Origin of the sequence: Oryzomonas japonica, assembly GCF_008802365.1 — a bacterium.
In the GTDB taxonomy this organism is placed as follows: Bacteria; Desulfobacterota; Desulfuromonadia; order Geobacterales; family Pseudopelobacteraceae; genus Oryzomonas; species Oryzomonas japonica.
Genome location: NZ_VZQZ01000012.1, coordinates 1 through 55,850, shown reverse-complemented (window position 1 = coordinate 55,850; position 55,850 = coordinate 1). Strand labels below are relative to the sequence as shown.

The window sequence follows — 55,850 nt, the reverse complement described above, 5'->3', positions numbered from 1 at the left end:
AATACCGGCTGGGAGGTGGGCTGCCCGGCCAGATGATAGAGCGCCTTAAGCGCGTATTTGGTCTTTTTCGATATCATGTCTAGTTGAACTATAGATAAAATAAATATACCCGGACGTCAAGGACTTTTTTATTTTAATCCGATATGGCCGTGTCCGGTTAGAAAATTGCTTTAACCGTAGTGTCCTCTAAAGTGTTAATAATAACAGCTTGTTGCCGTATTTTTTGTTTTGACATTTTAAAAAAAAGACGGCGCAATTCCATAACTACGCCATGTTATGGCGTCATGAATGCCGCGGTTCACCTCGGTTTTGATCTGAATCGGGCTATTCCGGAAAAGATCTTTTTCTCTGACGGCAAGGCGGATAAATGCCCCTGCGTGAGCAAGATCCTGGAACCGGGCCGGACCGGGGTGATGGGGCGCTGGCACAAGCTATTTTTTTTCCTTGAGCAGGTCCCTTATTTCAGTGAGCAATATTTCTTCCTTAGATGGTGCCGGAGGCACCGCTGCTTCTTTTTTTCTAAGCGAATTAATAGCCTTTACCGCCATAAATATGGCAAAAGCAATTATCGTGAAATCGATGATAGTTTGGAAAAACTTGCCGTAGCTAATTAGTACTGCCGGTTTTTTCTCCACGGCTTCCTTAACAATGATCGACAGGCTTGAAAAATCGACTCCGCCCAACAGGGCACCAATCGGGGGCATGATTACATCGCCCACGAAGGATGATACAATCTTACCGAATGCAGCACCTATGACAATACCTACAGCCATATCGACCACATTCCCTTTTACTGCGAACTCCTTGAATTCTTTAATCATGCTCATGGTGGCCTCCCCTTCAGTCGGAAGTTATCTGCTTCCAATCAACGGCACATGGTCGTCATTCCGTTCAATCTGACGCTGTGAATATCTTCCTACGCCCGGTAGTTACTTCGTAATGGGCACAACCGGACAACATTCCCAAAGAGGCCACAGTGGCAAGGAAAGGTGATGCCCCCAATATTTTCAGCCGATTCATTGTTGGCCGCATTACATATAGTCATTGCATATATTCAAAATTATTAGCACCTGAAACTGGTTAGTCAATGGCGGCTCAGAATAATTTGCTTTGTTTCAGGGATAAATGTGCATTCGGATATGAACTGTTCCGATTGCCAACGCTCAATTGCGGACATTCATTTCCAGAACCGTTATTGCCTTTGCTCCATATCTGCCACATAAAACGAAAAAAGCCAGTCTGTAAAAGACTGGCTTCGCTCGTAAACTGGCGGAGAAGTAGGGATTCGAACCCTAGGTGGAGTCACCCCCACACTTGATTTCGAGTCAAGCGCCTTCGACCACTCGGCCACTTCTCCAAAAAAGAGTGCGTACCTTATCCTAATTTTGTTCAAAACTCAAGCCCTAGATGGCGGCTGGCATCGAGAAGCCTTGCACGTTGTTTGTCATATTAAAAAATTGACAGATCGTAAGATGGGTATCAAGATTAATGAAAATCGATCCCGAAGCCCACCCAAACGGCTCTTCTGGCATAGAGAAGAGTGGAAGGGAGGGGGATAGGGCTTCGGCCGCCACCGGAAGGTAACGCTTTAAATAATTCCTACGTTGCCGATAAAGATACTATATCGATCACAGGGAGGCTATCAATGCCACTGGCTCAACTTTCACCCGCTGTCATTGTGGGGACCCCGACAAACCTCAATCCGTTGGCCCAGGCGAACAACACCGCTACGGCGGCGGTCGTCGGCACCATAGCCCAGAAGAGCACGCAAAAGGCAAAGAGCGATTCAGTGACCATTTCGCGGGAAGCCATGGCAAAGGCGGCAGAGGCAGAAGCCCAGAGCGGAAGCGGCAAGGATGCCCAGACCAAAGGCGCAGCCCCGCAGGCGAAGGCCCGTTAATCCCATTCGTGGGGTGATTTGAGAAGGCAACCGTATGCTGGTCTGCCGTCCCTGAACGGCTGTCCATTTCCCTGTACAAGTATGATGATGCCAAGAACACGTCCGTTCTTGGCATCATTTTTTTGTGGGGGACCGTGGGCGGATGCGCTGAATTCCTGGAAGAGGTTGATGAAGTCCAGGTACAGGGTCAGGGAGCCCATGATGGCTTGTTTTCATGGATTGTCCAGGTCGTGATTGCTGCTTCCGGCCGTTGTTGCTCACGTGCCCGCACTCCTATCGGTTGCCGTGGCGTTATCCGGCTGCTCTCCCGTTCCCTCCGCCGGGCCGCAGCCAGCCATCCACGTCGGCAACGCCGACCGGCGCGGGGACAATGTGCTTGGGGAGTCGTAGAATCTCGGTTCCCTGGGGTGGTTGCAGTTCGTGGTACAGATCCACGGTGCGGCGCAGGTAGCTCTTGGAGAGGTGCAGGGGAAGCAGGTAACGTGGCGCCAGGCGTCCAGCCAGAAGGTTCAGGTCGCCGGTGGTGAGATGGTAGGAAGACCGGGCCTTGTGCACATCCGCCTCCAGAAAGGTGCACTCGGCACAGAGTAGCGTCAAGCCTCCCATGAAGCGCTCCATGATGGCCACGTTTTCCCTGGTCCAGCCAACGTCTGTGACATAGCCCAGGGAGGCGGTCGTCTCCTGGGCGCGGATAGCCTCGTACAGGGCCGTTGGATCGTCGGCCGGCTCTTCCCCCGCTCCTTCTCCGTCCCGCCGGGTGACCAGCACCTCATGCTGCTCGTTACCTTTCCACACCCTGGTCTTCAGGTCTCGCAGCCACTCGCCGGCTACCAGCCCGTGGGCCTTCAGCTTGGTTGGGTCAATGGCAAAGTGGGGTTGTTCGTTGGCCCGGAAAGCCAGCACCGGCAGCTTGTGATCCAGTATCTCGGCCTCGACGGACAGGTAACGGCACGCCCAGATCTCCCGGCCGATGCGGGGTTCTTCGCCCTCACAGGTGCCTATGAACCGGTCGGGCCCGGGAAAACGGTAGTGGAGGATGCGGTCGGCATGGACCTCGTGGAGCCGCAGAGTAAACCAGGTCGGTTCGGCCAGATTCCAGTCGTATCCCCCCAACAGATGCTGGACCCGTTCGGCGATGCCGGGCGGACCGAAGACGTCCAGAGGGCGAGGGGACGCGTGGTGGTGGCGCACCAGGGTGGGGAGCCCCATGATGTGATCCATGTGGGCGTGGGTGATGAAGACCGCTACGATGGGTTTGACGACCCGCTTGGCCAAGTGGGCGATCTGGCCGCAGTCGAAGAGCAGAGCCCGTCCCATGGGACGGATGCGCAGGAAGATGAGCGGATCGTCCAGCAGGCCGCCGAAGCAGGCAGGCTCACAATAGCGAAATGGAAGACGATGGTTGCCGCTGACCATGGCTGTTCAACACCTCCTCAGGGGCCCGGCGCTGTATCACGTCACCTCGGGGACCCCATCCTCTGTTTCCACATACCTTTTCACCAACCTCCGCTCCATAAGGTAGCGTACCCCCAGGGGAATGACAACAGCGATGAAGATGATCCCGCAGCCGAGCCATTCGCGGGCCGAGAGTCGTTCACCCAGGATAAAGAAGCCGGCGACCAGGCTCCAGACCGGGTCGAGGGTGTAGATGAGCCCGGCCCGGGTGGCGGTGACATAACGCTGGTAGGCGTTCTGGAGGGTGAAACAGAACACAGTGGGGAACAGGGCGCAGTAGGCCACCGACAGGAGGGCGGAGCGGTGCAGCGTCACATGCGGCAACGGGAGCAGCAGGGTGATGCATCCCGCCATCAGGGATGCCGTGGCAAATTGCACCAGCGAGACCAGGTAAACATCGTCGTTCCTCAGCAGTTTGGAAACGGCCACGACCTGGCAGGCGATCATGAGGGCGCAGAAGGTGGAGATCAGGTCGCCCCGGTTGAACCCCTCACTGCCGCCGGTGGCCAAAAGCCAGATGCCGACTGAGGCCAGGATGATGCCGGCCAGGTTGATGCGGCCGATTCTATCGCCCCAGACGATCTTTACTATGAACGGAATAAATAGAACAAACAGGTTGTTGAGGATTCCGGCCCGGGAGATGCTGGTCCCCTGGACGCCGAAGACAAAGCTGATGTTGGTCAGCCCCAGGGTGACACCGACCGCGGCGCCGCGCCACAGGATCTGCCGGTTGAAATTTTTGAGCCGGCGGCCGGAGACGAACAGCATGATCATGGCTGCCAGGCTGAAACGCAGCAGGACGAAGAGTGGGGGTGGGATCTCTCTCAGGCCGATCTTGGTGAAGAGGAAGCTGCCCCCCCAGAAGAAGGTGGTCAGGATCAGGATGAAGTAGACCTGTCCCATGGCGGGTTTTGGAGGGGAGGTCACGGATGCGTCCCCTCTCCAGTCCCGAGGGACCGTGTCGCCAGATAGCCGGCGATGATCGGCAGATCGGCCTCGGCCCAATCCAGGCCGAGCATCTGCTCCGGTTTCAGCCAGGCCACGGCCCGGTGTTCGATCAGGGTCACGGTGCCGTCTCCGGGGGTGCAGACAAAGGGATAGAGCGTGACCGTGAAGGCTTCATAGGCATGGGTTGCCACCGGGAGCGCCCGGCCGACGTTGATGCCGATGGCCAACTCCTCCCGCACCTCCCGGACAAGGCAGGCCTCGGGCGTTTCGCCCGCTTCCAGTTTCCCGCCGGGGAATTCCCACTTGAGGGGCATCTTCATGGTTTCGCTGCGTTGGGCGGCCAGGGTCCTCCCATCATGTTCGATAATGGCGCAGGCTACGTGGATATGAGGTTTCACAGGATTCGCTTTCGTTCAATGTTCTTGAGGTGCGCGGTTGCGACCGCCATTCGTTATTGCGCTTAATGCAAGGCCGGTTTTTTGATGATGCCGCCGACAACATCCGCCAGCGGGTGGACCAGGATGAAGGCCGATTCATCGGTTTCCGTCGCGACATTTTTGACGCTGCCGATTTCCAGGCGGGTGACGACGCAGTAGAGGATGTTCATCTCCTTGCCGGTTTTTCCCCCCCGGCCTTTGTAGACCGTTACGCCCCGGTTCAGGACGCGCACGATCGACTCCCGGATCTCGTCGCTCTTCTCCGAGACGATGATCACCGCCGTGTATTCCTCGATGCCGTTGATCAGGAAATCCACGGTCTTTGACGCCGCCAGGTAGGTGAGGACCGAGTACAGGGCCGATTCGATGCCGAGGAAGAAGGCCGCGGCGGCGAAGATCAGGAGATTCATGAGCAGGATGACGTCGCCGACCTTCAGCAGATTGCTGTTCTTGCTGATCAAGAGCGCCACGATGTCGGTGCCGTCCAGGACCGCTCCGCCCCGGATGGCCAGCCCGATGCCGGCGCCGATGAAAAATCCGCCGAAAACCGCTGTCAGGAGTTTGTCCGGTGTGACGTCCGGGTACTGGACGAAGGTCAGACAGAGGGAGAGGCCGGCGATGGTCAAAGTGCTCTTTATGGCGAACTTGAGGCCTATCTGGCGGTAGGCAAGGGCAATAAAGGGAAGGTTGATGAGCAGGATCAGGAGTGACAGGGGGATGCCCAATACGTGGGAGAGCAGCATCGAGATGCCGGTCACACCGCCATCGATGAAGTGACTGGAGAGCAGAAAACCTTTCAGTCCCAGGCCGGCAGAAAAGACGCCCAACACAATCAGGATAGCATTCAGGGATTCCCGCAGGATCGTTTTTTTGGAGAGAGTCCGGAGCATTATCTGAAAAATCCTCCCAATGCAAAATTGAAATAGTGTGGCGGTGGAGCCTTACCGGTCAAGCCGCAGAGCCAACTCTTCCAGGGTTCCAACGCATATGTCGGCAAGTTGCGGCCAGCGGAAGCAACGGGTGGTGTCCACATGCACAGTCAGCGCTCCGGCGAGGCGCCCGGCCTGCAGATCGTAAAGATAGTCCCCCACCATGACGGTGGTTGCCGCCTCCGCGCCCCAGAGTGTCATCAGGCGGTGAATGCCGTCCGGGTCCGGTTTGGGTAGGGCTTCGTCCCGCCCCAGCACATCGGTCGCTGCAAAGTAACCGCCCAGGCCGATTATTTCCAGGGTACGCAGGGCGTTATCCCGGGTATTGCGGGTCAGTACCCCCAGGGAGGCTCCGGCGCTGTAGAGACGGTCCAGCAACTCCTGCGCCCCTGGGGCGGCCTCCGTGATGTGGGCCAGTTCCAGTTCGATCTCCTGCAAACGGACATGCAGCGGACGCGCCCGGTGCTCCGGCAGGGAGGCCAGGTGACCGAGGATATCGCAACCATCGGGGATGGACAACTCCTGCCGGATGGCGGCAAAATCATGCACCGCCACGGTCAGGGTGCCGTCCAGGTCGAAAACCCAGTGGGAACGGGCCGCGACGGGGTCAGCGTATCTGGCGCCGTTATCCGCCAATATGCACCGCCAGCCAGATCGTTGTTTCGTTCGGAGCGGTCCAGGCCACACGGTGGCGCCTTCGGGCCGGGATCATGAGATAATCGCCCGCGGTCAGGCGGTGCGGCTCCGGGTCCGCGTCGAAAAGGAGTCCGGCGCTACCCGCCAGCAGCAGCACCCATTCGTCCCGGTCCTGGTCGTACCATTCCCCCTCCGGCGTGGCTTGGCCGTGGGACAGGATGCGCTCGATGCGAACGGTTCCCTTTTTGGCCAGGGTTTCGAACAGCTCCGCAGGCATATAGGGGGGGATATGGCTGAACATGTTGCCGGATTCCGTCTTGGTCATCTCACCACCAGCGCCAAAGGGCGATGACCAGGGTGATTGCAAACACCATGGCCAGGTTCATGTATGCCATGAAGAAGAATACCCGCTCATGGAGCGGCCGCGTCGGCGTGTCCGGGGTTTGGGCGATGGTCCCGACGCGGGGCAGGGCCAGCAGCCGGTCCTCGCCATGGGGGGCTTGACCGAGAAACATGGTCAGGTCCTGGCCGGCTGGGTGGCGCCCGGCATGTTTGCCCCCTTTCCAGAGTGCGCTGGCGCTGGCGTCATACACGGTGCCGTTGTGGGCGAAGTAGGTCGGTCGCCCAAGGGACCCGTCGAAAAAGGCCAGTTCGTCCGGCGTGAAAGTGGATTTGCCCGATGGGGCCGGGATGGCCGCTTCTCCCTTCTTTGCCCGTAAGCGGGGGCCGATCACGAATACCACCACCAGGGCGGAGATGACCATAATGGCGAACAGGCTGATCTTGATCATCAACAGGATACCGAAACGGGTGTGAAAGAGCATCTCGCCGGAGGTGATCCGGTAGTGCGCCAGGACGGCGCCGGTCAGGGCCATGGCTGCCATGGAGGCCAGTCCGACCCGCACCTCGCCCCGGGGTAACCCCTGTGATGCGTAGGCCGGTTTGAGCACCAGATGCACATAGAGGATCGTGCCGAACCAGAATATGGCCACCAGTAGATGGATGTAGCCACTCACCAGTCGGACGGCGCGTGAGAGGGTACCACCGCCGCTGCGTTCGCGGGGAGCCGCTTCGGCGGCCTTCGGCGTGACGTCCGCCAAGGAATGGTGCAGCTCAAACCGCTTGCCTGCCGCGGTCAGTTCACCGCCGCCGGTCTGGCTCAGATGGCAGTAACCGCATTCCTTGCCGGTCTGCTGCGCATACTCTTCCAAGGCGTTGGCAGAAATATTGAAAAATACGATCAAAACGATTGTTAATGTATATAACACAATTTTCATGCGGTCCTCCATTGTCTGGTGCCACTACACTGGGCGGAACGCGGACCGCCTGAATCGCACAATCTGCCGGTTGCCGCTCATTCCGAGTTTCCAGTGAAGCTCAATTCTTACGTTATTTCATTGTCCGACGCAAGGCTTCCGGCATGCCGACCGGATGATTGGGGCTACCTGCGATGAAGCGTGACAAAACAGATATAATCAGATAATGTACCACATTACAGCCACATGCCGGTAATTTTCCCGGCGGTGATCTTCGCAACACCATGTGGAGGGCGGACCATGGCCTTGGACAGAAAAATATCCGGATCGGCATTGCCTGACGACATCGGTCAGTTCGAGAATATCATCGCCGAGGGCAATCCCCTGTACCCCAAGTTCAAGTTGCTGCTGGAGAGTTATAAAAAGCTCGCCCACCACGCCGAGGGCCTGGCCCATGAGAATGAACTTCTCGGCACCCAGCTTGTGGAGCTTAACCGCTCCTTGGACTTGGCAACCAGGATAGACCCCATGACCGGTCTGGCGAACCGCCGCCACATCAAGGAAAAGGTTGAACAGGAATACAGCCGCGCCCAGCGCCACAATCGCAGCTTTTCCATCATTCTGGCCGACATCGACAACTTCACGAGGATCAACGACACCTACGGCTATAATGCCGGGGACGATGTTCTGGTGGAAATCTCGCGCGTTTTCATGGGCTGTGTTCGCCAAGAGGATATCTGTGCCCGTTGGGGGGGCGAGGAGTTTCTAATCCTTCTTCCCGAAACGACGATCGAGGGGGCTCTGGCGGTGGCCCAGAAAATCCACGAGTCGATCGCCATGACGGAATTCAAGGCCAACAAACCGGGCATCCGGACCACCATCAGCATAGGACTCAGCGAGTACAAACCCGGTCAGGCGCTGTTCGAATGCGTCAGTCGGGCCGACCATGCCCTGCAGCAGGCCAAGAAAAGCGGGAAAAACCGTTATATTGCCGAGCCGTAACCTTCCCCCTTTTGATCCCCTTTAATGCCTTCGGGCGTTCCCCCATGCCCCGCCGGGGGAGAGGGCTCATTCCCCTGGACGCTTTCTCTCAGTTTGCCCAGTTCGTGGAGCGCTTCTTCCAATCTCTGATTGAGCTGCATTTCGTTGAGCAGCATCTGCCTGATCTTGGCGATGGTGAGCGCCGTGGTAAGAAATGAGATCAGGCGCATGAACATCTCCCAGTAGATGAAGTAGGCGTGGGAGTAAGGATGGTTGGTATACTTGTCCGAGAAATACCAGCATATGGCCGAGGCGCCTGCCATGAAGAGGCCGGGGCGTTTGCCGCCCAACCAGGCCGAAACCGAAACTGGGATGAAGTAAAAGATGAAAAAACCGAACTCGTAGCCGGTGACATAGTCAAGCCAACCTATGAACAGCAGCATAATGAGACTGACGGCGTAGACCGTCCGGTCCCGGGCGGGCGACGGTGCCAAAATAGGTGGGATGATATAGGTACGGCCCATGGGGGCACTCCATGATCATAGAGAGATGAAGCACAGCATACCAACTCTTTGCAAAAAAAACAGCACGTGTTACAAAAATAGTAAGGTGATGGAGTTGGGGGGCGGGGCTTCGGCGGCAGGTCAGGACAGCTCGGCGATCACCTCATGCAGCTTGGCATCGATCACGGGGAGAAGAGCACTGATAATACTGACGTCGCCTTGGTTTCCCGCCAACTCCGCCTGGCGGGCGAGTTCGCTGAGTTCATATGCGCCGATAGTGGCCGATGAGGATTTGAGGGAGTGGGCGTGACGGATTGCCACAATTATCTGGCCGGCATCAACGGCATCCCGCAGCTTGCGTACGAGTTGCGGCCCATCTTGCTTGAAGATGGTGCAGATTTCGACAAACAGTTCCTGATCGTTATTTAGCCGCTCAAGCACCGCGAGTTTGTCAACTGTCATTTGTAGTCCCCCGACGGCACCGAACTGCGACCTGAATTCTTTGCCTTATAAGTTTTTGAGATTATAGAGTATAAAAATGATGATGACAAATTTTGGATATGTCCGCAATAAAACTATGGCCGCTCTTTGGAAAGAGCCCGACGCATAGTCTACTTGCGGGGGCGGGAGCACTATGAAGCGAGTCGTGATAGCAGGAATGGGGTTTGGCGGTTTGAGTGCGGCCAAAAGCCTTGCGGGAAGCGGACTGGAGGTTGTGATGGTGGATCGCCACAACTACCATCTCTTTCAGCCATTGTTGTACCAAGTGGCCACGGCCGGGCTGGAACAGGAGTCGATTGCCTACCCGATTCGGGCTTTGGCCCGGCGCTGGCAGGGCGCGCATTTCAGGCTTGGGGAAGTCTCTGGTGTCGATTTTGACGGCAAAAGGCTCATGCTCGAAGACGGGGAAATCCCCTACGACTACCTGATCCTGGCGGCCGGCAGCCGTACCAACTTTTTCGGCCAGGCCGATATCGAGCGGCACGCCTTCGATCTCAAACGTCTCGATCAGGCCGAGGATCTGCGCAACCATGTGCTGCTGGCCTTTGAACATGCCTCCCGTGAGCCCGACCAGGAGCGGCGGAGGGCGCTCTTGACCTTTGTCATCGTTGGGGGCGGGCCGACCGGCGTTGAATTTGCCGGCGCCCTGCGCGAACTGGTCGTCCATGTGCTCTCCCGCGACTATCCCGAGGTGCGGCCGGAGGAAACCCGCATTATCCTGATGGAAGCGTCCTCGTCCCTCTTGTCTGTCATGCCACGGCGATTGCAGGGATATGCGCTGGACAGGTTGCGCTCCATGGGGGTCGAGGTCATGCTGGAAACCCGGGTGAGCGGTGCGGATGGCGAGCATGTCAAGCTCAGCGGTGGAGAGGTCATCCCGACCCATACCCTGTTCTGGTCGGCAGGCGTGGCGGCCGTCGAACTGGCGGGAAAACTCGGTCTGGCCCAGGCTGGGGCGGGTAGGATCGTAGTGGCTCCCAACCTGAGCATTGAAGGGCACCCGGAGGTTTTTACCATCGGCGACATGGCCTGCCGTGAGCAGGACGGCGCCCCTCTTCCCATGTTGGCGCCGGTGGCCAGCCAGCAGGGGCAGTACGTCGCCCGCGCCATCCGTGCCCGGGAGCAGGGGGCAAAATTACCCCCATTCCGGTATCGGGACAAGGGGACCATGGCCACCATCGGCAGAAACGCCGCGGTGGCCACGACCCACGGCGTGAGTTTTTCAGGCTATCCGGCCTGGCTGGTCTGGCTGTTGCTGCATCTCTACTACCTGATCGGATTCCGCAATCGTTTGCTGGTGTTGATGAACTGGGCCTACTATTATTGGTTCCATGAACGCCAGGTCCGGCTGATTACCGCTTCCGCCCGCCGCTCTCCCTGAACAATTCGGACACTGTCGGCCGCCGGGCCGGTCTGCGGTTTCTCTGCGTGGGAAATCAGGCCGGAGACCGCGAAAACACGGACTGCCCGGCACGCAAGACCACGGCCGTCAGGCGCGAAGGGTCTCAAGTACTCGATAACAGGCTCGCTGGGAACGCTTGCCCTCAGTACGGTACAGAACTTGCTGGAATATTCGTTTGACCTGTTTTTCCGCGAAAACCCAGAGAATGGCTGTAAGCGGAGGGTCCATTTTGTCGTCGCTCGGTTGCCTCTCTGCCCCCCTGCGCCCGGTGCTTTGCGGCAGATGGCCGGGGTTATCAGCCTTGACTTTTACGCAGGTCATGCCGTACATTCGTCAGCTACGAAAGATGCTGGCGATACCCATTCCACGCGCCTTGGAGAATTCGGAACTTGAAAGCTATCGTCGTCATTCCCACCTACAACGAGCGGGACAATATCGTCCGGCTTTCCGGAGAGGTCCTCGCCCAGCACCCCGATCTGCAGATATTGTTTGTGGATGACAACTCGCCCGACGGCACCGGAAAGCTTGCCGACGAGTTGGCCGCCGGGAACGAGCGGATCAGCGTGATCCACCGTTCCGGCAAACTCGGCCTGGGGTCTGCCTATCGGACCGGCTTCAAGGCGGCCCTTGCCATGGGGGCTGATTACCTGATCGAGATGGATGCCGATTTTTCCCATTCCCCGACGGTGCTTCCGCTCTTCCTCGAAGCCATCCAGAACGCCGATCTGGTCGTCGGGTCACGCTATCTCAACGGCGTCAGCGTCGTCAACTGGCCCATTCGCCGTCTGATGCTCAGCTTCTTCGCCAGTGTCTACACCCGTTTTGTGACCGGCCTTCGGGTCAAGGACTGCACGAGCGGGTTCAAATGTTTTCGCCGCTCCGTGATCGAGGCATTTGATCTGGACAGCGTCAAATCGGACGGCTACTCGTTTCAGATAGAGATGAACTACCGCTGCATGGAAAAAGGCTTCAGGATCGTCGAAGTGCCGATCATCTTCATCGATCGGCATGCCGGCACCTCGAAGATGTCCGGCAAGATCGTCCGGGAGGCGGTCACCATGGTCTGGAAGCTTCGTTTGGGGACGCTCCTCCGACGTCTGGTCGGGAAAGGATAGTGACATAATGGGTGAAGCGTGGGGTATTGTTACCATAGTCGGGTTTGCCGGCTGGCTGGCGGCGGCTCTGACCTTTCTTTTTACATCGTTTCCCGAACGGGGACGCTTCGAAAAACGGCCCGCCATGGTGTGGGGGGGCGTCCTGGCCGTCTTCTACGCCGTGTGGATCGCCGGACTGCTGAATGCCTGATACCAAGATTGGGAATCGGTATCGGTATCAGGCGGTGCAGCCATGAGGGTGTTGGGCATCGATCCCGGTTCGCGCATCACCGGTTATGGTATCGTGGAACAACAGGGAAATCGTCTCGTTCACGTTGACAACGGCGCTATCTTCACCGACAGCGCCGCTGATTTTCCCGGTCGCCTGAAACGGATCTTCGACGGCCTTTGCTCCGTCATCGCCCAGTACCGGCCCGATGAGGTGGCGGTGGAAAATATCTTCTTTTCGACCAACGCGCAGAGCGCCCTCAAGTTGGGCCAGGCGCGGGGCGCGGCCATCGTGGCGGCGGTCCATGCCGGCCTGCCGGTGGCCGAATATACGGCGCTTCAGGTCAAACAGGCGGTAGTGGGGCAGGGCAGGGCAGAAAAAAGCCAGGTGCAGAAGATGCTCAAAGCGCTCCTGGGGCTGCCTGAGATCGCCCAGGCCGACGCCTCCGATGCCTTGGCGGTGGCGGTCTGCCATATCAACTCCTTTGCCTTGAAACAGATGACCGGGAGTGCTAAGCCGACGTCACGGAAACCCACCTCCTGGAGGGACATGAAGCTATGATCGCACTGCTGACCGGGGTTATTGCCTATAAATCGCCAGATCACATCATCCTTGACGTACACGGCGTCGGCTATCGGGTGTTGATCCCCTTTTCCACCTACTACGAACTGCCCGAGGAGGGGGGGGCCGCCTCGCTCCACATCCATACCAGCGTGCGTGAGGACGCCATTCAACTCTACGGTTTTCGCACCCGCCTGGAAAAATCTTTTTTCCAACTGCTGATCTCGGTCTCGGGCGTCGGCCCCAAGATGGCCCGCGACATCCTCTCCAACATCCAGCCCGGCCCGCTTGCCCAGGCCCTCGTCCAGGGCGATGTTCACAAACTCTCCGCAATTCCGGGCATCGGCAAGAAGACCGCCGAGCGCCTGGCCCTGGAGTTGAAGGACAAAGCCGGCAAGCTGGATCTCGCTTCAGCCCCGGCCTTCGAGGCACGGGAGATACCGGCGGAGGATGTCATGGATGATGTCGTCTCGGCGCTGCTTAATCTGGGGTACAAGGAGCCGCAGGTGCGCAGGGCCCTGGGGGGACTTGACGCCACAGGTGGGGGCACGGTGGAAGAGTTGCTCAAGCAGGCTTTGAAGATACTGATGAAATAAAACCTGAATCCGTGACGCCTCCATGCCTCCACTGGTCTGGAAGACCTCTGTCTTTGCGTTTGAGGAGTTTGCGATCGTCAAGCGAGGTACCAGCCATGTACGTGAACTGTCACGACGCGGCGGCGTGCGGGCTCCGGCTCTTCCAGACACGAGGGCATTCCGGTGTCACGGATTCAGGTAAAATCGTCATTAGTAGTCATCCGACGACCCGCCACCGTCGAAACCACCGCCCCCGCCGGAAAAACCGTCATCGCCGCCGGATGAGCCGCCCCCCCCGCCATAGAAACCGCCGCCTCCCCAACCACCTCCGTAGAAACCGCCTCCCCCGCCTCCGCCGAACATGCCGGAGAACAGCAGGCTGAGCAGAAACCCCACCACGAGGCCGACGCCGGCCAGGATCAACAGCATCACCAAGCCCAGTCCGGGAAAGGCCAGGAAGGCAGCCAACGGTAGGCCGACCGCCCCGGCCAGACCGCTCAGGTAGCGGGAAAACGCGCCGAGCAGGACGGCCACGACAACGATCAGCAGCAGAAGTACGGGGAACGAGGCAGAACTCTTCTTATGGGCACGTTTGCCAGCATCCTGGGGAGCGGCCTTGAACTCCCCCTTGGTCGCGGAGATGATGGCGTCGATTCCGGCGGTGACGCCCTGGTCGAAGTTGTCGGATTTGAGATAGGGGCGCATGACGTCACGGATGATATGGCTGGCGGTTATGTCTGGCAGCACCCCCTGGAGCCCCATGCCGACCTCGATGCGCACCTTGCGCTCGGCTTGGGCCAGGATCAGCAGCACGCCGTTGTCCCTGCCCTTCTGTCCGAGTTTCCACTGTTCGGCCACGTGGATGGAAAATTGTTCCATGTCGTCCCCCTGGAGCGTGGGGACGGTCAGCACGGCTATCTGAGTGGATGAGTCACGCTCGAAGGCGGCCAGTTTCTGGTCCAGTTGCCGCACGGTTTCGGGCGACAACATCCGGGCATAATCGTTGACCCGCCCGTTGAGGTGCGGGACATCGAGGGCCGGCAACGGGAGCGGCAGAAGAACCAGAAGCGCCAGTATGAAGATGTTGCGTAACCTCATGGTAATGCCCCCGTTGCCGCTCGTGTCCCGTGCACTGCGTTTATACCGGCGAACTGCCCGCACGGGACACGGTTTGGACTAAAACTTGATCTTTGGCGCCGTTTTTGCTCCTTCTTCCGCCTTGAACGCCTCTTTGCGGTTCAGATGCAGCATCAGCGAGTTGGTGAGCGAATTGGGAAAGGTGCGGATGCTGGTGTTGAAGACCTGCACACTCGTATTGTAGCGCTCACGGGCCACGTTGATGCGATTCTCGGTCCCTTCGAGTTGCTTCTGCAGGTCCATGAAGTTCTGGTTTGCCTTCAGGTCCGGGTATTTTTCCACCACGACCATCAGGCGGGAGAGGGCGCCGGAGAGTTCACCCTGGGCTTTTTGAAACTTGTTCAGGCTCTCGGGATTGTTGAGGATATCCTTGCTGACCTGCATGGAGCCGACCTTGGCCCGGGCCTCGGTGACCGCCTTGAGCGTATCGGCTTCATGTTTGGCGTATCCCTTGACCACCTCCACCAGGTTGGGGATCAGGTCGGCCCGGCGTTGATAGGATGATTCCACGTTGCCCCAGGCGGCCACGACCGCTTCCTCGTTTGCCTGCATGGTGTTGTAGCCGCAGCCGGACAAAAGTGTCAACAGCAGCAGGATGGGTAGTTTCGCGACGATTCTCTTCATGGTGTTCCTCCATTTATGCTTGGTGATGAAATGTGAGCCCCGTCAAGCGGCGTCGTTGCCATAGTGGAGCTTCAGGCCGATGAGCAGGGCGTTGCACGCCAACGGAACGATATTGGCAACGATCAGCGGCAGATTATGGATAAGCATACCGTAAACGATCCAGAGGGCAACACCGATGGAGAGCAAGAGCGGCTGCCAGACGGAGATGTCCCGGGCATGACGGGTGCGCAGGGTTTTTATAACCTGGGGGACGGCCGCTATACTGGTCATGGTGCCGGCAACCAGTCCGAGGAGCGTAGGGTCCAGGTTCACGGCCGTTTCCTGCCGTCGAAATCACTGCTGGCCCAGTCGATCTGGGAGATGGCGCCCCGCAGAATGGAAACCTCCCGGCTGTCGAGTTCCGCCCGGAAAAATATCCGCCGCATGGAGCGCATGATGTGCTCCGGGTTTTGCTCGTTGAGAAAGCCGATCTTCAGCAGGCAGGAACTCAGTTGGCCAAAAAAAGATTCTATCTCCTCCGACGTCGCCAGCGGCGTGGTGCGGCCCCCGCCGGGAGGCGAGCCTGCCTTGCCCAGTTCGTAACAGAACACCAGGATCGCCTGGGCCAGGTTGAGGGAACCGTAATCATCGGCTGAAGGGATGGTGGCATGCCAACGGCAGAGCGACAACTCTTCGGTGGTCAGCCCGCTGTCTTCCCGGCCAAAGACGATTGCTGCCCGGCATTCCGGGCCGGCCTGCTCCTTGAGGTTGGCGGCGACCTCCGTCGGCGAGAGGATCTCCTGGCGATACTTGCCGTGACGGCGGGTGGTGCCGACGGTCAGGGTGCAGTCGGCCAGAGCGGAGGCAAGATCGGGAAATACCACCGCCTGTTCCAGCAGGTCTTTGGCCGCAACGGCGAATTTGAGGGATTCGGGATGGAACCGGTCGCATCCCTTGACCAGCCGCAGCCGGGAAAGCCCCATGTTTTTCATGGCGCGACAGGCCATGCCGATGTTGCCGGGTGACTGCGGTTCCACCAGTACGATGGAGATAGTGTCCAAAATGGATTTCATAAGGTCGTTTTCCTTGTTTTCTGCAGGGCGCGCATCCTGGCAAGTCGCCGCCGGACCGGCCCTTTCAGTTTGAAGGCGTGGTAGGCGTGGAAGCACCAGGTAATAATGATGAATCCCACCAGCGCCAGCATCAGGTACTGCTCGTATTTGCCCACATCGTCCAGCACCAGCGCGGCGCTTTTGCCGAACAGGTAGCCGGCTAGCGAGAAGACGACCGCCCAGGAGAGGGCGCTCAACAGGTTGATCCAGAGGAATGTCCGGGGCGTCAGGCTCGTGATGCCGAGGATTATGGGAAGCACGATGCGAAATCCATAGGTGTAGCGTGAGATGAAGGCCACGAACGATCCGTACTTTTCGATCAGGCGGAGCGCTTCGCGGAATTTACGGGCAACCGGGTGAAACCGTCGCAGCAGACTCTTGCCCCTGAACCGGCCGAGGTAGAAGTAACACTGATCACCGAGGAAGGAACCGGCCCATGAGGTGAGAATGACGCCGGCCACATTCAGGTACCCCTGAAACGCCAAAAATCCGGCCATGATCAGGATCGCCTCCCCCTCGAGAAAGGTGCCGACGAACAGGACCCAATAACCGTGGTGTTGGAGATACTCTTTGAGTAGTTGCTGGAAGTGCACCATCTGCTCCCGTCAGCACGCGGTCCATCGGTTATACTGCCAGGCGCCCCGCTATTTCCGATTTCATCAGGTCGATCATCTCGTCAATGCGGGTGTTGCTGTCAATACGTCTGGCCTCGCTTTCAAACAGGTTGATGAATGCCTCGGCTTTTTCGTCGTCGGAGAGTATTCGGTTGCCACCGGCCTTTTGCAGGCCTTTTTCGACGGCAATGCGCCCCTCCTTGGAAAGGTATGCCGCGGCGATTTCCTTGAGATCCTCCACCAGCGCCTGGAGCCGCTCGTCATCCGGCCCGGCCTTCGCGCCCGCCCTCTGCTCAAGGTGCGCCTCTTTCGGGGGGATCGTTTGGCGGGCCTTGGCTGCTTCCCACAGTTTATCGAGGTTGACCATCTTCAACAGATTGTACCGCAGCAACTCCTCCATCGGCTTGGTGGAGCAGACATCCACCAGCGCCCCGGGGAGCGCTGCAACAGTGCGTGATTCTTCGGGCGACGCCTCGACGTTTTTTGCCTCGTCGTGGTAATAACCGATCGGCTGACCGTCCTTGTAGAAGATCATGGCGGAGCGTTCTGCCGTGTAGAACCGGACCACACCGTTGAGCCCCTGGTTCCTGAGCTGTGCCAGCGTCTCTTTCATGTCTATCTGGCGCACCTCGCTGCCGCTCAACAGTTTACTGCCCAGAAGCAGCGCGTGGGCGCATACGGCCAAATCGGCCGTCATACGATAGATGTTGATCTCGCCGCCGGAAGAGAGGATTTTGTCAAACAACAGCGTAAAGGCCTCGAAGCCGGTTCGTTCCTTCTCCCCCTCACAGGAGCTGACACAGATCAGTACCCCCTTGATAAAGATGCAATCCGCCCCGAAATCCGTATCGGTATACCTGAGATAACCGGAAAAGCCGCCCTTGGCCAGCTTGTTCAGCACCTCGGAAGGTACTACCTTACTGGCGGGTATCTTTTCATACAGTGGGTTTGCTTTGGGTAATAAACGCATTGCTTGTCTCCGGAATATTCCTGAATATGCAGATGAATACGACGGCTGACCGCCCCTAACGTCCATTCAATTAAAGTGTTTTAGCCTACTGTATTTCTCTGGTCATGTCAAAATGTAATTGAACGGGATGACGCGGCAAAACGCCGGGCATCATGGCCTTAATATGCTTGACATGTCGTGGGCGTTTGATTAACTATTTGCGTATGTTTATGAAAGATTTCCGCCCCCTGCCGATAGCAGGGGCCGAAAGGAATTCTCAGCGGTGAGCTCACCAAAGGACAAGCTGATAGAAGATGCTCAAAAATACACCCAGCGCGGCCAGTTGGATAAAGCCGTCAAGGCCTATGTGCAGGTATTGTCCCTTGAACCTTCCGCCATCAATCTGCGTCAGAAGCTGGCCGAACTCCTGGTCAAGGTCGGCCAGCCCGATGCCGCGCGAACCGAATATGAAACCATCGGCAAGCATTACGCCTCGAACGGTTTTTACCTGAAAGCGATCGCTGTCCATAAGCAGGTGCAGAAACTTTTCCCCAGCGACATCACCACGACATTAACCTTGGCCGGCCTGAACGAAAAACACGGCTTGGTCGGCAATGCCCTGGCCGAATACAAACTGGCGTACGATTATTATGAACGGGAATCCAACTCGGCAGAGTCGCTCAAGGTTCTCGAAAAGATGCAGAATGTCGATCCGCAGAATGCCAACATCAAACTCAAGCTGGCCGAGGCATATTTCCGTGCGGGTAAAACGGAGGAATCCTATGCCCTCTTCAAGCAGCTTGCTCTGCTCCTGCACGAACGGGGCGATAGCGGGCCTTTTGCCAATCTGAATACTCGTATTCAGCAGCTATTTCCCGGAAAGACGGAATTCATCGTCGAGGTGCTGGCCAACCAACTGGAAGAGGGGAATGCCGCAAAAGCGCTTGGCGGGCTTCAAACACTGCTGAAAAACAATCCCAGGGATAAGAAAATATGGGAATTGATCGTCCGGGCGTACCGTCGTCTTGACCAGCCCCAAAGGCTCACGCAGGTTTTTCAGCATTTTCTGCGTTATTTCCCCGACGAGGTTTCGGCCAAAACCGGCTTGATAACGTGTCATGCCGATCAAAAAGACGTCAAGGGGGCTCTTGGCCTGCTTGACCGGTATGAGCAGGAGGTCGCCTCGTCCGGTGCATGTGACGAACTGGTGGCTATTTATCGGAAGCTTGCCGAACTCGATCCCATAAACCCCCGTATCCTCGAAGGATTTCAGAGGGCCTGCAAGGCCGTCGGCATGCTTGACGAAGCGGCCCACCTGGCGTCCAAGATTGAGACGCTGCAAAAGCTCTCATCAAACGCCGTAGCTCCGCCGGTGCCGGTTGATGTGCCCGCAGGGGAGGATTGGGAAAGCGGCATTGAGGGGGCGGATGCCGGCGTCTACATGCCGGATGAGAACGAACTCGTTGCTGAATCTGAATCTATCGCCGACGATCCGAGTGTTGTCTGTGGCGCTGAAACGCTGCCCGACGAGAGCGAAATAGAAATAGAGGTGGACATCGACGATTTCCCGTTTGAGGACACCGCAACCGAAAAGGAGGAAACCGGTGCCCCCGATGGCTGGGCCGAGCCATTCGACGATGGGGCAATGGCCTCCCCCACGCCGCGCAGCGTCAGGTTCGGCAGCAGTCTGGACGGTTCCGATGCCCAGTCCCATTATGATCTGGGGGTCGCCTTTAAAGAAATGGGACTGTATGACGAGGCTATCAACGAGTTTCGTCAAGCTGCCGGTGACCCCGCTCGCAAGATTGCGTGCAGCCTGCTGCAAGCCGCCTGTCTGCGCGAACGGGGGGAGTTGGCTGCTGCCCAGGGGATTCTGAATGCCCTGATGAAGCCTGAGTTGAACCTTGAGGATGTCTGCGCCGTGAAGTACGAACTGGCATTGGTTTTGGAAGCGCAGGGGGACAACGAGGGAGCCGCCGGGCTGATGGCGGAAATTGACTCGGTGAATGCCGATTTTCGGGACGTCCATGCCCGTCTCAAGAATGCCGGCGGTTCTCTTGAGTTTTCCGATGAGGAGTTGCAGGACTTTGAGCTGAAATGACCGCGCTTACTTATTTAATGCGGAAAAGAGTGGAGGGTGCCTTTATTTTAAGGGGCGCCAGGAACACTTTCTGATCAAAGCTGGCCGGCAGGGGCGGTAGGGGAGCCACCGCCTTGATGACATCCTGGAGTACCTGATCGGCCTCCCGCGATCCGGTCCCCTGATAGATCCTTTGGGAGATGATAGAACCGTCGGGCTGTAAGTACAGTTCGATGATCCCATCCTGGCGGATCGGCTCTTTCAGACCATCGGCCCGTTTCCACCACTCGCGATTAATCTTCTCCACCACTTCGAAATAGTATCCGCGGATATCCTCGCGAAGCGAGCGGCCTTCCGCCAAACTGCTGATATACCCGTAGGTCATACCAAGCCCAAGGGGGGTGGACATCAACTCCTTCATTCCTTCGGAAGCCTTTTCAGGGGCCGCTGGCTGCGCGGCAGAGGATGCCTGAAGGGGAGGGACGTCTTGCGAGGCCTCCGGTTGCCGGGGGGGCTCGGGTGGCGCAGGGGCTGGCAAGGACTCTGGCGGTTTGGACGGACTGATTGTCGGTGCAAACGTGACGTTTTCGACCAGTATGCCGCTTGCGGCCGGAATGCTCCTGACTGCGCCCCCGGCGGCAAATATAAAGACAACAGCCAGTAGGTGCAGCATGAGCGAAGCTGCCAATGCGTACCCGATCCAAGGCTTGCGGGGGTCGAAAGCCGTTTCCGGCGCAGGGGTGTCGGGCATGTGTGAATGTGTCATAGAGTGATAAGTTATGGGAAAGTTCCGGAAAAGTGTGATATACAATCACATTATCATATCTGTGGCGCAGTGGGAAGGTGTTACTACTACTTTTGGAGGAGGGGTAGCATGAAACGTCGGGTTGTCATTGTTCTGTCCATGTTGGTCATCGCCTTGTCTGCGGTTTCTGCTTTTGCGGCGGAACTTCTGGACGTCAAACCGGTGGTTACGGGAAGTGATCTGATCGTGGAAATCCTGGCCGACATCCCTCTGACCTACACCTATTACAAGATACCGGGACAGGCACGGGCGGTGGTGGACATCGCCGATGTCGACCCGGAAAAAGTGGAGCCGCTGATCGTCGTCAACAAGGGGGCCGTTTCCAGTATCAGCGTTGATAAAGCGCAGATTACCGGGATGGTGGTCAGCCGGCTGATTTTCAACCTCGTAGCCGAGACCGATATTTCGGTCACGGCTACGGCAGATCGAAAAAAATTGAGTGTAGTTTTCAGCGGTGGCAAGCCGGCTGACAATAGCGCAGGAAAACCGGTCGTCCCTGCCGTCGAATCCGCTCTTGCTGCGCCATCGCCCTCTGCCGGGGCTGCTTCTGCGGCCCCGGCGGCGTTGGAAAAGGAAACGGACCCGCTTGGGCTCGATGAACCTCCTGCGGCCCCCGTGAAGGACCAGCCAGCGGTCAAAGAGCCGGACAAGCCCACCCCCCTTGCCGTCGTACCCGTCACCGTCCCTAGCGCTTCCGCTAAGCTCGAACCGGTGGTGCCTGCCTTTGCGTCGCCCCGCAAGCAGATGGTGATTACGGCAATAAAGGTGGGAACGACCTCGATTGACGTTGAAGCCAACGGTAGCCTGGAGTCTTTTGAACAGATAAAGCTGGCCCAGCCGAATCGCCTGGCCATCGATGTGCCCGGAGCGACCGCCTCATTGAGCGTAAAGAGTATTCCGGTCCGCCGATTCGGCCTCGACCAGATCAGGGTTGGACGTTATCCCAACCATGTGCGCATTGTCCTCGACGCCGGCAGTTCGCCGTTTCCGAAGTATGATGTCAAGCCTACGGAAAAGGGGCTCAGGATCAGCTTCAAATAACAACGCGAGATGAAAAGAACCTGAAAAAAAGCATGTGCCCCAGGGCACACGACGCGGAGATACCCAGAGAAAAGCGCAGCATCATCGGCGAAAATCGACGTCAGAATTCGTTGCTGTTTTGTCTGCTGTACTCTCCCAAATGTATGGGGGGCAGCCCTGTACAGTTCACTTTGCCAAACGTGCAGGTCGGTCACCCATGCAATCCTGCCCTCCCGTCGCACATCCACGACAGCGTCCTGTCACGCCCCGTGTTCCCACTCGACCCATCCATGGGAAATCCACATCAACAGTGAGCAGGGAGCGTGGGTAGCGTGGGTAGCGTGGGTAGCGTGGGTAGCGTGGGTAGCGTTGGTAGCGTTGGTGTCCGGAACTCAAAGTTGTTTAGTTTTGGTAGGGATGACGCTGCGTATTAGCCTTGAGAAGCAGGGGGGGGATGATGCCGTTTGACACGGAAATGGGCTCTGCAGGTGGCGGCCGTGACCCCCTCCTCGTCCACGATAGCCACCGCGCCGGTAATGTCCCGTTCGGTCCTGTCGATCACCTCGGCAATCCCCCGTATCGTGCCCCAGCGGATCGGATGTTTGAAGGTCATGGACATGTCAATGGTTGCAAAGAGAGTCCCCTCGGGAAGGAGGGTCTTGATGGCAATGGCGAGGGCTGTATCGGCCAGTGAGGTTATTGCTCCGCCGTGCATGAGCCCCGCACCTTGGCAATGGGCCACGCGGAACGGCATGGAGAGCACCGCTCTGCCGTTGCCGGCCTCATCGATGTTCATTCCGAGGTACGCTTCAAATGGGGCCAAGGCTATCCAGCCCGGCATGTGAAAGGGGAGGGGAGCGTTTTTGACTACGGGCGACGAATAGGGAGATTCATCGTGCATGGGATACGGGACTCTTTATGGAAAAAAGAGTACCCGGATGCGGATACTCTTTTTTTGAATGGCGGGGTTGACGGGGCTCGAACCCGCGACTTCCAGCGTGACAGGCTGGCACTCTAACCAGCTGAGCTACAACCCCAATATGAATAGCCTATGGATGTGGGCGGTGGGTCAAATCAAGAACGCTATTTTTAGCAAATTGCCTTTTCGTTGTCAATAAAAATAGAGCTTGTCCTGAATTTTGTTGTGACCCGTTTCAGTGGTGGTTCGAACCGGGACGGCAATGCTCTTGAAGTCTCCGGCTACACCTTTCCAGGCTGTTTTCAGTTAATCCAACCGCACATTATGGCGGTACCACTTGCCACCGAAACGAGTATCCAGAGCACTACCCCCTGGGCCAGCGGTCTGATGCCGGCCCTCCCCATCACTTCTCTTGTCAGGCCGCTTCCGATCAGAAACAGGGTCACAACCAGGCTCTGCTTTGCGATGTTGTTCAGCGGGTGCCAAACGTGGTCAAGTTGCGGCAGCACTGTTTTGATGGTTGCAGCAGCAATAAAGCCGATGATGAAAAGAGGAAATGTTACCTTTCCTCCCGACTTGGTGAACCAGGCGGCAAGCAGGGCGGAAGGCATGATCCATAATGCCCTGGTCAGCTTCACCGTCGTGCCGATGGCCAAGGCCAGCCCGCCATAAGCTGCTGCTGCTCCCACCACGCTGCTCGTGTCGTGGATGGCCAGGGCAGACCAGAGCCCGAATTGTCGCTGCTCCATCCCCAAAAGGTGCCCCACTGGAGGAAAGAGAATCAGGGCGACGGAGTTAAGTGTAAATACCGTGGCCAGGGCGACACCGGTCTCTTCGGCCTCTGCCTTGATTACCGGCGCCATGGCGGCTATGGCGCTCCCGCCGCAGATGGCGGTTCCAAAAGAGATCAGGGTTGAGGTGCGTTGAGGCGTCCTGAAAAACTTGCCCAAAAGGTATCCGGTTGCCATGGTAAAACTGATGCTGATGGCTGTGTAGAGAAAGGCATCCTTGCCGGTTTTAAGCAGTTCAGGCAGGTTCATGCCGAATCCCAAGCCAACCACCGAGGCTTGCAGCAATCGTCTACTCCAGGTTGATGTGGCTGCCCCCCATGGATTTCCGACCAGGATGCCAAACGTGATCCCGGCCACCAGCGCCATGGGGGCGCTGATCCCAGGCCAGCAGCAACCCAGCAGCAGTATCCAGAACCCTGCTTTTAAACCATTGTTGCTTTTCACGGCAGACTCCTTTTGTCTGTTTGATTGCCGTGACTATAGCTAAATCAGAATATAATAAAAAATGAATAATATTTATAAAATGCATCAGAAAAAATGAACTATGTCGTGAACCAAAAAAAGGGGATCCTCGAAAGGATTATTGAAACAGGCATGGCGACAGGAACAAGAGAGAAACCGTTGCGCCCCTATCGGTCATAAATATGAGTCGGCGAGCTTGAGACCGAGCATAATCTGTGCGACGGCAGAAAACTTCTTCTGGACGATGGCGGCCAACTGGGGAGCGAATTGCTGCTGGTAATACCACTATTGAAAAATTACTTGTGGGTGCCTGGAAGGGGGCATGAAAAGAAAAAGGACCAAAGCAATTATGCCTAAGTCCTTGTTCTAATTGGTGGGCGAAACAGGGATCGAACCTGTGACATCCAGCTTGTAAGGCTGGCGCTCTCCCAGCTGAGCTATTCGCCCTAATTTTTATGGCGGGGTTGACGGGGCTCGAACCCGCGACTTCCAGCGTGACAGGCTGGCACTCTAACCAGCTGAGCTACAACCCCGCAATCTTTGACGTACTCTGCAGTACGAAATTATTTCTTGCTGTTGACGGTTTCCTTGAGGGTCTTACCCGGTTTGAACTTGGGTACGACAGCGGCCGGAATATTGATCTTCTTGCCGGTCTGGGGATTCTGACCTTTGCGGGCAGCCCTTTTTGCGGTGGAGAATGTGCCAAAACCTACCAAGCTCAGCTTGTCGCCTTTTTTGAGGGCGCCAGTTACGGTGGCGATGAAAGCAGCAACGGCTTTTTCAGCTTCTACCTTTTTAAGCCCAGCCTTCTCAGCTACTGCGCTAATCAATTCAGATTTTGTCACGTTACACCTCCTATTTTGTTATGGGAATACAAAGCGAGTCAGTGTTTATCAGATTCCCGCGAAGACTGTCAAGGAAATTTTCGCGCAAAGCTCCATTTTAAGGGCTATTGGGGCATCTTTTATGCCGCAAAGCACGATAAAATAACGCTTTCACCGGTCAAGCCATGTGTAACATGACGTAATTGCTTAAAATTATTAGCAGGGTCCGAGGGCCTAGGCAGCGTCATTGACCTGCTGCTCATAAACGACGATCGGTTTTTCCTTGCGATAGATGACATCCTCGCTGATAACCACCTCTTTGACGTTCTGCTGCGAGGGGATCTCATACATGATCTCCAGCATGGAGTTTTCAAGGATGGAACGCAAGCCCCGGGCGCCGGTGTTTCTCTTGAGCGCCTCTTTGGCGATGGCAACCAGAGAACCGTCGGTGAAACGCAGGCGGACGCTCTCCAGGTCGAAGAGCTTCTGGTATTGTTTTACCAGGGCGTTCTTGGGTTCCTTCAGAATCTGCACCATAGCATCCTCATCCAGTTCGGTGAGTGGTGCCAGGACGGGGAGTCTGCCGATGAATTCGGGAATGTAGCCGAATTTGAGCAGGTCCTCGGGGGTCACGTTGTTGAGCAATTCCCCGAGTTTCTTCTCTTCACGCTTTTTGACATCGGCACCGAACCCGAGGCTCTTCATGCCGATGCGCTGCTGGATGACGCTCTCCAGGCCGGCAAAGGCGCCGCCGCAGATGAAGAGGATATTGGTGGTATCGACCTTCATGAATTCCTGCTGGGGATGCTTCCGGCCTCCCTTGGGCGGGATACTGGCGACCGTTCCCTCGATGATCTTGAGCAGGGCCTGCTGAACCCCTTCGCCCGACACGTCGCGGGTGATGGAGGGGGAATCGGTCTTGCGGGCGATCTTGTCGATTTCATCGATATAGACGATCCCTTTTTGGGCGCGTTCCACGTCGTAATCGGCTGCCTGGAGCAGGCTCAGGATGATGTTCTCCACGTCCTCGCCGACATATCCGGCCTCGGTCAGGTTGGTGGCATCGGCCATGGCAAAGGGCACTTTCAGAATACGGGCCAGGGTTTGGGCCAAAAGCGTCTTGCCCGAGCCGGTGGGACCCAGGAGGAGTATGTTGCTCTTCTGCATCTCCACGTCGCCCGGCTTGCCTCCCGCCTCGATGCGCTTGTAGTGGTTGTACACCGCGACCGAAAGCACCTTCTTCGCCTTGTCCTGGCCGATGACGTACTCGTCGAGAATTTCCTTGATTTCTCGAGGTTTGGGGAGCTTCTTCATATCCGGCCCCAAAGTCTCTTCCATCTTCATCTCTTCGGCAATGATGTCGTTGCAGAGTTCGATGCATTCGTCGCAGATATACACCGCCGGCCCTGCAATCAGCTTTTTGACCTCTTCCTGGCTTTTGCCGCAGAAAGAGCAGGTAAGATTTTCCTGATTGGTGTCGCGTCGGCTCATGCTGCACCTCCCGTATCAGGCTTCCTAATGAACGTCGAGTCAATAAGGCCATACTCCCTGGCTTCTTCGGCGGACATGAAAAAATCACGCTCGGTATCGGCTTCCAATTTTTCAAGCGGTTGGCCGGTCATTTCCGCGAGGAGGCCGTTCAACTCGTCCTTCATGCGCAGGATTTCTTTGGCGTGGATGTTGATGTCGGTGGCCTGTCCCTGAAATCCTCCCAACGGCTGATGGATCATGATCCGTGAATGGACCAGGCTGTAACGCTTTCCTTTTTCCCCTGCAGCCAGGAGGACTGCGCCCATGGACGCGGCCTGACCGACGCAGATGGTGGAAACCGGGGCCTTGATGTAGCGCATGGTGTCGAAGATCGCCATGCCGGCCGTTACCACGCCGCCGGGAGAGTTGATATAGAGGTGGATGTCCTTGTCCGGATCTTCGGCCTCCAGAAAGAGCAACTGGGCGATTACCAGATTGGCCACCTGGTCGTCGATGCTTCCTCCCAAGAAGATGATCCTCTCCTTGAGGAGGCGTGAATAGATATCGTACGAGCGCTCGCCGCGGCCGCTTTGTTCAACCACTATCGGGATGTACATTGGTTCTCCTTACGCCTCGGCTTGCTTCAACTCGGAGGCGTCAACTTCGGTAATAACAGCACTGCTCAGCAGAAAATCGATGGCCTTGTCTTCCTTGATCTCGGCGATGAGGGAGTTTTTGGCATTATGGTTCGATTCGTAATATTCCTTGACGCGGTCGAGCATATCCGGATTGCCGGCGGCGATCAGCTCGTAGCGTTTTGCCAGGTCCTCATCGGCAACCGCGATATTCTCCTTCGTCACCAGGGCCATGAGGAGCATACCCCCCCGGACCTTGTCGGCCGCGGCATCGCGGAAACGCTCGCGAAATCCGTTGTCGTCCAGGCCCATCATCTCGATGGACATGTGCTGGCTCTGCAAGCGGTTTTTAAGGTTTTCCAGCATGGCGTCGAGTTGACGTTTGACCAGGGAATCGGGAACCTCAAGCGGGTTCTTGTCAATCAAGGCCTGGACGATGCGATCCTTCAACTCGCCCTGAATACGGTCGGTCTCGTGCTTTTCACGGAACTCGACCATCTTGGCCCGCAGCTGTTCCATGGTTTCGTACTCCCCGAATTGCCGGGCAAATTCGTCGTCAAGCTCGGGCAACTCCTTGTGCTTGCCTTCCTTCAGAGTGACCGTGAAGACACCCTTTTTGCCGACAGCCTCGGGAATGCGGTAGCCTTCGGGCAGGATGACGTGAATCTCCTTCGTCTCGCCGCTTTTCATGCCGACCAACCCTTCCTCGAAGCCGGGGATAAGCTGGTTTGCGCCTACTTCGATCTGGGCATCCTCGGCAGTGCTGGTTTCATTGGGAAACCCTTCCACTGAAAAGGTGTAGTCGGCGGTAACGACATCGCCGTTTTCAACGACGGCATCGTCGCCCATGGGCACAAGCTGGGCCATATTCTCCTGCATCCGCTTGAGTTCGGCTTCAATGCTGTCCTGGTTGGGGACGTAGGTTTCCTTTTTGACCGCCAAACCCGTATACCCCGTGAGGAGTATTTCCGGCAGGACCTCTACCACGGCGCTGAACTTGAAAGGTGCACCCTGCTGGAGGATGTCGCTTTCAACGGTCGGGGAATCCACCGGCTCGATCTTGTGCTCACCCAAGGCCTTGAAGAGAGTCTGCTCGTAGATACGGCGCATGACCTCGTCGCGCATGGTATCGCTGTAGGTGCGTTTGATGAGTTGCATGGGGGCCTTGCCGGGACGGAAACCCTGGAGCTTGGCCTTTTTCTGGATGCCCGCATAGACCTTCTCGATCTCGGCATCGACCTGCTCAGCCGGAACCTCGATATTGACTCTCTTCTTGACCGGGCTTATTTCTTCTACGTGAACCTGCATTTCGGATAACCTCTCCTGGTTGAAATTTGTTTCGTGCCCGCCCACGCCGTGCGCGGTTATTACATGGTGCGAGAGAGGAGACTTGAACTCCTATACCTTTCGGTGCCAGATCCTAAGTCTGGTGCGTCTGCCAATTCCGCCACTCTCGCACGAGCGCCTCGCCTGCGTTTTCAAGCTCGACAAAATAAATCGAATATAAAAAAATATTTGAAAAAATCATTACGGTCAAGGAATTAATTGCATTCTCATCCTCCCGCCAGTTTGACCCGGTATCCGCGCGACTCCAATTCCTTGAGCAGAGTGTCGCGATGGTCCCCCTGAATCTCGATGACCCCTTCCTTGACCGTGCCTCCGCAGCCGCAGCGTTTTTTCAGCCCCCCGGCCAATTCCTTCAACGCCTCTCCCTTGAGCGGTACGCCGGTGATGACGATAACGGTTCCCCCGCCGCGCCCCTTGACCTCGCGGCGTAGGCGGACCGTCCCGTCGGCCGGCTGCGCCGGTGCCTGCTTCGACGGCTGCACCCTCTGCGGCTTGGAGGCGCCGAGGCTTACACGGCCCGTTTCGCTGGAGTAGACAAGAGTTGTTTCCTCACTTCGCTTCATTCGTGTTTCCCTGTCCTTCCCGGAAATGGCCATCATCGTGCCGGTACCTCGGTTCGGAAGCTCTGCATCCACGTGAGACCGTTTTCAATATCCCCATGGGCGGCGTAACGATAGGTTATGATTATCACAACGACACCTCCCGTTACCCCCATTGTACCAGAAGTCGCCGATAAATCGCCAACACCATTCCCGCTAAAGCCATTACTTGCCCCAATCCCGGGAGTACCTGAAATCCCGGTCAATGGTGCGGTTGGATACCTTCGCGATCACCGGCAGGCGCCGCTTGAAGTGTGAGTTTTGGACCTTCTTGTAGATGGTGTCGATGAACTCCGGACCAAAGCCAGCGCTGATCAGTTCCTCCCTGGTCAGGCGCAGGTCCACCATGCGGTAGAGCAGCTCGTCCACCTGGCGGTAGGAAAAGCCCAACTCCTCCTCATCGGTCTGGCCGGCCCACAGGTCGGCGGAGGGCTTTTTCTCGATCACCTCGTTCGGTACGCCCATGGCCTCGGACAGTTGCCAAATCTGTGTTTTGTAGAGATCGCCGATGGGATTGAGGGCACTGGCCATGTCGCCGTAGAGGGTTCCGTAGCCGAGCAACAGTTCGGTTTTGTTGCTGGTTCCCAGTACCAGGGCGGAGTAATGGGCGGAATGGTCGAAGAGGATGGTCATGCGTTCGCGAGCCATCTTGTTGCCGCGCCGCATATTACTCGCATCCGGGAACATCCCGAAATAGGCGTCCACCATGGGGGTGATCGGCACCAGGGTGAAGTCCACACCGCATGCCTGGGCCACCAGGCGGGCATGGGCCTCGCTCTCGGGGTTGCTGGTCTTGTAGGGCATGCAGATGGCGTGGACGTTTTCGGCCCCCAGCGCCTCGGCGGCGATGAACGCCACCAGGGCCGAGTCGATCCCCCCCGACAACCCCAGCACGGCCTTTTTGACCCCGACCTTGTGCACCTCGTCTTGTACGAAGCCGACCAGGATTTTTCGCAACAGTTCCGTATTGGCTGACAGGCCCGCCATCACAGCCCCCTTTCCCGTTCGATGCGTCTGAGTTCCTGCAGGGTCACGAACAGGTTCTCGTCCCGCAACATGGGGGAGAAAATCCGCTCCCGCCTCAGGGCGCCTTCCTCCAACCGCGCGCTGACGCTGTCTTCCTCCAGCAGCCGGGCCCGTATGATCGACTCGCCCGACGGGGCGATATATTCCGAGCCGCCCCAGAAATTGACGCCGTCTTCGTATCCCACCCGGTTGCAGTACAGCACCCGGCAGTTGAGGAACAGCGCCGTGGTGGCGGTCAACTTCTGCCAGGACGCGGCCGAAGCGAGAGACTCTCCCTCCACGCCGCGGCCGGGGCTGCTGGAGAGGCAGAGCAGCGTGGCAGCCCCGTCCATGGCCAGGATGTAGGAGCTTGAAAGGTGCCACATATCCTCGCAGATCAGGAGGCCCATGCGGCCGAACTTGGTGTCGAAGGCTCGGAAACGTTCCCCCCGGGCCAGGTAGCGCTGCTCGTCGAACAGGCCGTAGGTGGGGAGGTAGACCTTGCGATGGAGGTGTTTGATCACCCCGTCTTCCAGGTAGAGGGCCGAGTTGAAGAATCTATAGTCATCAGTGGCTTCCACGAAGCCCACGGCAATGGAGATACCGCGGGAGAGTTCCAGCAGCCGGGCGATCTCGGGTGAATCCAGCCGTCGGGCTACCTCCGGCACCAGATCCTTGAGAAAATAGCCGGTCAGGGCCAATTCGGGGAAGATCACCAAGTCGGCCTTGGCCGCTTTCGCCTGTTCGATGCGCTCCTCGATGAGCGCCAGGTTATCGGCGACGCAACCGAGCTTCGGTTTTATCTGGGCCAGTACGGCGGTGAAATCCATGCAAACCTCCTCTTCAATATGCCAACTCAAATGCATTCTCGATATGCTCGATCTTGTGGGGGCCGCTCTCCGCCAGAAGGATGGCGATCACGTCAAAGCGGGCATTGGCGTCCTGTTGCCGGTTATGGGCCAGCCATGTCAGGGCGGCCTTGGATATCTGGCGTTGTTTGAACGGGGTCACCGCCAGTTGGGGCACGCCGTAGGAGAGGTCGCGGCGGGTCTTGACCTCCGCGAAGACCAGGCTTTTGTCCCGCGGGTCCCGGGCCACGATATCCACCTCGCCCCCCTTGCAGCGGTAGTTGCGTTCCAAGATGCGGTAGTTGTGACCTTCGAGGAATGCGGCGGCCAGAGCCTCCCCCAGATCGCCGATACCCTTGTTGTCCGTGGGCAGCGGCCCGGTGGGCCCGGGGGAAGGGGCTTTGCCGAACCATTTCACGGCAGTTTTTCCAGGAAGCCGGCATCATCGAAACAGCCGTCGGCATTCAATCCCCTGATGCGGTAGTATTTGTCCAACTCCTCTGCAAAACGGCGCCGGTCGATGGGGGGGATATGAATGCCGTCGCCGCTCGTCCCCGGCTCGCTGAAAAAACGCTCCGGCAGGCGATCGTCCTTGCGGGAGAAGCCGTTGGCGCAGTTGTAGAAACGCTCTGTCAGGCAGATACGGCGGCCGATCTCCCGCAGCCGCTGGGGGGAATACCCGATGCCGGTGGCGGCGGTAAGCAGTTCGGCGTACTCCTCCAGGCTGGCGCCGAAGAGAGCGAACTTGCAGGCCGCCAGGGAGTCCATGGCAGCGTTGGTATCCTCAGCAATGGTGATGATGCGGGCCTTGCCGGAAAAAGAAAAACGGTCGGTGGGCACCGGTTTGCGCAGGATTTCATGGGAGATGGGATAAGCCTGCAGGTGGCAGCCGCCGCGGGTACTGGTGCAGTACGCCAGCGCCATACCGTAGGCACCCCGTGGATCGTAGGCCGGCAGTTCCAGGGATTTGACGCTCATGGAAAGTTCCGGCCTGCCCATCCGTTCCGCAAGGCGGCGCGAACCGAGGGCCAGGAGCTCGCCCTCGCCGCGGCGCAGGGCCATATCCTCCAACAGGCCGGGGATCTGTTCTGCCGTGGGGAATTCCCCCTTGATTTCGCCCCATGCAGCAATGGTGGCGGCCGCCGAGATTCCGTCCAACCCCAGGTCGTTGCAGGCTTGGTTCGCCGCAACGATGGCCTGCAGGTCGTCAACCCTGAGGAGAGCTCCGAAGTGGGAAGCGGTTTCGTATTCCGGCAGGGGGACGCCCTGTGCCGTCGTTTTTAGGCACTGGATCGGACAGTCGTAACAACCGTTCTTCCTGGGGGCGAAGGCCTCCCTGATCGCCGGTCCGGAGTAGGCGCCCGAGCGCTCGAAGAAGGTCGTGCGGAAATTCCCGGTGGGGGTCATACGACGCTGGGCCATGAGGTCCACCAGCACCGGCGTGCCGAACTCGGCGATCCCCAGGGGGCCAAAAATCACCGGAGAGGCGTTGAAGAGTCGCAGCACATCGCGGCGGGCCTTGTCCAGCAGGACGGGATCGGCACTCGTCGTCACGCGGTCGCCGTCGACAATCACCGCCTTGAGGTTTTTTGCTCCCATCACGGCGCCCAGACCGCCCCGGTCGGCCGAACTCCCCTCGTCCATCATGATACTGGCAAAGGGGACGCCGTTTTCGCCGGCCGGACCGATGGCCGCCACACTTCCCTGTTCTTTCAGGGCATCCACCGTTGCGGGGATATCCTTGCCCCACAGTTGGCCGGCTGGCAGGATTGCAACCCCACTGGGCCGAATTGCTAGAACGGCAGGCTCAGGGCTCCTGCCGATTACAATAAGGGCGTCCAGTCCGGCCGCTTTCAGGCGCCAGGCGAATCTGCCGCCTACGGAGCAATCGTAGATGGTACCGGTCAAGGGGGACCGGGAGATCACCGAGAGCCGCGCGGCTGTCGGGGCAGGGGTGCCGCACAGCGGCCCGACGGCAAAGATCAACGGCATGGCCGGATCAAGCGGGGGAAGCCGAAAGCGGTCGCGCATCAGGCGCACCCCCAGTCCGCGGCCCCCGAGGTACTCCTCCAATAATTGCGGGGGGATTGCCTCGCGCTGCGCCGTTCCAGCGCTCAGGTCGACCCTGAGTATGGTTCCGGTCCAGCCGTTCATGGTCTCCTAGGCAGAGCCTTTCAAGAGGATGGCCGTCACACCCCTGAAGGATACGGCACGGTGGTCTGCCCCTGTCAATTCTTTCTCACCGCCATAGCCCCAAGCGCAACCGATGGTGGTGACGCCGGCCCGTTGGCCGGCTTGTACGTCGTTGATGCTGTCCCCGATCATGACCGCTTCATGGGGGGCGACGCCGAGGCGCTCCACCACCCGCAGCAAGGGGAGAGGGGAGGGTTTCATCTCGGAGAAGGTATCCCCGCCGCAGATGATTTCAAACTGCCGGACGATGCCGAGCGCCTCCATGACCAGACGGCAGAGGGCCTCGTTCTTGTTGGAAATGACCGCCATGCGGATGCCGCTTTCGGCCAGTTGGTGCAGCGCCTCCCAAGCGCCGGGATAGAGCGCGCTTTTGTCCGCAATATGGTTGCTGTTGTAGGCTACAAACAGATCGAGCGCCCGCGTAATATCGTCCTGGGATCCAGTGCCGAGTGCCCGCCGGACCAGGTCCCGGGCTCCTTTGCCCACCAATTGGCGTACCGAGGGGGCCGCCAGAGAGGGACGGCCGAAGCTGGCCAGCATATGGTTGACGGCATCGGTTATGTCGCCCAGCGAATCCACCAGGGTGCCGTCCAGGTCAAAGAGGGCAGCGCGTACGGTCATGCCTTTTTGGCCTTGGCAGGTTTTTCCGTACTTGGCAGGACGATTACCGGTGGCGTCGCCGGGCGGTAGAGCAGGAACGTCTTGCCCAATATCTGGGCAATGTCGGCATTGCATGACCCGGCCAGGGTTTCGGCAGCCTCATTCTTGTCCAGAAGGCAACTTTCCAGCAGTTTGACCTTGATCAGTTCATGACAGTCCAAGGCGGCATTGGCCTCCTTGATCAATGCCTCTTCGATCTCTTTTTTGCCGATGTGGATGACCGGTTTGAGGCTGTGCCCGAGGGCGCGCAGGTGGCGTTTTTGTTTTCCCGACAACATGCATAATCTCCTTCATTTTTGCCGAATTCATGGCTGATATATCGTGTATAACATAACCACCCCGATGCTGGCAAACTTCAATCTGGGGCCGGTATTCCCGCCGGAAGATCAGGGGCGAGTGTCACGGTCGTGTATCGGTAATTTGAAAAAAAATATACATCTTTCGGTTTCTGTGATATTAAAGCACAATTTAACTGACAAATGCCCTCGGCATTGCCTTTATTGCGATCACCAGGAGCTTTGTGAATGAATTCAAGTAAATATCCGATTTCAACGGCACTGACATCGTTCAACTTGGAAACGGCTGCACCAACTGCACCAGCTCTCGATCCCCCTAAAAAAACGGTTGCCAAGGTACACCACCTGCCACCTTCCATCTGGAAGAAGATGGTGGGCGACGCAAAAAGTCCGCTGGACAAGGCCATCGAGCGGACCCGCGATTTCTTTTTCCGGGAGCAATTGCCGGACGGCTATTGGTGGGCTGAGCTGGAGTCCAACGTCACCATCACGTCGGAATACGTTATGCTATTCCATTTTCTCGGGATGGTGGACAAGGTGCGCGAGCGGAAGATGGCCCGCTACATCCTCAGCAAACAGACCGAGGAGGGCTATTGGGCCATCTGGCATACTGGTCCCGGCGACCTCTCGACTACCATCGAGGCCTATTTCGCCCTCAAGCTGGCTGGCTACCCGGCGGACCATCCGGCCATGCGCAAGGCGCGGGAATTCATCCTGGCCAACGGCGGCATCATCAAGGCGCGCGTTTTTACCAAGATATTCCTGGCGCTGTTCGGCGAGTTCTCCTGGCTCGGCGTCCCGTCCATGCCGATTGAACTGATGCTTTTGCCCAACTGGGCCTATTTCAACGTCTATGAGCTCTCCAGCTGGGCCCGGGGGACCATCATCCCGCTTTCGGTGGTGATGGCCGAACGCCCGGTACGCAAGCTCCCCCCCTGGGCGCGGGTGAAGGAGCTTTACGTCCGCCCGCTGCGGCCGACCGACTATACCTTTACCAAGGAAGACGGCATCCTCACCTGGAAAAACTTCTTCATCGGCGTGGACCACCTGTGCAAAGTGTACGAGTCCAGCCCCATCCGGCCGTTCAAGAAGAAGGCCACGTCCGTTGCCGAACAGTGGATACTGGACCATCAGGAGCCGACCGGCGACTGGGGCGGCATCCAGCCGGCCATGCTCAACTCGATCCTGGCCCTGCATTGTCTCGGCTATGCAAACGACCATCCCGCCGTCGTCAAGGGGCTGGAGGCGCTGGCCAATTTCTGTATCGAGGATGAAGAGGGCTTAGTGTTGCAATCGTGCATATCGCCGGTATGGGACACCGCCCTGGCGCTCGTTGCCATGCAGGAGGCCGGGGTCCCCGCCGACCATCCGGCGCTGGTCAAAGCGGCCCAATGGCTGCTGGACCTTGAGGTGCGGCGCAAAGGGGACTGGCAGATCAAGGCCTCGGAGCTGGAACCGGGCGGATGGGCCTTCGAGTTTCTCAACGATTGGTACCCCGATGTGGACGACTCCGGTTTCGTCATGCTGTCCATCAAGGATATCAAGGTACGGGATCGCAAACACAAGGAACAGGCCATCAAACGCGGGATTTCCTGGTGTATGGGGATGCAGAGCCAAAACGGCGGCTGGGGCGCTTTCGACAAGGATAATACGAAATATCTGTTGAACAAGCTTCCCTTTGCCGACTTGGAAGCCCTGATCGATCCGCCGACGGCCGACCTGACCGGCCGCATGCTGGAGTTGATGGGCAACTTCAATTATTCCAAAAGCCATCCGGCGGCCGAGCATGCCCTTGAATTCCTGCAGAAGGAACAGGAACCGGAAGGCCCGTGGTGGGGCCGTTGGGGGGTCAACTACATCTACGGAACCTGGTCGGTCTTGTGCGGATTGCAGGCCATCGGCGAGGACATGTCCCTGCCCTACGTCAAAAAAGCGGTCAACTGGTTTAAATCCAAGCAGAATATGGACGGCGGTTGGGGAGAGGTCTGCGAGTCCTACTTTGACCGCTCGTTGATGGGCAGCGGGCCGAGTACCCCATCCCAGACCGGGTGGGCGCTGCTGGCGCTCATGGCGGCCGGCGAGGTGCACTCCAAGACCGTGGCCCGCGGCATCGACTACCTGCTGAACACCCAAAAGCAGGACGGAACCTGGGATGAGGATGCCTTCACCGGCACCGGATTTCCCAAGTTTTTCATGATCAAGTACCACATCTACCGCAACTGTTTCCCGCTGACAGCGCTGGGCAAGTACCGTCGCCTGCTCGCAGAAGGCGGAGAAAAAAAATAGCGCATCCAGGCGCCAATGACATTTCGTTTCGCTGGGAAGCCCCGAGTTTGCCATATTCCGGGGCTTTCCCCATTTATGAAGAGGCGGTCGTAAGCTACTGTAACGGTTCGTTTCGACACGGCATCAGTGGAAAATGAGTGGCCATGAAGACATTTATCACCGGCGCGACCGGTTTTATCGGCGCAAGCATTGCCAGGGAGTTGCTGAAAGACGGCCGTGAGGTGCGAGCCCTTGTGCGGGCCGGGTCGGATACCTCCAACCTGGCGGGGCTTGACATCGAGTTGTGGCAGGGGGACCTGCAGGACCACGAAAGCCTGCGGCAGGGATTGAAGGGATGTGATACGCTCTATCACGCCGCCGCCGATTATCGCCTCTGGACCCGCGACCCCCGGCAGATGTACCGCATCAACGTGGAAGGCACGAAAGCCGTTCTGGAGGCTGCCTTGGAAAACGGCCTCGCGCGGGTGGTCTATACCAGCAGCGTGGGGACGCTCGGAAACCCCGGCAACGGCACACCGGGCGCCGAAGATACGCCGGTGACCCTGGCCGACATGGTGGGGCATTACAAAAAGAGCAAATTCCTGGCGGAACGGGAGGCGGAGCGGTTCGTCAGCCGCGGCCTGCACCTGGTGATTGTCAACCCATCAACGCCGGTCGGGCCCCTCGATATCAAGCCGACCCCCACGGGCAAGATCATCGTCGATTTTCTCAACCGCAAGATGCCGGCCTATCTGGACACGGGGCTCAACATCATCGCCGTCGAAGATTGTGCCCGTGGCCATATCCTGGCGGAACAGAAGGGGCGTGTGGGCGAGAAGTACATCCTGGGCAACGCCAACCTGACCCTGCGTGATATCTTTGGCCTGCTGGAGGAAATCACCGGTCTGGCGGCACCCCGGGTGCGACTGCCCTACACGCCGATCCTGCTGGCGGCCTACGTCAACGAAGCCATTGCCCGTATTACCGGCAGAGAGCCGCTGATACCTCTGGCGGGTGTGCAGATGGCGGCGAAGTTCATGTTTTTCGATTCAACCAAGGCAGTACGGGAGCTGGGGTTGCCCCAGACACCGGTAAATGATGCGCTGCAACGCGCCGTAGCGTGGTTCAAGGGCAACGGTTATGTGGAAAACAAGTAACCGCCGCTGCCCTGCACAGTGATTTTTCGATGGAGAAACGATCATGTACACATACCTCGACAAGATAAACTCTCCGGCTGATCTGAAAAAACTCAAGCCCGAACAGCTGCCGGCCCTGGCTGAAGAGGTGCGCCGTTTCCTGCTGGAAACGGTCTCGACCACCGGCGGCCACCTGGGCTCGAATCTGGGGGCGGTGGAGTTGACCATTGCCCTGCACTACTGCTTCGACTCCCCCCAGGATAAAATCGTCTGGGATGTGGGGCACCAGGCCTATACCCACAAGATCCTCACCGGGCGGCGTGAACGTTTCCCCACCCAGCGTCAGTACAAGGGGCTTTCCGGGTTTCCCAAACGCTGTGAATCGGAGCACGACGCCTTTGGCGTGGGGCACTCGTCCACGTCCATCTCGGCCGGCCTCGGCATGGCGGTGGCCTGTGACCTGGAAGGCACCAAAAATCATGCCATCGCCGTTATCGGGGATGGCTCTCTGACCGGCGGCATGGCCTTTGAAGCACTCAACCAGGCCGGGCACCTCAAGAAAAATCTTGTGGTGGTCTTAAACGACAACGAGATGTCGATTTCCAAGAATGTGGGCGCCTTTTCGTCGTTCATCTCCCGCAAAATGACCGGCCGGTACTTCCGCGACCTGAAAAAAGAGATGCAGGGGCTGCTGCGGAATATCCCCGCCATCGGCACGGATATCCTCCACTTTGCCCGGCGGGCGGAGAACTCTCTGAAAGGTTTTCTCACCCCCGGTTCGCTCTTCGAAGCCCTGGGGTTCGACTATCTGGGGCCCCTGGACGGCCACGATCTGCCGCAACTGGTCGAGGTGTTCAATAATATCAATCAACTGGACGGCCCGCTCTTGGTGCATGTCATGACCACCAAGGGAAAGGGGTATAAGCCGGCTGAGGACACCCCCTCCAAGTACCATGGTGTGGGCGTTTTTGACGTGGCCACCGGCAAAGGCGCCCCCAAGGCGGGCAGCAAGTCGTACACCGACGTGTTTGGCGAAACCATCGTGCAATTGGCCGAGCAGGATCCCAAGATCGTTGCCATCACGGCGGCCATGCCGGACGGGACCGGGCTCAACCGTTTCGCCGAGCGCTTTCCAAAGCGGTTCTTCGATGTGGGGATCGCCGAACAGCACGGCATGGCCTTTGCCGCCGGCCTTGCCGCCGACGGGTTCCGTCCGGTGACCGCCATCTATTCAACCTTCGTGCAGCGCGCCTATGACCAGGTTTTTCACGACATCTGCCTGCAGAACCTGCCGGTGACCATCGCCATGGATCGCGCCGGCCTGGTGGGCGACGACGGCCCGACCCACCACGGCGTCTTCGACCTCTCCTATCTGCGCCATCTGCCCGGCATGACGCTGATGGCCCCCAAGGACGAGAACGAGTTGCGTCATATGCTCAAGACCGCCGTCTACTCCGGCGCGCCCATGGCCATGCGCTATCCGCGCGGGGCGGGTTACGGCGTGGAGATGGACAACGAGCTGAAATCCCTGGAGATCGGCAAGGGCGAACTGCTTGTGGAGGGGAACGACGTATGCATCGTCGCCATCGGCTCCACCGTCTATCCGGCCCTGCAGGCCGCCGAGACCCTGAAGGATCGGGGCATATCGGCAGGCGTGATCAACGCCCGCTTCGTCAAGCCGCTGGATGCGAACCTGATCCTGTCGGCCGCCGGACAGACCGGCCGCATCGTCACCGTTGAAGAGAACGCTCTGCAAGGCGGCTTCGGCAGCGCCGTACTGGAGTTGCTCTTTGATAATGGCCGGCAGGATGTTACGGTCAAGCGGCTCGGCATCCCGGACCACTATGTGGAGCATGGCAGTCAGGCTCAACTGCGCAAGGATCTGGGCATCGACGCCGAAGGGATTGCCGCTGCCGTGGAAGGTTTTGTGAAATCGTAGAGCCCTTGAAACATTAGTACACATCAGTCTCTGTGGCAGATCTTTGTAGTAACAAATTGAAAGGATTAAAAAATGCGTTTTCCGATGCGCCTCAACTACGACCTGACCAAGTATATCGTCAGCAACAAGCTCAACAAGGTGGAAAAATACCCCCTCGTCCTCATGCTTGAGCCGACCCATCTCTGTAACCTGGCCTGTTCCGGCTGCGGCCGCATCCGGGAATACGCCGACACCATCCAGGAGATGATGAGCCTGGAGGATTGCCTGAAATCGGTGGACGAATGCCCCGCGCCGGTCGTCACCATCACCGGCGGCGAGCCGTTCCTCTATCCACCCGTCTATGACCTGATCCGTGGCGTGCTCGACCGGGGCAAGCACATCTATCTCTGCACCAACGGTATCCTTTTGGAAAAGGCGCTGGACAACATGAAGCCCCACCCCAATTTCACCCTCAACGTCCACATGGACGGCCTCGAGGAGACCCACGACCGTATCCTGGAGCGCAAGGGCGCTTTCAAGATAGCCATGGAAGGGATCAAAAAGGCCAAGAAGCTGGGGTTCCGTGTCTGCACCAACACGACCATCTTCAAGGAAACCAACCTGCTGGAGATCGAGATGCTCTTTACCCACCTGGAGGAGATCGGGGTGGACGGCCTGTTGGTGGCGCCCGGTTTCGGCTACGAGGCGGTGGGGGAAAAACTGTTCCTGGAGCGGCGTGATATCGAAAAGAAATTCGCCGAGGTTTATGAGATGAGCAAGAAGCATCGCTTCTTCTCAACCCCCATGTACCTTCGTTTCCTCAAGGGAGAAAAGAAGCTGGAGTGTACCCCCTGGGGCAACCCCACCCGCAACCCGCGAGGCTGGAAGGCCCCCTGTTACCTGATCACCGATGCCCATTATCCGACTTTCAGGGAGATGATGGAAAAGACCGATTGGAGTAAATACGGTGTCGGCAAGGACCCCCGGTGCGCCCAGTGTATGATGCATTGCGGCTTTGAGCCGACGGTCGTCGGGGAGATCGGCAAGAGCTTTAAAGATATTCTCGAGATGATGATCTGGAATTTTACCTAGCCGTTTTCTGCAACCGGCAGGGTAGCAAAGCTGCTTGAAACAACTGACAATGAAAGGCCCACCTCTCCCGGGGTGGGCCTTTTTATTATGTGCGTTCCCAGACTCTCCTTGTCAAGGGTATTTCTGGGATAATTTGGGGAAAGAAAGGGAGCTAGCGCCATTGCGCATGCTCTCTGTCTGTTCGTCAGTCCGGTGCGTGGAGCCATGTCTGATTATTTAAAAGCAGTGTGTTCTTTTAGCCAGCCTCCGGCCCAATAAAGGTTCTTTGATAATAATATGCCTGGCTATACGCCCGATAACAGCGTACAGGTAACACACTGACCTTTCACCCGAAATCATTTCTTTCAGTTATTTCGACCCACCTCTGTTTTTCGGTCATCTCCAGCCACCTCCCCTCCAAATCCTCTGGAACAGTCGCACGGTTCCTTTCCGCCGCCCCTGTCACGTGAATCCCCACCATGGCCGGTGGCTCGGAAAACGCAGTCAAGCAAAGGACATAGAGTTAACGTCGGCACCCACGTTGGTTACATCGCACAGCAAGATGAATCCCGGAATGCGCTGCGGCAACTGGCGCGGCGCGGCTTCAGCCGCACTGCCCAGGTGAATAAGTGGATGGACGGGGAGGTGCATATCGCCGACCTATTCCTCCGGCGCCGCGCCCTCGGGGTGATATGTCATCTAATCCAGGTCCCTCATATATGACAGTTCTGTTATATATGGCGGGTTGTTGTCACGCACCTCCCTTATTTTTACAGATTATTCAATATTGTCTTTAATATTCAGTATGTTGTGCTTAGCGTGTGCTGGGGTTGTTTGGTACGGTTGTTGCTGACTACCTCCTTTACAGATCATGCACACTTTGTGTTTTCTGCAAAAAATTGTGCCAAGAGGTTGAGAACAGGCCCAATACAGAATCAACCGAATTCAGATTATTTCAATCAGGGAGCAACAGCTACTTCTCTTTATCCATGAGTCAACGAGTGCGGCAAGTAAAGGACAAATGATGAGTGTAGGCACTCTAATAGGTTATTTTGCAAAACAAGAAGAAGCTCGCAGATCGCTCCGGGAGCTTCTTCGACAAGGATTCAATCGAGTTGCCCTTCTACATAAGAGCTTGGACGGTGATGTCCATATTACCGATTCATTCCTCTGGCGTCGAGCCATCGGGATTATACTGACTGCATGTCTGTTCGGGGGGATCGCCGAACTTGCCTTCCTATTCTTGAACTGGTCAATGTTGTACCCCATCGGAAACATATCCACATCTTTGAGCTTGATTGTTGCTTGTTCCGCATTTGGTGCCCTGGTAGCCCTATTATTGCTGCGACGCTCCAAACATGGTGCTGAGTTGGGTGTCATGCGTGATCACGCGCGCTGGCTTTTACCTGGGGAATCCGTACTGATTCTACAGGCACCCATTGAAACTCTAGAGATACCGGTGGCTTTGCTTAGGGAAAGCGGCGATACCCCTCCGGCACTGTTCATTATGCATCCCAAACGAGAGCGGCGGGTTGAGGCGCGTGGACCGGAAGTCATGCTTTCCCTTGCACAGCTTCAGGAACATTCCCAGCGCCATGCCAGGGAGCAACAAGTTGATCCAAGGCCGCATCGCAGCATCGAATTGATCAAGCGTCTCAAACAGTCTCGTGAATGGAGCCGTCTGGTTTGCGAGGATCTCACTGTGGCGAGCCGCTTGGAACAGAATGCAACGCCATCTGCCGATTGGATTCTGGATAACGAATACATTCTTGAGGGGAGCGCCCGCGATGTGCTGTTGAATCTTCCCCGGCATTTTTACCGGCAGCTTCCCATATTGGCTTCTGATCCATACCACGGTTTACCCTGCATCTACGCCCTGGCCAAGAATCTCGTTTCTCATACAGAACTGCGTCTGGACCGGGAAAATATTCTGGCGTTTATTGAGTCCTACCAAACTGTTCGCACGCTGAAAATCGGAGAACTCTGGGCAATTCCCCAGATGCTGCGCATCGCGCTTATAGAAAGTATCCAGAGTCTGGCCGTCACCGCCCTGACAAATTTACGCGAGCGCCAGTTGGCTGATTTCTGGGCAAACCGATTGATCGCCGCCAATCGACGCGATTCCAACCAACTTTTTGCGATCCTTGCAGAACTTGCAAAAGCGGAGACGAATCCTAGCCCTTATTTCGGTACGCAGTTGGTAGGTCTGCTCTACGATGAGGCGGCTGCACTGGCACCGGTTAAGAGCTGGCTTGAACGCACGCTAAAAACTCTTCTGAACGACCTCAACCTGCGAGAGCAAAACCGACAGGCCAGAGAGCAGCTCTCCTGTGGCAATGCGTTTACAAGTTTGCGTCAGCTAGCCCTGCTGGACTGGCGGGATATCTTCGAGAAGCTCAGCCGGGTTGAGCATATTTTATGCACCGACCCATCCGGAATCTATCCCAAGATGGATTTTGCAAGTCGCGACCGGTGCCGCCGGGCAATCGAAGAGTTATCCCAGAGATCCGCTAAGAGCGAAAAATTTATCGCGGAGCGCGTCATCAAACTGGCGACACAGGCCCAACATGAAACATCAACCGATGATCGGCTCAGCCATGTCGGCACATGGCTGGTTGATGAAGGGCGTGCGGAGCTTGCCCAGATGCTCGCATGTCGTGAAGCAAATCGCTACCGCTTGCTGGAATGGATCTATTACCATCATGAAGCTGTCTACGTGGGATCTATAGTCGGCTTTTCCGCTTTGATTCTTTGCCTTATCACTTACTGTAGCCAGACCTGGCCGCCGCTCACTATCAGCCTTGGACTGGTGCTGCTTCTGCTGATTCCGGTCAGTCAACTGGCGATTGAGGTGCTCAATTATTTGCTTATGCGATTTCTGCCGCCCCGGCCTTTGCCCAAGATGGATTTTGAAGATACGGGGATTCCTGATGCATTTCGCACCTTGGTAGTCGTGCCGATGATGCTGGTGAATGTTGAGACGATCCGCGCCGAGGTGGAGAAACTGGAGATTCGCTACCTGGCCAATAAGGAAGCAAATCTACTTTTCAGTCTGTTCTCGGATTACGTCGATTCAGTTACGGTTTCTCGTGAAGAAGACCCCCTGCTGCTCCAGACAGCGTGCAATTCACTGGCAGAGCTCAATCAACGCTATGGCAGTGATCGTTTTATCCTCTTCCATCGAGATCGCACCTGGAGTGAATCCGAACAGAAATTTATCGGATGGGAGCGCAAACGGGGCAAACTGGAAGAGCTTAATCGCCTGATTGATGGCACGCGGTCCAAAAGCTTACCGAGCATTGTCTATGTGGGAAATCAGGATCAATTGGCGGACATTCGCTTTATCATCACCCTGGACAGCGACACACAGCTGCCGCACGACACGGCCCGCCGACTTGTCGAAACCCTGGCGCACCCCCTTAATCAACCACGGTTCGATGCAGCCGGTACTCTCATCGCAGGCTACACTATCATTCAGCCGCGAGTGAGCCCTACCCTCCCGAGCACGAGCGTCTCAGTCTTCAGCAGACTTTTCAGCGATGCGGTCGGCATCGACCCCTACACCCAGGCGGTCTCCGACGTCTATCAGGACTTATGCAGTGAGGGGTCATACCATGGCAAGGGAATCTACGACGTTCGTGCCTTCAGTCGCGTGCTATCGGGGCGATTCCCCGAAGAGTGGGTGTTAAGCCATGACCTTATCGAGGGGGCTCATGTCCGGGTGGGGCTGGCCAGCGATATTGAGCTCTACGATGACTTCCCCCAAGGCTACCAAAGTTACTGTAGTCGAGCCCATCGCTGGATTCGAGGCGATTGGCAAATTGCTGGGTGGATATTCCCACGCGTTCCTCTTGCTTCGGGGGGCCGCGGGGCTAACCCGCTCTCACTGTTGAACCGCTGGAAGATCCTGGACAACCTCCGGCGCAGCTTGTTACCTGCCGCGAGCATGGGTCTGCTGATAGCCTCTTGGTTCATTTCACCGATATTCAGCTGGATCGCCACATTGGTGGTCGGGGTGCAACTTTTGTTTCACCCCTTGGCGCAGCCCTTCACCATGGCCACCACGCCCAAGGGGTTGAAGCACTTCTCCCCCGTCAAGCTGCTGCATGACCTGTTGCGGGCGGCCGCCGACGCAGCGTTGCTGCCGCATCAGGCCGCTGTGGCCCTGGACGCCATCGGCCGGGTCTGGTACCGGCGCCTGGTCTCCCGGCGCGACCTGCTTGAATGGACGGCCCAGGCAACCCACTGGAGCGCCTCCCGCCGGCAACCCCACTTCGTCGCAAGTCTGGCCATGGGGAGCGTCTTCAGTACTATCGCGTACTTGACGATTTGGCATGTTGTGCCGGCCAGCCTGACGCAGGCCTTACCCTGGCTTGTCCTGTGGTTTTTCTCCCCGTTGCTCGGTTGGCTCTTGAACCTGCGTCCCGTTGAATTGCAAAAGAGCCAACTGTCGGCAAAGGACCGCCGTTTCCTCAGGCTGGTCGCCCGAAGGACCTGGCGCTATTTTTCTACCTTTGTCAACGCCGAAACTTCCTGGTTGCCACCCGATAATTACCAGGTCGCCCATCAAAACCGCCTGGCATTGCGAACCAGTCCGACCAATATCGGCCTCTGGATTGCCAGCGTCCTTGCAGCCCATGATTGCGGCTACCAGACCATTAACCAGGTCGTTGAAAAGCTGACCAAAACCATGGCATCCATCAGTCTCCTGGAGCGCTTTGAAGGGCACCTCCTGAACTGGTACGACATCCAGACGCTTGCGCCCCTTGAACCTCGATACGTCTCCGCCGTTGACAGCGGCAATCTCCTCGGTTCCCTATGGAGCTTGGATCAAGGACTTACCGAGTTGATTCACGCCCCGCTCCTGGATGGCACAGCCTTTGACGGATTGGCTGATACAGGAGAAATTCTGAAACAAATCGTTTCTCGGGAAAGGACTGCCGGGTTTGATTATCAGACACTCGATCAACTCCTGGCTGCATGGAATGCCCCACCGTCCGGCATCGTCGAACTTCTCCGGCTGCTCCGGAGGATGCAGGTCGATGTCAGCTCAGTTATCGTTGCCGCAGGAGGCTCGCCGTGGGCGGCAGAACTTGAACAGCAGGTGTCGGCTTGGGTCCGGAACTGCAATAGTTATCTCTCCTGGATCGAAATCCTTGCGGAAAAATCCGAGCTTGAGCTTACGCAAATGGGACCAGCGCTTCTGATCGCCATCCGCAACGACCTGTCTCAGGCACCTTCTATCTTCGATCTTGCACAAGGCCGAATTGATTCGATACAGATCATTAAAGGAATCCAGGAGGAGGCTTTCCAGTCCGGCGCACCCCTTGACCCGTGGCTCGAACGAGTTATGAAAGCCTTTGCCACTTCGCAGTGGCTTGCCGGGGAAACTCTGGGGATGGCTGAACGTTTACTAGCAAGTGTCCGTGAGCTTTCAGCCGGTATGGACATGCGCTTTCTCTATGACAAAGAACGCAAACTGTTTGCCATCGGCTTCAATGTTTCCACCGATGTTCTGGACCGTTCTTATTACGATCTTCTGGCCAGCGAGGCGCGTTTCGGGAGTTTCTTGTCTATTGCACGAGGTGATGTCCCCCTGGAACACTGGTTTTCCCTGGGCAGACCTTATGGCGCTGTTGGCCGGCAACGGGTGCTGCTCAGTTGGACCGGAACCATGTTCGAATACTTGATGCCGCTCTTGTTTCAATACTCTTTCGCCAACTCTCTACTGGATAAGGCGGCCCGTGAAGCGGTAATGGTCCAGATCGCCTACGGTCACTCGCGGCGAGTGCCTTGGGGTATTTCCGAATCTGCCTTTGGCAACTTGGACCTCAACAAGACCTATCAGTACAAGGCCTTCGGGGTTCCGGCACTCGGGTTGAAACGCGGGATGGAGGAACAACTGGTCATTGCTCCCTATGCCACGCTGCTGGCATTGAACGTAGCCCCGAAAAAAACGGTTACTAATTTGAAAAAAATGGCCGGGATGGGGTTGCTTGGAGATTATGGCTATTACGAGTCAATGGACTTCAGCCGGCAATCGCAGCGTGATCCAGTGAGACAGACTCTCAAGCGCGGGGTGATTATTGAAGCGTATATGGCGCATCATCAGGGCATGGCGTTTCTGGCGTTGACCAACTTTCTCCACGATAATCCATTTCCGCGCCGTTTTCATAGTGATCCACGGGTGCGCGCCTTCGAAGCTCTCCTTCAGGAACGTATCCCGACTCTTCCTACGCTTCATTTGACTTCGACGCGACAGAGTAAGCCTGTATCGATGGATGGTGATCAGATTGCACCTGTAGAAAGCACCTTTGCTACGCCTCATACCGCCATTCCCCATGGCCTGCTGCTGAGCAATGGCCGTTTTAGCGTGATGATTACCAACAGCGGTGGCGGCTACAGCCAGTGGGCTGGCCGCGAAATTACCCGCTGGCGCCCGGATCAGACCTGTGATGCAATGGGAACTTTCTGCTATATCAATGATGTCGATGAAGGGCGAGTCTGGTCCAGCACCTGGCAACCGGTTGGTGGGAAGGTTGAAGGGTATTCGGCTACCTTTGCCCTTGACCGGGCTGTGTTCCGGCGTGACGACATCGGGTTGCATACCGAAACAGAGGTGATCGTTTCGGCGGAAGATGACACCGAGATTCGGAGAATTACCTTGATCAACCGGACGGACCGTGCCCGCCGTCTCAACATCACCACCTATGTTGAGCTTTCCATGGCGCCTCACAACGCGGACCGCCAACACCCGGCCTTCAATAAACTGTTCATACAGACAGAAGCGCTTCCTGAACAACAAGTTCTGCTTGCCTACCGGAGACCACGCAGCCAAAACGATCCGCCTTTGTATGTGGGCCACCGCTTGACATTTGAGCATACCGGCAATGACTGCCCACCTGAAGAAGGGTGGCAATTTGAAACCGACAGGAGGCGTTTCATCGGCCGCGGCCGAACCCTGGCCAATCCCATGGGGGCTGTTCAGGAACTCGGCAGCAGCCAGGGATTTGTCCTGGACCCGATACTGAGCTTACGGCGGGGACTTACTTTGGAAGCTGGTCAACGCATCCAGTTTTCGCATGTGCTCGCCGCCGGGACAACCCGCGAGGACGTCCTGATTCTGATGGATAAATACTGCGAGACTCATGAAATCAACCGGACGATGGATTTCGCCTGGGTCTCTGCCCAGCAGCAGTTGCAGATAATGCATATTCATGCTGACGAAGCGCGCAGATTCCAGCAATTGGCAAGCCACCTGCTGTTTCCCAACCCCCTCTTACGTGCGACAAGTGAGCGTCTGACCGGCAATAGCAAAGGCCAGGCCGGTTTGTGGCCTTACGGCATTTCGGGCGACCTGCCTATAGCACTGGTAACGATAGGCGAAACACGGGATATCAGTCTGGCCCGTCAGATGCTCCAGGCTCATACCTATTGGCGGATGCATGGATTGTCGATCGACCTGGTAATCCTCAATGAGGAGGCTGGGAGCTATGAACAGCCGCTCAAGGAACGATTGGAACAGCTGATCAAGGCCCACGCCCTATTCTCAGCGGTTGATAAGACGGGTGGGATATTCCTGAAGAGCGCGGCGCAGATTCCGGAGGTGGACCTGAATCTCCTCAAGGCATCTGCCTGCGTTGTGCTGGTGGCGGCACGCGGCACGCTTCCCCAACAGTTGGGGGTCCCGGTCGAGGTACCAGAACTGTTGGAACGGCTGGTCAGTAAACGCACGCCCCGCGAACCCTCAGCCCCGCTTCCCTTTATGCAGCTGAACTATTTCAACAGTTTGGGCGGGTTTACACCGGACGGTCGTGAATACGCGATCTATCTCGGTCCCAACACCAGCACCCCGGCACCCTGGGTAAACGTTATCGCCAACCCGACTTTTGGCACCATGGTCAGCGAAACCGGCTCCGGTTTCACCTGGTTTGGAAACAGCCAACGCAACCGTCTGACCGGCTGGTCCAACGACCCGGTGCTGGATCCGGCGTCGGAGGCACTCTACATTCGCGATGAGGAGAGCGGGGTCTTCTGGTCACCGACAGCGGCGCCAATTCGTGAGGAAAGTGCCTATCGGGCCCGGCACGGGGCCGGTTATACGGTTTTCGAGCATAACAGTAACGGTATTGAGCAGGAACTCACCGTCTTCGTACCCGTCGATGAGAGCGGCGGACAGCCGATCAAACTGCAGCGACTGCGGCTAACAAATACTTCCGTCAGAAAACGCAAGCTTTCGGTAACCTATTATGTCGAATTGACTCTTGGCGAAAACCGCGAAACCTCTCAGATGCATATCATAACTAAATGGGATGACGAAGCCCATGCCCTGCTGGCTCTGAATAACTATCATCCCGAATATGCAGACCGGGTCACTTTTGTGGCCATAACCCCCCAGACCGAATCATTCGACGGCGACCGTACCGTTTTCATCGGCCGCAACCGGTCGCTGGCCAATCCAGTAGCTATGGAATTAGCCCGGCTGTCACAACGCACAGGCGCGGGGTTGGATCCGTGTGCGGTACTCCGGGTTACCCTGGAAATGGCTCCTGGAGAACGACGCGATATTACATGCATGCTGGGTCAAGCAGAATCCGTGGCCGAGGCTCGGAAGTTGGTACTCAGCTACCGGGCGGACCAGGCACTGGAGAACGCGTTTGATCAGTCCAGAGCCTGGTGGGATGAACTGCTTGGTACGATACAAGTGCAGACCCCCGAACTGGCCGCCGACCTGCTGATCAACCGCTGGCTCCAGTACCAGTCCCTGAGCTGCCGTATCTGGGGGCGTTCCGCCTTTTACCAGTCGGGCGGGGCCTTTGGTTTTCGCGACCAGTTGCAGGATGTACTGGCGTTCCTCTACGCAAGGCCGGAACTGGCGCGGGAGCAGATTTTGCTGGCCGCGAGCCGGCAGTTCAAGGAGGGTGACGTACAGCATTGGTGGCATGAACCGGCTGGGGCCGGAATTCGTTCGCGGATCTCCGACGACCTGCTCTGGCTTCCCTATGTGGTATCCCGCTACGTCCAAATCACCGGCGACGCGGAGATACTGCTGACGGAGGTCCCCTTCCTCAACGCCCCCCTGCTGGGGGACGATCAGCACGAGCAATTTTCCACCCCCGAGGTCACCTCCGAACGGGCCACGCTCTTTGAACACTGCAGCCGCGCGGTCACTCGAGGCCTGACGGTCGGGCCCCACGGCCTCCCCCTTATGGGGACCGGGGACTGGAACGACGGCATGAACCTGGTGGGCGCGGCCGGAAGAGGGGAGAGCGTCTGGCTCGCCTGGTTCCTGTGTGATGTGTTGCAGGGGATGGCCGGGCTGGCGGACCTCATGGACCAGCCGGAACTGGGCTTGGCCTATCGGAAGGACCGCGACGCCCTGATTCAGCGGACCGAACAGGCCGGCTGGGACGGGGAGTGGTATCTGCGGGGGACCTTCGACGACGGCTCGTCCCTGGGTTCTGCGGCCAACCGTGAAGCACGGATCGATTCCCTGCCCCAAACGTGGGCCTGGCTCTCCGGCGCCGCTGATCCGGCGCGTGCGGATCAGGCCCTGGAGTCGGCCTGGAACAATCTCGTTCGCGATGATGATGGGCTAGTGCTGCTCTTCGAGCCCCCCTTTGACACCTCTACGCCACCCCCCGGCTACATCATGGGGTATCCTCCCGGTGTGCGGGAAAACGGTGGCCAGTATACCCACGCTGCTCTCTGGATGGCCATGGCCATGGCCCGCAAGGGTGATGGGGAGCGGGCGGTGCATCTGCTGCGCATGCTCAACCCGATCGAACACGCCCGGGACGCGCAAGCGGTCTGGCACTACGGGATCGAACCCTACGTGGTGGCGGCCGACGTGTACCGGCTGCCCGGCCGGGTCGGGCAGGGGGGATGGTCATGGTATACCGGTTCGGCGGCCTGGATGTACCGGGCCTGGATAGAGGAGGTCCTGGGCTTGCAGGTGCAGGGGGATTTGCTGTGGGTTAACCCGGTTATACCGGCAACGTGGCCCGGTTTCAGCCTCCGCTATCGGCACGGCGAAACGGTCTACGCGATTCAGGTGGAGAACCCGGACGGCTGCCAGCGCGGCGTCGCCTGGGTGGAGATGGACGGCCAGCGCGTGGTTGATGGCCAGATTCCCCTTGAGCGGGGCCTGGTGCAGCATCGGGTGGTCGTGCGCATGGGAGAGACATTGCAAGCTTGTGATATGAAGACACCGGAAGGGGAACTGAGGCCGTGAGATGAAGGGACTGGACATGGCACCATGCGTACTTGTTCTTTAGATCGTGCTACATTTTATGCCATCGTTCCTATGGTTTTGCGAAAACGCACCAAAGACAGGACGAACAGGGCCGTCCCGATCAGGGCGAGGGAAACGAATTGCGGCCAGACGACTGCAAAGCCTGCACCGCGGTACAGGATGGCCTGGGCGAGCATGACAAAATGGGTGTTGGGCGCCGCCAGCATCGCGACCCCGATAAACTCCGGCATACTTTCCCGGGGCGTCATGCTGCCCGAGAGGATCTCCATGGGCAACAACACCAGCATCAGCAGCAGGCCGAGCTGGGGCATGGAGCGTGCGATGGTGCCGAGAAAGATGCCGAGCGACGTGGTGGCGAACAGGTGCAGGGCGGTGCCGGCCAGGAACAGGGCGATGGATCCTTCGATGGGAACCGAGAGGACCCCCTGGACGACGATGGCAAGGGAGCAGGCCGATGCCGCCAGTACCACCAGGGCCATGGCCCACACCTTGCCGGTCATGATTTCGAAGGGGGTCACCGGCATCACCAGCAGGTGCTCAACGGTGCCGTGTTCCCGCTCACGAATCAGGGCCGCGCCGGTGAGCACGATGGAGAGTATGGTGATGTTGTTGATGACCTCCATGACGGCGCTGAACCAGGATTTGTTCAACTGGGGGTTGAAACGCACCCGCAGGGCAAGGTCCACCGTCGGGGTGGTGTTCGACCGGTATCCTTGCAGGAAGTCGCTCACCTCGCTGCTGACCATGGTCTGGATGTAGCCGCTGCCGGAGAAGGCCTGGCTCATCCTTGTGGCATCGACGTTGAGTTGGATGACGGGACTACGCCCGGCCAGTACGTCGCGTTGGAAGTCGGGAGGGATGTTGAGGGCGAAGGTGTCGAGGCCTGCATCCATGCGGGCATCCATCTCGGTTTGGGAGATCAGCACTGGCGGCATGAAGAGCGGCGGGAAGAAGGCGTCGGCGATGCGGGTGGAGAGTTGGGACCGGTCCTCGTCCACGATGGCGATGGGGGCCTTGTGCAGGGTCTCGGGAGCGGCGGTTGCCGCCGTGTAGATGGCGAAGGTAAAACTGTAGACGATCAGGACCACCATGATCGGGTCGCGCAGCAGGCTGCGCAGCTCCTTGACGCCCAGGTGCAGGACGTTGGCGGCGCGCATGGTCAGCGGTCCTGTTTCTTGAGCAGGGCGGCCCCCAGGGAGATCAGCAGGGGAACCGCGAGGAACAGGGGGATAAAGGATGCCTGGAGGTCGGCGAAGCCGAGACCTTTGGAAAAGGTGCCCCGGGCGATGGTCAGGAAATGGGTGGTCGGATAGGCCTTCCCGATCAAGGCGCCGGCGCCTTCAAGGGAAGAGACCGGGTCGATCATCCCCGAGAACTGGACCGCCGGCAGGATGGTCAGCACCGCCGTACCGAACAGGGCGGCGGTCTGACTGCGCATGAAGGCCGAGACCACCAGTCCGAAGGAGGTGGCCGCGATCACGTACAGCAGCGCTGCCACCGCCAGGGCCATGAAACTCCCCTTGACCGGTACCCCGAACAGGACTACCGCCAGGCCGACCAGCAACAGAAAATTAAGCATGGCCAAGGCGACGTAGGGGATCTGCTTGCCCAGCAGGAACTCCAACCGGGTGACCGGGGTGACGTACAGGTTGACGATTGACCCCAACTCCTTCTCCCGCACCACCGACAGCGCGGTCAGCATGGCGGGGATCAGCATCAGGAGCAGTGGGATCACCGCAGGCACCATGGCCACCAGGCTTTTGACATCCGGGTTATAGCGAAAGCGGGTCTCGATGGTTGCCGTCTCCGCCATCCCGCCAACGGTTTGCCGCGCCAGGGTTGCCAGCCAGTGGGCGTGCATCCCCTGCACATAGCCGCGCACCGTTTCGGCCCGCGCGGGCATGGCGCCGTCGATCCAGGCCCCCACGCTGACCCGGGTGCCGCGGCGCAGGTCGCGGGCAAATCCGGGCGGGATCTCGATCGCCAGGGTGATCTCCCCGGCGCGCATGCGCCGGTCCAGGTCGGCATAGTCCTTGATGGGGGGGCGAACGCTGAAGTAGCGGGACCCGGCGAGATTGAGCAGATAGTCGCGACTGATGGCGGTCTGGTCGCGGTCGAGGGCTGCAAAGGAGAGGTTCTCCACATCCAGGGTAATGCCGTACCCCATGACGAACATCAGGATGGCGCTTCCCACCATGGCAAGGGTCAGGCGGATCGGGTCACGGCGCAGTTCCAGGGTCTCCCGGCGGGTGTAGCTGAACAGGCGCCGCAGGCTGAAGAGGCCTGAGCCTGTCCCGGAGCCGGCCGCGTGCGGTTCGTGGGGGAGAGGGGAGACGGTAGGCTCCGAAACCGCGGGATCGCTTCCCGCTGTGCCGGCCGCCTCCTCCAGATGGCTGATGAACGCCTCCTCCAGGGTGGCGGCCCCGCGGGCCGCGATCAGCGCCGCCGGGGCAGCGCTGGCCAGTACCCGGCCCGCGTGCATTAGCGAGATTCGGTCACAGCGTTCGGCCTCGTTCATGAAGTGGGTGGAGATGAAGATGGTCACCTTGTCCCGGCGCGCCAGATCGATCATGATCTGCCAGAAGCCATCCCGTGCCACCGGGTCCACTCCGGAGGTTGGCTCGTCCAGGATCAGCATCTCCGGGCCGTGGATCATGGCCACCGCCAATGACAGGCGCTGGCGCTGCCCCAGGGGCAGCGCGTCCGGGAGACTGCCCATGACCTCATTCAGGCCGAAACGCTGCGCCATCTCCAGCACCCGCCCCGGAATCCGCTCCCGTGGCATCCCGAACAGGCGGGCATGGAGCACCAGGTTCTGGCGGACCGTCAGTTCGCTGTAGAGGGAGAAGGACTGGGACATGTAGCCGACGCGGCGCCGGGTGTCCAGGTCGTGCGGGTCCACCGGGCGGCCAAACAGCCGGGCCTCTCCTTCGCTGGCTGCCAGCAGGCCGGTCAGCATCTTCATGGTGGTGGTCTTGCCGCAGCCGTTGGACCCCAGGAAGCCGAAGATCTCGCCTTTTCCGATGCGGAAGGTCACGTGGTCCACGGCAATGAAATCGCCGAAGCGCATGGTCAGGTCGTGGGCCTCGATGGCCGCCTCCCCGTTGGGGTCGGTTTCGCGGGGAGGGATGTGGACCGGTTGGTAGCCCTCCCGCTGCGACTCGGGGAGCAGGGCGATGAAGGCCTCCTCCAGGGAGGCGGTGCCGGTCTGTCCCAGGAGGTCACGGGGGGTGCCGGCCGCCAGTATGCCCCCGGCATTCATGGCCACCAGCCAGTCGAAACGCGCGGCCTCCTCCATGTAGGCGGTGGCGATCAGCACGCTCATGCCGGCACGGTCGCCCCGGATGCGGTCGATGAGTTCCCAGAACTGCCGGCGCGACAACGGATCTACGCCGGTGGTCGGCTCGTCCAGGATCAACAGGTCAGGGTCGTGGATCAAGGCACAACAGAGGCCCAGCTTCTGCTTCATCCCTCCGGAGAGCTTGCCGGCGGGCCGGCCGGCGAAGGGGGCCAGCCCGGTGGCGGTCAGCAGTTCGGCGATGCGGCGCTCCCGTTCATGCCGGTCGTGGCCGAACAGGCGGGCGAAAAAGTCCACATTCTCGAATACCGACAGGGTCGGGTAGAGGTTCTTGCCCAGCCCTTGGGGCATGTAAGCCACTCGAGGGCAGACGGCTCGGCGGTGACGCCGGTCGGCCATGCTGCCGCCCAGCACCTCGACCTGGCCGGACTGGATGGCCCGCGAACCGGCGATCAGGGAGAACAGGCTCGACTTGCCCACCCCGTCCGGCCCGATGACGCCGACCATGCGGCCGGAGGGGATCTCCAGGTTGATCGCGTCAAGGGCTCGGGTTCTGCCGTAGTGGAGGCTGATCTCCTTCAGCCGGGCCACGGGTGAGGGCTCGAAGGGGCCAGGGGCGGTCGTTGCGGTGTGCCCGCTCATTGGGGTAGCCGTACCTGTAGGCGGCTCGGCCATGGTTCGGCGGGATTCAGGCGCACATAGGCCATGCCGGGCAGCCCGGTCTTGACGTGGGTGATATGTTTCTTGAGCAGGTCCACGGGAATCTGGGCCCGGACGCGGAACATCAGCTTCTCCCTCTCGCTGGCCGTCTCCACGGTTTTGGGGGTGAATTGGGCCACATCGGCCACGAACGACACCCGGGACGGAATCACGTACTGGGGGGCGGCGTCGAGGATAAGCCGCACCTCGGTGCCGAGCGCCACCCGTCCCGCCGCGACCGTGGGGAGGAAAAAGGTCATGTACACATCGCTCAGGTCCACCAGGCTCAAAACCCGGCCGCCGGCACTGACCACCTCGCCGGGTTGGGCGACCCGGTACTGCACCCGGCCGTCACGGGGGGAGGCGAGGGCGCAGTCGCTGATGTCCGCCAGGATGCGCTCCACAGCCGCCTGGGCCGCATCGGCCGCCGATCGGGCCCCCGCGATCTGGGCACGGGCCGTGACGATGGTTGCCTCGGCGGCGGCAACCTGGGCGTGGGCCGAACTTACGGCGGCTGCGGCGCTCTGGAGTTGGGCGTTGTCGTCATCGGCGGTCTGTTGCGACACCGCTCCTCCCTTGACCAGGATGGTCGAACGGTCCCAATGCTTTTGTGCGCTGTCCAACTCGGCTTTGCGTTGCCTTACCAGCGCCCGTGCCGCCGTTTTTTCGCTTGCCCGCTGGGCCAGTTGACTGCGTGCGGTGGCGACCGCGCTTTGGGCCTGTTGCAACTCTGCCCTGGCCTGGCGGAGTTGGGCATCCAGAACCTGGGTATCCATGATCGCTACCACCTGTCCGGCGGCAACCAGATCCCCTTCGCGTACCAGGATATCCTTCACCCGACCCGCCGACTTGGCGGCAACGTCGATCTCCACCGCCTCGATGCGGCCGTTGCCGCTGGCCAGACCGTCGTCCTTGCTGTTATGGGCGAACCTCTGCCAGCCGACCGCGCCCAAAATCGCCACGATCAACAATCCCGCGGTTCTGAACAACCATTTCTTCCATTGTTCGCTCATGGCCTCCCTCCGCTGGCTCAGAACGTACAGCAGGTAAGCAGGTGGATGCGGTTGACGGGGCAGTCCCGTGCCGGCTGATAGTATGCCGCCGCCATGATGGAAATCGCTATGGCCCCATAGATGGCCATCCCGGATAAAATTATATCACTTTCCCGGGTTTCGGCTTGGCGCAATGGCGAGGGCTCCCGGAAAAGTCATGTGAACCAACCGCACGGGATGACCGGGAAGCCTTTGGTATCGGCGTGACATTTTTCCCGTATTGGGTATAAATAAAATAAAAAAAGTCCTTGACGTCCGGGTATATTTATTTTATCTATAGTTCAACTAGACATGATATCGAAAAAGACCAAATACGCGCTTAAGGCGCTCTATCATCTGGCCGGGCAGCCCACCTCCCAGCCGGTATTGATTTCGGACCT

The 55,850-nt window shown here is 58.3% G+C and carries 47 protein-coding genes and 5 tRNA genes; 14 read left to right on the top strand and 38 right to left on the bottom strand.

Annotation, left to right across the window (positions count from 1 at the left end; all coding sequences use genetic code 11):
* Positions 1-431 precede the first annotated feature (431 nt).
* Together mscL and F6V25_RS16175 are read right to left on the bottom strand one after the other, a co-directional pair.
* A complete protein-coding gene (mscL, locus tag F6V25_RS16180; protein WP_151129645.1) occupies positions 432-827 on the bottom strand; it encodes a large-conductance mechanosensitive channel protein MscL in 396 nt (131 codons plus the stop codon).
* 440 nt (positions 828-1,267) lie between these two features.
* Positions 1,268-1,357 (bottom strand) — tRNA-Ser (locus F6V25_RS16175).
* A gap of 288 nt (positions 1,358-1,645) precedes the next feature.
* Here F6V25_RS16175 and F6V25_RS16170 point away from each other — a divergent pair.
* On the top strand, positions 1,646-1,900 hold the full coding sequence (locus F6V25_RS16170) for a hypothetical protein (RefSeq protein ID WP_151129644.1): 255 nt from the start codon (positions 1,646-1,648) through the stop codon (positions 1,898-1,900).
* Positions 1,901-2,191: 291 nt separating this feature from the next.
* Here the strand turns inward: F6V25_RS16170 and F6V25_RS16165 are convergent, their stop codons facing one another.
* The 7 genes from F6V25_RS16165 to F6V25_RS16135 all read right to left on the bottom strand — a co-directional run bounded on the left by F6V25_RS16165 (position 2,192) and on the right by F6V25_RS16135 (position 7,582).
* Positions 2,192-3,316 carry an MBL fold metallo-hydrolase gene (locus F6V25_RS16165; protein ID WP_151129643.1) on the bottom strand — a complete coding sequence of 375 codons (1,125 nt, stop codon included), beginning with the start codon at positions 3,314-3,316 and terminating at the stop codon, positions 2,192-2,194.
* 36 nt (positions 3,317-3,352) lie between these two features.
* A complete protein-coding gene (locus F6V25_RS16160) occupies positions 3,353-4,282 on the bottom strand; it encodes a DMT family transporter (protein ID WP_338045605.1) in 930 nt (309 codons plus the stop codon).
* Positions 4,279-4,701, bottom strand: a complete 423-nt coding sequence (locus F6V25_RS16155) for a (deoxy)nucleoside triphosphate pyrophosphohydrolase (protein ID WP_151129642.1) — start codon at positions 4,699-4,701, stop codon at positions 4,279-4,281. The genes F6V25_RS16160 and F6V25_RS16155 overlap by 4 nt, the downstream gene beginning before the upstream one ends.
* 62 nt (positions 4,702-4,763) lie before the next feature.
* Entirely contained in the window at positions 4,764-5,630 is an 867-nt protein-coding gene (locus F6V25_RS16150) for a YitT family protein (RefSeq protein WP_151129641.1), read from the bottom strand.
* 51 nt (positions 5,631-5,681) lie between these two features.
* A complete protein-coding gene (locus tag F6V25_RS16145; RefSeq protein ID WP_151129640.1) occupies positions 5,682-6,305 on the bottom strand; it encodes an HAD family hydrolase in 624 nt (207 codons plus the stop codon).
* Positions 6,295-6,630, bottom strand: a complete 336-nt coding sequence (locus F6V25_RS16140) for a cupin domain-containing protein (protein WP_151129639.1) — start codon at positions 6,628-6,630, stop codon at positions 6,295-6,297. The genes F6V25_RS16145 and F6V25_RS16140 overlap by 11 nt, the downstream gene beginning before the upstream one ends.
* A 1-nt stretch (position 6,631) precedes the next feature.
* On the bottom strand, positions 6,632-7,582 hold the full coding sequence (locus F6V25_RS16135) for a CopD family protein (RefSeq protein ID WP_151129638.1): 951 nt from the start codon (positions 7,580-7,582) through the stop codon (positions 6,632-6,634).
* Between the two features lie 279 nt (positions 7,583-7,861).
* Between F6V25_RS16135 and F6V25_RS16130 the strand changes: the two genes are divergently transcribed.
* Positions 7,862-8,563, top strand: coding sequence for a GGDEF domain-containing protein (locus F6V25_RS16130; RefSeq protein WP_191966236.1), 702 nt, complete (start codon positions 7,862-7,864; stop codon positions 8,561-8,563).
* On the opposite strand, the gene F6V25_RS16125 is transcribed toward F6V25_RS16130, so the two are convergent.
* Both F6V25_RS16125 and F6V25_RS16120 read right to left on the bottom strand, forming a co-directional pair.
* Complete coding sequence (locus F6V25_RS16125; protein ID WP_151129636.1) at positions 8,545-9,066, bottom strand: DUF4118 domain-containing protein; 522 nt, start codon at positions 9,064-9,066, stop codon at positions 8,545-8,547. The genes F6V25_RS16130 and F6V25_RS16125 overlap by 19 nt on opposite strands.
* 120 nt (positions 9,067-9,186) lie before the next feature.
* A complete protein-coding gene (locus F6V25_RS16120; protein WP_151129635.1) occupies positions 9,187-9,507 on the bottom strand; it encodes an Hpt domain-containing protein in 321 nt (106 codons plus the stop codon).
* Positions 9,508-9,679: 172 nt separating this feature from the next.
* Here F6V25_RS16120 and F6V25_RS16115 point away from each other — a divergent pair, with 172 nt between their 5' ends.
* From F6V25_RS16115 to ruvA, 5 genes are all read left to right on the top strand, one after another.
* On the top strand, positions 9,680-10,927 hold the full coding sequence (locus F6V25_RS16115) for an NAD(P)/FAD-dependent oxidoreductase (RefSeq protein WP_151129634.1): 1,248 nt from the start codon (positions 9,680-9,682) through the stop codon (positions 10,925-10,927).
* A 410-nt stretch (positions 10,928-11,337) separates the two neighbouring features.
* Positions 11,338-12,063: a polyprenol monophosphomannose synthase gene (locus tag F6V25_RS16110; protein WP_151129633.1), complete on the top strand. Its 726-nt coding sequence runs from the start codon at positions 11,338-11,340 to the stop codon at positions 12,061-12,063.
* Between the two features lie 7 nt (positions 12,064-12,070).
* Positions 12,071-12,253 (top strand): hypothetical protein, encoded by a 183-nt coding sequence (locus F6V25_RS16105; RefSeq protein WP_151129632.1) that lies wholly within the window; start codon positions 12,071-12,073, stop codon positions 12,251-12,253.
* Positions 12,254-12,295: 42 nt separating this feature from the next.
* A complete protein-coding gene (gene ruvC / locus F6V25_RS16100) occupies positions 12,296-12,832 on the top strand; it encodes a crossover junction endodeoxyribonuclease RuvC (protein WP_151129631.1) in 537 nt (178 codons plus the stop codon).
* Positions 12,829-13,428: a Holliday junction branch migration protein RuvA gene (gene ruvA, locus F6V25_RS16095; protein ID WP_151129630.1), complete on the top strand. Its 600-nt coding sequence runs from the start codon at positions 12,829-12,831 to the stop codon at positions 13,426-13,428. Before ruvC ends, ruvA begins: the two co-directional genes overlap by 4 nt.
* A gap of 189 nt (positions 13,429-13,617) precedes the next feature.
* On the opposite strand, the gene F6V25_RS16090 is transcribed toward ruvA, so the two are convergent.
* From F6V25_RS16090 to F6V25_RS16065, 6 genes are all read right to left on the bottom strand, one after another.
* On the bottom strand, positions 13,618-14,505 hold the full coding sequence (locus F6V25_RS16090) for a TPM domain-containing protein (RefSeq protein ID WP_151129629.1): 888 nt from the start codon (positions 14,503-14,505) through the stop codon (positions 13,618-13,620).
* A 78-nt stretch (positions 14,506-14,583) separates the two neighbouring features.
* Positions 14,584-15,168 carry a LemA family protein gene (locus F6V25_RS16085; RefSeq protein WP_151129628.1) on the bottom strand — a complete coding sequence of 195 codons (585 nt, stop codon included), beginning with the start codon at positions 15,166-15,168 and terminating at the stop codon, positions 14,584-14,586.
* Between the two features lie 42 nt (positions 15,169-15,210).
* On the bottom strand, positions 15,211-15,480 hold the full coding sequence (locus F6V25_RS16080) for a SemiSWEET family sugar transporter (RefSeq protein ID WP_338042778.1): 270 nt from the start codon (positions 15,478-15,480) through the stop codon (positions 15,211-15,213).
* On the bottom strand, positions 15,477-16,220 hold the full coding sequence (locus F6V25_RS16075) for an RNA methyltransferase (RefSeq protein ID WP_151129627.1): 744 nt from the start codon (positions 16,218-16,220) through the stop codon (positions 15,477-15,479). Before F6V25_RS16075 ends, F6V25_RS16080 begins: the two co-directional genes overlap by 4 nt.
* A complete protein-coding gene (locus F6V25_RS16070) occupies positions 16,217-16,855 on the bottom strand; it encodes a DedA family protein (RefSeq protein ID WP_151129626.1) in 639 nt (212 codons plus the stop codon). The genes F6V25_RS16075 and F6V25_RS16070 overlap by 4 nt, the downstream gene beginning before the upstream one ends.
* Before the next feature lie 28 nt (positions 16,856-16,883).
* Positions 16,884-17,843, bottom strand: a complete 960-nt coding sequence (locus tag F6V25_RS16065; protein ID WP_151129625.1) for a GTPase-activating protein — start codon at positions 17,841-17,843, stop codon at positions 16,884-16,886.
* A gap of 262 nt (positions 17,844-18,105) precedes the next feature.
* Between F6V25_RS16065 and F6V25_RS16060 the strand changes: the two genes are divergently transcribed.
* Positions 18,106-19,923 carry a tetratricopeptide repeat protein gene (locus tag F6V25_RS16060; protein ID WP_151129624.1) on the top strand — a complete coding sequence of 606 codons (1,818 nt, stop codon included), beginning with the start codon at positions 18,106-18,108 and terminating at the stop codon, positions 19,921-19,923.
* Positions 19,924-19,933: 10 nt separating this feature from the next.
* Here the strand turns inward: F6V25_RS16060 and F6V25_RS17110 are convergent, their stop codons facing one another.
* Positions 19,934-20,311: a TonB C-terminal domain-containing protein gene (locus F6V25_RS17110; protein ID WP_191966235.1), complete on the bottom strand. Its 378-nt coding sequence runs from the start codon at positions 20,309-20,311 to the stop codon at positions 19,934-19,936.
* 465 nt (positions 20,312-20,776) lie between these two features.
* On the opposite strand from F6V25_RS17110, the gene F6V25_RS16050 reads away from it, so the two are divergent.
* Positions 20,777-21,748 carry an AMIN domain-containing protein gene (locus F6V25_RS16050; RefSeq protein WP_191966234.1) on the top strand — a complete coding sequence of 324 codons (972 nt, stop codon included), beginning with the start codon at positions 20,777-20,779 and terminating at the stop codon, positions 21,746-21,748.
* 409 nt (positions 21,749-22,157) lie between these two features.
* Here the strand turns inward: F6V25_RS16050 and F6V25_RS16045 are convergent, their stop codons facing one another.
* The 17 genes from F6V25_RS16045 to yhbY form a co-directional block, all read right to left on the bottom strand.
* Complete coding sequence (locus F6V25_RS16045) at positions 22,158-22,628, bottom strand: PaaI family thioesterase (protein WP_151129621.1); 471 nt, start codon at positions 22,626-22,628, stop codon at positions 22,158-22,160.
* A gap of 59 nt (positions 22,629-22,687) precedes the next feature.
* Positions 22,688-22,764: transfer RNA gene (locus tag F6V25_RS16040), tRNA-Asp, on the bottom strand.
* 184 nt (positions 22,765-22,948) lie between these two features.
* Complete coding sequence (locus F6V25_RS16035) at positions 22,949-23,881, bottom strand: YeiH family protein (RefSeq protein WP_151129620.1); 933 nt, start codon at positions 23,879-23,881, stop codon at positions 22,949-22,951.
* A 389-nt stretch (positions 23,882-24,270) separates the two neighbouring features.
* Positions 24,271-24,346, bottom strand: a tRNA-Val gene (locus tag F6V25_RS16030).
* Between the two features lie 9 nt (positions 24,347-24,355).
* A tRNA-Asp gene (locus F6V25_RS16025) sits at positions 24,356-24,432 on the bottom strand.
* 30 nt (positions 24,433-24,462) lie between these two features.
* Positions 24,463-24,744, bottom strand: coding sequence for an HU family DNA-binding protein (locus F6V25_RS16020; protein WP_151129619.1), 282 nt, complete (start codon positions 24,742-24,744; stop codon positions 24,463-24,465).
* Between the two features lie 213 nt (positions 24,745-24,957).
* Entirely contained in the window at positions 24,958-26,214 is a 1,257-nt protein-coding gene (clpX, locus tag F6V25_RS16015; protein WP_151129618.1) for an ATP-dependent Clp protease ATP-binding subunit ClpX, read from the bottom strand.
* The gene (clpP, locus tag F6V25_RS16010; RefSeq protein ID WP_149309803.1) at positions 26,211-26,810 is read right to left on the bottom strand and encodes an ATP-dependent Clp endopeptidase proteolytic subunit ClpP; all 600 of its coding nucleotides are present in this window, start codon (positions 26,808-26,810) and stop codon (positions 26,211-26,213) included. The genes clpX and clpP overlap by 4 nt, the downstream gene beginning before the upstream one ends.
* Positions 26,811-26,819: 9 nt before the next feature.
* Complete coding sequence (gene tig / locus F6V25_RS16005; protein WP_151129617.1) at positions 26,820-28,136, bottom strand: trigger factor; 1,317 nt, start codon at positions 28,134-28,136, stop codon at positions 26,820-26,822.
* A gap of 64 nt (positions 28,137-28,200) precedes the next feature.
* Positions 28,201-28,285 (bottom strand) — tRNA-Leu (locus F6V25_RS16000).
* Between the two features lie 96 nt (positions 28,286-28,381).
* Positions 28,382-28,738 (bottom strand): SUI1 family translation initiation factor, encoded by a 357-nt coding sequence (locus F6V25_RS15995; protein WP_151129616.1) that lies wholly within the window; start codon positions 28,736-28,738, stop codon positions 28,382-28,384.
* Positions 28,739-28,939: 201 nt separating this feature from the next.
* Entirely contained in the window at positions 28,940-29,761 is an 822-nt protein-coding gene (locus tag F6V25_RS15990) for an NAD+ synthase (RefSeq protein ID WP_149309808.1), read from the bottom strand.
* A complete protein-coding gene (locus tag F6V25_RS15985; protein ID WP_149309810.1) occupies positions 29,761-30,609 on the bottom strand; it encodes a nitrilase-related carbon-nitrogen hydrolase in 849 nt (282 codons plus the stop codon). Before F6V25_RS15985 ends, F6V25_RS15990 begins: the two co-directional genes overlap by 1 nt.
* Before the next feature lie 13 nt (positions 30,610-30,622).
* Positions 30,623-31,000: a YraN family protein gene (locus tag F6V25_RS15980; RefSeq protein WP_151129647.1), complete on the bottom strand. Its 378-nt coding sequence runs from the start codon at positions 30,998-31,000 to the stop codon at positions 30,623-30,625.
* Positions 31,001-31,041: 41 nt separating this feature from the next.
* Positions 31,042-32,781, bottom strand: coding sequence for an aldehyde ferredoxin oxidoreductase family protein (locus F6V25_RS15975; RefSeq protein ID WP_151129615.1), 1,740 nt, complete (start codon positions 32,779-32,781; stop codon positions 31,042-31,044).
* Positions 32,782-32,787: 6 nt separating this feature from the next.
* The gene (locus F6V25_RS15970) at positions 32,788-33,441 is read right to left on the bottom strand and encodes an HAD family hydrolase (protein WP_151129614.1); all 654 of its coding nucleotides are present in this window, start codon (positions 33,439-33,441) and stop codon (positions 32,788-32,790) included.
* Positions 33,438-33,758 carry a ribosome assembly RNA-binding protein YhbY gene (yhbY, locus tag F6V25_RS15965; RefSeq protein ID WP_149309816.1) on the bottom strand — a complete coding sequence of 107 codons (321 nt, stop codon included), beginning with the start codon at positions 33,756-33,758 and terminating at the stop codon, positions 33,438-33,440. The genes F6V25_RS15970 and yhbY overlap by 4 nt, the downstream gene beginning before the upstream one ends.
* 246 nt (positions 33,759-34,004) lie before the next feature.
* Between yhbY and shc the strand changes: the two genes are divergently transcribed.
* The 5 genes from shc (at position 34,005) to F6V25_RS15940 (ending at position 50,400) form a co-directional block, all read left to right on the top strand.
* Entirely contained in the window at positions 34,005-36,062 is a 2,058-nt protein-coding gene (gene shc / locus F6V25_RS15960) for a squalene--hopene cyclase (protein ID WP_151129613.1), read from the top strand.
* A gap of 143 nt (positions 36,063-36,205) precedes the next feature.
* Positions 36,206-37,198: a hopanoid-associated sugar epimerase gene (gene hpnA / locus F6V25_RS15955; RefSeq protein ID WP_151129612.1), complete on the top strand. Its 993-nt coding sequence runs from the start codon at positions 36,206-36,208 to the stop codon at positions 37,196-37,198.
* A 43-nt stretch (positions 37,199-37,241) separates the two neighbouring features.
* Positions 37,242-39,116: a 1-deoxy-D-xylulose-5-phosphate synthase gene (dxs, locus tag F6V25_RS15950; protein ID WP_151129611.1), complete on the top strand. Its 1,875-nt coding sequence runs from the start codon at positions 37,242-37,244 to the stop codon at positions 39,114-39,116.
* 72 nt (positions 39,117-39,188) lie between these two features.
* Positions 39,189-40,187, top strand: a complete 999-nt coding sequence (gene hpnH / locus F6V25_RS15945; protein WP_149309824.1) for an adenosyl-hopene transferase HpnH — start codon at positions 39,189-39,191, stop codon at positions 40,185-40,187.
* Between the two features lie 1,357 nt (positions 40,188-41,544).
* Positions 41,545-50,400, top strand: coding sequence for a glycoside hydrolase family 94 protein (locus tag F6V25_RS15940; RefSeq protein WP_246167075.1), 8,856 nt, complete (start codon positions 41,545-41,547; stop codon positions 50,398-50,400).
* A 56-nt stretch (positions 50,401-50,456) separates the two neighbouring features.
* Here the strand turns inward: F6V25_RS15940 and F6V25_RS15935 are convergent, their stop codons facing one another.
* The 3 genes from F6V25_RS15935 to F6V25_RS15925 are packed head-to-tail and all read right to left on the bottom strand — an operon-like array spanning position 50,457 to position 55,431.
* Positions 50,457-51,578 (bottom strand): ABC transporter permease, encoded by a 1,122-nt coding sequence (locus F6V25_RS15935; RefSeq protein WP_151129610.1) that lies wholly within the window; start codon positions 51,576-51,578, stop codon positions 50,457-50,459.
* 2 nt (positions 51,579-51,580) lie between these two features.
* Positions 51,581-54,361, bottom strand: coding sequence for a ribosome-associated ATPase/putative transporter RbbA (gene rbbA, locus F6V25_RS15930; protein WP_151129609.1), 2,781 nt, complete (start codon positions 54,359-54,361; stop codon positions 51,581-51,583).
* Positions 54,358-55,431, bottom strand: a complete 1,074-nt coding sequence (locus tag F6V25_RS15925; protein ID WP_151129608.1) for an HlyD family secretion protein — start codon at positions 55,429-55,431, stop codon at positions 54,358-54,360. Before F6V25_RS15925 ends, rbbA begins: the two co-directional genes overlap by 4 nt.
* Positions 55,432-55,850: the final 419 nt, after the last annotated feature.

Bases quoted from the DNA above. Each gene is read 5' to 3' on its own strand.
- F6V25_RS16150 (WP_151129641.1), bottom strand. From the start codon at position 5,630: ATGCTCCGGACTCTCTCCAAAAAAACGATCCTGCGGGAATCCCTGAAT.
- F6V25_RS16105 (WP_151129632.1), top strand. From the start codon at position 12,071: ATGGGTGAAGCGTGGGGTATTGTTACCATAGTCGGGTTTGCCGGCTGG.
- ruvC (WP_151129631.1), top strand. From the start codon at position 12,296: ATGAGGGTGTTGGGCATCGATCCCGGTTCGCGCATCACCGGTTATGGT.
- F6V25_RS15995 (WP_151129616.1), bottom strand. From the start codon at position 28,738: ATGAAGCGAAGTGAGGAAACAACTCTTGTCTACTCCAGCGAAACGGGC.
- F6V25_RS16125 (WP_151129636.1), bottom strand. From the start codon at position 9,066: ATGGGCCGTACCTATATCATCCCACCTATTTTGGCACCGTCGCCCGCC.
- F6V25_RS16070 (WP_151129626.1), bottom strand. From the start codon at position 16,855: ATGGTGCACTTCCAGCAACTACTCAAAGAGTATCTCCAACACCACGGT.
- ruvA (WP_151129630.1), top strand. From the start codon at position 12,829: ATGATCGCACTGCTGACCGGGGTTATTGCCTATAAATCGCCAGATCAC.
- F6V25_RS16090 (WP_151129629.1), bottom strand. From the start codon at position 14,505: ATGAGGTTACGCAACATCTTCATACTGGCGCTTCTGGTTCTTCTGCCG.
- F6V25_RS16065 (WP_151129625.1), bottom strand. From the start codon at position 17,843: ATGCGTTTATTACCCAAAGCAAACCCACTGTATGAAAAGATACCCGCC.
- F6V25_RS16050 (WP_191966234.1), top strand. From the start codon at position 20,777: ATGAAACGTCGGGTTGTCATTGTTCTGTCCATGTTGGTCATCGCCTTG.
- mscL (WP_151129645.1), bottom strand. From the start codon at position 827: ATGAGCATGATTAAAGAATTCAAGGAGTTCGCAGTAAAAGGGAATGTG.
- clpX (WP_151129618.1), bottom strand. From the start codon at position 26,214: ATGAGCCGACGCGACACCAATCAGGAAAATCTTACCTGCTCTTTCTGC.
- F6V25_RS16085 (WP_151129628.1), bottom strand. From the start codon at position 15,168: ATGAAGAGAATCGTCGCGAAACTACCCATCCTGCTGCTGTTGACACTT.
- hpnA (WP_151129612.1), top strand. From the start codon at position 36,206: ATGAAGACATTTATCACCGGCGCGACCGGTTTTATCGGCGCAAGCATT.
- F6V25_RS15975 (WP_151129615.1), bottom strand. From the start codon at position 32,781: ATGAACGGCTGGACCGGAACCATACTCAGGGTCGACCTGAGCGCTGGA.
- F6V25_RS15925 (WP_151129608.1), bottom strand. From the start codon at position 55,431: ATGAGCGAACAATGGAAGAAATGGTTGTTCAGAACCGCGGGATTGTTG.
- F6V25_RS16165 (WP_151129643.1), bottom strand. From the start codon at position 3,316: ATGGTCAGCGGCAACCATCGTCTTCCATTTCGCTATTGTGAGCCTGCC.
- hpnH (WP_149309824.1), top strand. From the start codon at position 39,189: ATGCGTTTTCCGATGCGCCTCAACTACGACCTGACCAAGTATATCGTC.
- F6V25_RS16140 (WP_151129639.1), bottom strand. From the start codon at position 6,630: ATGACCAAGACGGAATCCGGCAACATGTTCAGCCATATCCCCCCCTAT.
- rbbA (WP_151129609.1), bottom strand. From the start codon at position 54,361: ATGAGCGGGCACACCGCAACGACCGCCCCTGGCCCCTTCGAGCCCTCA.
- F6V25_RS16130 (WP_191966236.1), top strand. From the start codon at position 7,862: ATGGCCTTGGACAGAAAAATATCCGGATCGGCATTGCCTGACGACATC.
- F6V25_RS16115 (WP_151129634.1), top strand. From the start codon at position 9,680: ATGAAGCGAGTCGTGATAGCAGGAATGGGGTTTGGCGGTTTGAGTGCG.
- dxs (WP_151129611.1), top strand. From the start codon at position 37,242: ATGTACACATACCTCGACAAGATAAACTCTCCGGCTGATCTGAAAAAA.
- F6V25_RS16120 (WP_151129635.1), bottom strand. From the start codon at position 9,507: ATGACAGTTGACAAACTCGCGGTGCTTGAGCGGCTAAATAACGATCAG.
- F6V25_RS16075 (WP_151129627.1), bottom strand. From the start codon at position 16,220: ATGAAATCCATTTTGGACACTATCTCCATCGTACTGGTGGAACCGCAG.
- yhbY (WP_149309816.1), bottom strand. From the start codon at position 33,758: ATGTTGTCGGGAAAACAAAAACGCCACCTGCGCGCCCTCGGGCACAGC.
- F6V25_RS15940 (WP_246167075.1), top strand. From the start codon at position 41,545: ATGCGTGATCACGCGCGCTGGCTTTTACCTGGGGAATCCGTACTGATT.
- F6V25_RS16135 (WP_151129638.1), bottom strand. From the start codon at position 7,582: ATGAAAATTGTGTTATATACATTAACAATCGTTTTGATCGTATTTTTC.
- tig (WP_151129617.1), bottom strand. From the start codon at position 28,136: ATGCAGGTTCACGTAGAAGAAATAAGCCCGGTCAAGAAGAGAGTCAAT.
- F6V25_RS16170 (WP_151129644.1), top strand. From the start codon at position 1,646: ATGCCACTGGCTCAACTTTCACCCGCTGTCATTGTGGGGACCCCGACA.
- F6V25_RS15970 (WP_151129614.1), bottom strand. From the start codon at position 33,441: ATGACCGTACGCGCTGCCCTCTTTGACCTGGACGGCACCCTGGTGGAT.
- F6V25_RS15935 (WP_151129610.1), bottom strand. From the start codon at position 51,578: ATGCGCGCCGCCAACGTCCTGCACCTGGGCGTCAAGGAGCTGCGCAGC.
- clpP (WP_149309803.1), bottom strand. From the start codon at position 26,810: ATGTACATCCCGATAGTGGTTGAACAAAGCGGCCGCGGCGAGCGCTCG.
- F6V25_RS15985 (WP_149309810.1), bottom strand. From the start codon at position 30,609: ATGGATTTCACCGCCGTACTGGCCCAGATAAAACCGAAGCTCGGTTGC.
- F6V25_RS16045 (WP_151129621.1), bottom strand. From the start codon at position 22,628: ATGCACGATGAATCTCCCTATTCGTCGCCCGTAGTCAAAAACGCTCCC.
- shc (WP_151129613.1), top strand. From the start codon at position 34,005: ATGAATTCAAGTAAATATCCGATTTCAACGGCACTGACATCGTTCAAC.
- F6V25_RS17110 (WP_191966235.1), bottom strand. From the start codon at position 20,311: ATGTCCACCCCCCTTGGGCTTGGTATGACCTACGGGTATATCAGCAGT.
- F6V25_RS15990 (WP_149309808.1), bottom strand. From the start codon at position 29,761: ATGGCGGGCCTGTCAGCCAATACGGAACTGTTGCGAAAAATCCTGGTC.